We start from the raw sequence: 57671 nt of genomic DNA, 5'->3' as shown, positions 1-57671 counted from the left end.
TGCGCCTTGCTGATCGCATTACTGTTTCTTTGACAGATGAAGCATTAGAACGTCGTCGTGCTGCTGTGGAAGAAGAACGCATTTTAAAGGCAGGAAAGGCAGGAAAACCATGATGTTATTCACATCACATCATGGGGGGGGACGTAAAACACGTTTTTTGACAGTGCTCGATGTTGGCTCAAGTAAGATTGTTTGTCTTATTGCTTGTTTGCGTCCTTTAAAGCATGCGCACTATTTACATGGTCGTACACATTCTATGGAAATTTTAGGTTTTGGAGTGCAACGTTCTCGCGGTATCAAATCTGGTGTTGTGATGGATATGTTTGCAGCAGAGCAATCAATACGCTTGGCTGTTGATGCAGCGGAAAAAATGGCTGGTTTGGTGGTGGATTCGGTGATTGTGAATTTTTCCTCAAGCCGATTACAAAGTGCTCTTATCAATGGCATGGTACGTTTGAATGGTAGTGAAGTAACCAAGCGTGATGTGCGGGTGGCGTTTTCAGAAGTTTCACGCAAAGCTTTTGATGCTGAACGTCATGTCATGCACTCTGTTCCGGTCTCTTATGTATTGGATGGAGATAAAGGGATTTCTGACCCGCTTGGAATGACAGGGGAATGGTTAGGTGTCGATGTGCATGTGGTAACAGCGGAAACTGCATCTTTGCGTAATTTAGAAACATGTATTAATCGTGCACATTTGAGTGTTGAAGCAATGGTGGCAACTCCTTTTGCAAGTGGTCTTGCTGTTTTGATGAATGAGGAAGCACATTTAGGTGCAGCATGTATTGATTTTGGTGGAGGAACAACGACATTTTCAGTATTTTTTGAGGGAAAGTTTGTTCATGCTGATGCTCTTGCTGTTGGTGGGCATCACGTGACTCTTGATGTTGCGCGTGGATTTTCTATGTCTCTTTCTGAGGCAGAACGTTTAAAAGTTGTCTATGGCTCAGCACTTCCTTCAAGTGCTGATGAGAGACATATGATTAGTGTGGCGGAGATTGGGAGTGAACAGCGTGAAACGCAATATCCTCGTGCTGTTCTTGGTCGTATTATTCGTGCACGTGTTGAAGAAATCTTAGAAATGGTACGTGATTGTTTAAATCGTTCTGGTTTTGGTCACATTATTGGTAAGCGTGTTATTTTGACTGGGGGAGCAAGCCAGTTAACAGGATTGCCAGAAATGGCACGTACTATATTGGGAAGAAATGTTCGTATAGGGCGGCCTTTAGGAATTTCAAGGCTTCCTTCTCTTGCAAAAGGGGCGGCGTTTACATCTGCTGTTGGCTTGTTAATTTATCCGCAATTGGTCGGTTTTGAAGACAAGACAACGCAGGCGGTAGTAAATCATTTATCGACGGGCGCGCGTGGATATTTTCAGCGTGTTGGTCAGTGGTTGCGTGAGAGTTTTTAAGTAAGTCTATAAAGGGAAGTTAAATTGCATCGCTTGGGTTTGCGATGTCTTATGAGAAGGAAAAGGAAATGACGATTAATCTGCATCGGCCAGATATCGCGGAATTGAAACCACGCATTACCGTTTTTGGTGTTGGCGGTGGTGGTGGGAATGCCGTGAATAATATGATTAATGCTGGTCTTCAGGGAGTTGATTTTGTTGTTGCAAACACAGATGCACAGGCTTTGGCTATGTCAAAGGCTGAACGTGTTATTCAACTTGGTGCAGCTGTTACAGAAGGTCTAGGTGCTGGCGCTTTGCCAGAAGTGGGGCAAGCGGCTGCAGAGGAATGTATAGATGAAATTATTGATCATCTGGCAGATTCTCATATGGTTTTCATTACTGCTGGTATGGGGGGCGGTACTGGAACTGGAGCAGCGCCGGTGGTAGCTCGTGCAGCGCGTGAGAAAGGTATTTTGACCGTTGGTGTGGTAACAAAACCATTTCAGTTTGAAGGGGCTCGTCGTATGAAAACGGCAGAGGCTGGTATTGACGAGTTACAAAAGTCTGTTGATACATTAATTGTTATTCCTAATCAGAATCTTTTCCGTATTGCCGATGAAAAGACAACTTTTGCTGATGCTTTTGCTATGGCTGACCAAGTTCTTTATTCTGGTGTTGCTTCCATTACGGATCTCATGATTAAAGAGGGCCTCATTAATCTTGATTTTGCTGATGTTCGTTCTGTTATGCATGAAATGGGGCGTGCAATGATGGGGACTGGTGAGGCATCTGGTGAAGGTCGTGCTTTGAATGCGGCTGAAGCTGCTATTGCAAATCCACTGTTGGATGATACTTCTATGCGTGGTGCTCGTGGCTTACTTATTTCCATTACGGGTGGTCGTGATATGACACTCTTTGAAGTGGATGAGGCTGCTAATCGTATTCGCGAAGAAGTAGATGCGGATGCGAATGTTATCTTTGGTGCCATTGATGATGAGTCACTAGAAGGTGTTATTCGCGTATCTGTGGTTGCAACGGGTATTGATCGTGAGATAAGTGATGTGATCCAGCCTTCTCATCCTCAAATACAAAGACCTGCAGCTGCGGTGCGTAAAAGCGATTCTGGGATATCGCAGAGTTCTTTTCATGTCCAGTCACCTCCTTTGCGTTCTGAGTCAATGGTAGAAGTGATAGAAGCGCTTGAAATAGAAAAAGCGAAATCAACGGGAGAACAGTTCCGTCCTAAAAGTCAAATTTTTGTACAGCCTGCAGATGATGTTGTTGCGCGAAATAGCAATGCCTCTCCTTATGGATCAAGTGTTGTGCATGGGCAGATGTCAAATGCACCACGTATGCAAGTTAATCGTGGTTCGCAGGCATCGATGGTCGCGCCAGTGAGCATGGAAGCAACGGCGCATGTTCTTGATGAGATGTCAGGAATTGTACAGCAGAAAGAGAAGCAAGTACAACAAAGGCAAGCACAACAAATGCAGCCGCGTTCTCCTATGCGTATGCCTGAGTTAAAAGATTTTCCTCCTGTTGCGCATAGTCAAGGTGAGAGGTTAGTGGCTAGCGAGCAGGGACCTCGCAATCTTTGGCAGCGTTTGAAACAGAGTTTAACACATCGTGAGGAAATTGAGCCAGAAGCTAAGTTGGAGCCTGCTGTGAAATCTTCTCAGCAGCAAGAAATGCATGGTTATAATAAAAAATCTCAGGTACTTCCTCAAGATGCTTCTGTGTATGTTCCGCGTCGTTCTGGTGAGTTGCACCCTCATGTGCCGCAAGATCAGCGCACTTTTATAAGTGAAGAAGATCAGTTGGAAATACCAGCGTTTTTGCGCCGTCAAGCAAATTAATTGGCAAAAAATGAAAGAGGAAATTTGGATATCCCTTTGTATATAGTGTATAAAAACTTTTTAGAGTAGAGTATACTACCCTTTTGGGAAAAATGCTCTGTTTTTATAGACCCGCTTAGTAATAGGCGGGTTTATTATTTGCTATGTATATCATTTTTATGGCTTTATAAATATTTTTAAAAGGCGTAAAAATAATTCAATAAAGTGACGTGATGAAGTTGGTGCAAAAATATCAGTCTACTCTTAAAAAAGCTGTGGCATTTAAGGGCTATGGTGTGCATAGTGGGTGTTTGTCTATGGTGAAGGTCTGCCCAGCTGAGATAGGGCATGGTATTGTTTTTAAGCGTTGTGCATTGAATGGAACAGAGCAGAGATTTCAGGCGCATGCATCGCAAACAGGAGCGACTGAATTATCAACAGTGCTTGGGCATGGAGAGTTCAGAATTGAAACAATAGAACATTTGATGGCTGCAATCGCTGCTTATAATTTGGACAATCTTATTATTGAAGTGTCGAGCCATGAGATTCCTATTTTGGATGGTTCTGCTTGGCAATATTGTCAAGCTTTTGAAGAAGCTGGCATTATACAGCAGAATGCTTTGCGTTCTTATTTCATTATAAAAAAGCCGCTGCGGGTTGAAATAGGTGGTGGAATCGCTGAGTTTTTGCCATTTGATGGGCGTCGTTTTGATATAACGATCTCTTTTTCCTCTGCTGCTATCGGTAAACAACATTTTAATTTTGATCTCACTACAAAAGGATTTCGAGATGATTTGTCGCGCGCACGTACTTTTGGTTTTGTCAAAGACGTGGAAAAATTATGGGTTTCCGGAAAGGGGATAGGCGCGTCTTTAGAAAATTCTCTTATTATTGGTGTTGATGATAAAATCATGAATTCAGAGGGGCTCTATTGGAAAAATGAATTTGTTCGGCATAAAATGTTGGATGCGGTCGGTGATACCGCTTTGCTTGGAGCACCTTTTATCGGATTGTTTCGTTCCTATTGTAGTGGGCATAAAATTAATTCGCAATTGGTGAAAGCTGTGTTAGCAGACGAATCATGTTACGAAGAAAGCTTTTTGTAGGATGGGTAGAAAAAATGAAAAGATTTTCTTAAGAGACTATTTCATTTTTAAGGGGATGATTGACCTAAGCTACTAAATTGGTTAGTGGATTTTAAAGTGATATGGTATAAAAACCTTTAATAAATAATTTTTGCTACAAGGTGACATTTTCTGGAGGCCGGAAGAACTATGATAAAATCTCATGTATGTATTGAAAATATGGCATATAGGAAATCTAATATTGTACGCAAGGTATTGGGGGTGGTGCTTTTAGGAAGCACTTGCATGTTAGCAGGTTGTTTATTTAAAGAAAAGAATACCCTTAGTCCATCTGCATATGTTTTAAAAATGGATCCACCAGATGTTCTCTATAATCAAGCACTTGCTAGCCTTGATAGTGGGCGCCTTGCGGATGCATCAAAAAAGTTTCTTACGATTGAAAAGCAATATGCTTATACTGATTGGGGGCGTAAGTCCTTAGTGATGGGAGCTTTTACAAATTATCGACTCGGCAAATATGATGATTCAATCAATATGGCTCAGCGCTATATTACTCTTTATCCAGAGGCAAGTGACTCCGCTTATGCCTATTACATTATTGGTCTTTCTTCTTTTCGTCGCATTCCTGATGTTACGCGAGATCAACATGATACGAAACGTGCTATTGCTGCTATGCAGCTTCTCATAGAGCGTTATCCGAATTCTGAATATGTCAAGGATGCGAAAGATAAAATACGTTTTGGGCGGGAGCAGCTGGCTGGTAAAGAGATGCAGATTGGCCGTTACTATGAGGAAGGTCGCCGCTATCTTGCTGCAAGCAGAAGATTTCGTACTGTGGTTGAGGAATATTCCGATACAAATCAAGTTGAAGAGGCACTTTTCCGTTTGACAGAGGTTAATCTTGCTCTTGGTTTAACTGCAGAAGCGCAAACAGCAGCAGCTATTTTAGGACGTAATTATCCAAAAAGTGAGTGGTATAAATTTTCTTATAATTTATTGCAAAAAAATAGTATATCGCCACAGGAGCATAAATCTTCTTGGATCTCACATGCTTTGAGTGGTGGTAAGAATAAGGCACGTTGATTTTATATGCTGGTACAGCTTTCGATTCATAATATTGTTTTGATCGAAACGCTCGATATTCATTTTACAGCGGGGTTATCGGTTTTAACTGGTGAAACGGGTGCTGGGAAGTCTATTCTCCTTGATGCTTTGTCGCTAGCTCTTGGGGGGCGAGGTGATGCTTTGCTTGTGCGTCATGGTGCTGCCCAAGGGCAGGTGACGGCTGTTTTTGATGTACCTGTTTCACATCCTGTGCGTCAGCTTATTCGTGAGAATGATTTTGATGATGAAGGCGATATTATTTTACGGCGTGTGCAATCAAGTGATGGTCGTAGTCGTGTTTTTATCAATGATCAGGTGGCTAGTGTTGCGTTGATGCGTAGTGTTGGCCGTATGTTGGTTGAAATTCATGGACAGCATGATGACCGTGCGCTTGTTGATGTTGCTACACACCGCCAGTTATTAGATGCTTTTGGTGGGCTTGAAAATGAAGTAGAAAATTTGCGTCGCTGCTATCGGATTTGGCGTGAGTTTGAAGAGCGTTTGCAACAACAGCGTATTAAAGTAGAGAATGCTGTGCGTGAGGCTGATTATCTTCGTGCGTGTGTGGAAGAGCTTGAAAAGCTTGATTTTCAAGTTGGTGAAGAGGAAGCCCTTTCTCTTCGTCGTGCAGATATGCTGAAATTAGAAAAAATAGCGGCGGATATTAAGGAAGCAGATGATCTTTTAGGGGGGCCAAAATCGCCAATTCCAGTTCTTTCCAATTTAGTGAGGCGTTTAGAACGGAAAATCTCTGAGGCGCAAGCGTTGATTGCACCTGTGGTGAAATCCATTGATGAGGCATTGCATGCACTTGCAACAGCGCAAGAAGGCATTGAAACAGCAATGAGGGCATTGGATTTCGATACAGGTGAATTGGAACAGATAGAAGAGCGCCTTTTTGCTCTTCGGGGATTTGCTCGTAAACATCACGTTTCTGCAGATGAATTGGTTCAGTTGCATGATAAAATGGCTGCGGAACTCGCTGGCTTTGAAGAAGCTCAGAGCACGTTAATGCGTTTAGAAGATGAGGCAGGGCAAGCACAGAAAGATTATGATACATTGGCGCAAGCGCTGTCAATAAAGCGTCGAGAAGCAGCAAATCGTTTGTCTGAAAGCGTTATGGCTGAGTTGCCAGCATTAAAATTGGAAAAAGCAGAATTTATCGTTGAAATGCAAAGTGATGCTGAAAAGCGTACCGCAGAGGGGATAGATCGTATTGAGTATTGGGTTCGAACAAACCCTGGTACACGAGCAGGACCAATGCTCAGTGTGGCTTCTGGCGGTGAATTGTCTCGTTTTTTATTGGCATTAAAGGTTGTGTTGTCTGATCGTGGTTCAGCTCCCACATTGATCTTTGATGAGATTGATACGGGGGTTGGTGGAGCTGTTGCTGCTGCCATTGGACAACGGCTGCAGCGTTTATCAGAAAGTACTCAGGTTTTTGCTATTACGCATGCGCCGCAGGTAGCATCTAAAGCACATAGTCATTTTCTTATTTCAAAGATGGAAAGTGATGATAAAGGTCGCTTTGTTACGGGTGTTCATAAAATGGAGGAGCATGAGCGTGCGGAAGAAATTGCCCGCATGTTGGCAGGAGAACAGATTACAGAAGAGGCACGTGCAGCGGCTCAGAAGCTTCTTGCATAGATATAATTGATAAGCGATATTTTAATCGCTTATCAATTATATTATTGGGGAGCATGTGTTCGTTTGGATTCTATTCGTAATAAGGCACTGAAATTCTTATGACCATAGCTTATCATTTGGAATAGATTTTATGAACAAGGATGCAATTAAAAACTTAACTGTTCTTGAAGCAGAAAGTGAATTGGAGTGGTTGGCAAAAGAGATTGCACGTCACGATCTGCTTTACAATACTAATGATCAGCCTGAAATTTCTGATGCAGAATATGATGCTCTTCGTCGGCGGAATGCAGAAATTGAATCTTTCTTTCCAGAGCTCATTCGTGAAGATTCTCCTTCACATAGAGTTGGTGCACCGATTTCTGAAAAATTTGAAAAATCTGTTCATGTACAGGCGATGCTTTCTCTTGATAATGCATTTAGTTTTGAAGATGTCAGTGAATTTATTGAGCGCGTTCGTCGTTTTTTACGACTTCCAGAAACACAAATTTTGGAAATAACGGCTGAACCGAAGATTGATGGTTTATCTTTATCTTTGCGTTATGAGAAAGGAAAACTTGTGCGGGCCGCAACACGTGGTGATGGATATGTAGGTGAAAATGTCACTGCGAATGCGCGAACAATTTCTGATATTCCAAAAATATTGCAAGGTAATTTTCCTGATATTCTTGAGGTTCGTGGTGAAGTTTATATGGGACGGGAGGATTTCCAAGAGCTTAATATGAATCAACAGGGAGAGAGAAAATTAGCTTTTGCTAATCCTAGGAATGCTGCAGCAGGTTCGCTACGACAGCTTGATTCACGGATAACCGCAAGTAGAAAGCTTAAATTTTTTGCTTATGCTTGGGGTGAAGTAAGTGAAATGCCGGCAGAAAGTCAAATAGGGATGATGAAAAAGCTAAGAGAATATGGCTTTATTATCAATCCATTCACAAAAGTTTTTAAGACATTAAAAGAGATTATTTCATATTATCATGATATCGAAGAGCTTCGTCATTCCTTAAGTTATGATATTGATGGGATTGTTTATAAAGTTAATGATTTGATGCTACAGGTGCGTTTGGGGTTTGTTTCTCGTTCGCCACGTTGGGCAATTGCGCATAAATTTCCAGCAGAAAAAGCTATGGCGCTTTTGGAAGGCATTGATATTCAAGTAGGTCGAACTGGAGCATTAACCCCTGTTGCGCGTCTTGCACCTATTACCGTTGGTGGAGTGGTGATTACCAATGCAAGTTTGCATAATGAGGATTATATTAAGGGAATTGGTCATAAAGGAGAGCCAATTCGTGAAGGGCGTGATATACGTGTAGGCGATACAGTGATTGTACAGCGTGCTGGTGATGTGATCCCTCAAATTGTTGATATTGTTGCTGCAAAGCGTCCAAAAAATGCTTCTGCTTTTGTTTTTCCTCACTTATGTCCCGCTTGTGGGAGTCATGCCGTTCGTGAAGTGGGTGAAGCTGTGCGTCGATGCACAGGGGGGCTTATTTGTCCTGCACAAGCGATTGAGCGTATTCGTCACTTTGTTTCGCGTAATGCCTTTGATATTGAGGGACTTGGAAAAAAACAGGTGGAGTTCTTTTTCCGTGCTCAAGACGAGACGCTTTGTATTCATACACCAGCTGATATTTTTACTTTACAACGGCGCCAAGAAAAATCTTTGACACGTTTAGAAAATATGGAAGGTTTTGGTACTGTTTCAGTTCGTAAACTGTATGATGCCATTAATGCGCGCCGAAAAATTCCTTTAAGCCGCTTTTTGTTTGCATTAGGAATTCGTCATGTTGGTGAGGTTAATGCACGACGCCTTGCGCGCGCCTATCAAAATTATTTTGCTTTCGAAACTGCCGCTATGGCAGCGATTATGCCATGTGATAAGGAAAATGAACAAGGTAATGAGGCTTGGATAGAGCTTACTAGCATCGAAGGGATCGGACCACAGGTAGGGAGCGCAATTATTGATTTTTATCAAGAAGCGCATAACCGTGAGGTTTTGTCTGTTTTGCTGCATGAAGTAATGCCTCTTGATGAAGAACTCGTGATGACAGATTTTTCACCAATAGCAGGAAAGATCATTGTTTTTACAGGAACTTTGACACGAATGTCACGCGATGAAGCAAAAGCGTTAGCAGAACGATTAGGTGCAAAGACTTCAGGTTCTCTTTCTAAAAAAACGGATCTTCTTGTTGCAGGAATTGGAGCAGGATCGAAGTTAGCTAAAGCACAAGAATTAGGTGTTGAGGTTATAGATGAAGAGACTTGGCTGCAGTTGATTGCGTGACATTACGTTTAAAGTTTTTCCTTCAAGAATGATGAATACACCAATATTATCATTCATCTCATGTAAAACATTGCTTGCGCTTGTGTACTATCATGAGAATGCTGATACTCTCTTTCTTCTCTTGAGATTGTTATGTTCTCTTTTATTTTGTGAAGAATTTTGATTTGTGAATATTCTAAATACGACTATTTGTATAAGGGGCTGTTCTTATATTCTTTGATGAAAATTCTGTATTTTTCTTAAAAAAGAGAAGAGGGAGTTTTTTTACAGAAAGAGTAAAAGTTGTACGCTACTTTACTTAAAGAGGCATTGTTGCTTCTTTTGCCCATTCTTTATCTTCTTCATTCAAGTAAGGTGCATTAACCTGATAAACATGTGCATGGTAGTCGTTGAGCCATTGCCGCTCCTCTAGTGTTAAAAGCTCTGAGAGGATTAAGCGTCGATCAATGGGACAATTTGTGAGTGTTTCGAATGAGAGCATTTCTATATCTCCACCATTAATTTTTTGTGCTGGTTTTACGATCATCAAATTTTCAATACGAATTCCAAAAGCACCTTCGCGGTAATATCCAGGTTCATTAGAAATAATCATTCCGGGGATCAATTCTTGGCACCCATTGCGTGAAAGATTTTGTGGTCCTTCATGAACAGAGAGATAAGATCCAACTCCATGACCAGTGCCATGGGCATAATCAAAACCTGCTTTCCATAAGGCGATACGTGCTAGAGCATCAATGTCTTGTCCGCGTGTACCTTTTGGGAATTGTGCGGTTGAAAGAGCAATCATGCCTTTGAGGACAAGAGTGAAACAGCGTTTTTCTTCTTCTCCAATATTCCCAATTGCTACTGTGCGTGTGACATCTGTCGTGCCATCACGATATTGTCCACCTGAATCCACAAGATAAAGTTCACCAGCATTGAGTTGTTTATTTGTTTGAGTCGTTACACGATAATGAACAATGGCACCATTTGCTCCTGCTGCTGAAATCGTATCAAAAGAGAGGTCTTCAAGTTTTTCTCCCATTTCTTTTGCTGTTGTTGTGCGAAATTCTTCTAATTTTTGAGCTGCAGAAATTTCATTTATAGACCCTAGTGTTTGTTTATCTAACCAAGAAAAGAAACGCGTAAGGGCTACACCATCGCGCAGGTGTGCTTTGCGTGCACCGTTTAGTTCTGTACCATTTTTAATGGCGCGTGGTAGAGCAGCAGGATCAGTAAGCTTAATAAAAGAGCTTTCTTGTTCTTCAATAGTGGTGCGTAATTTTTCGCATGTTAGTCGTGGATCTAAGGCAAAAATTGTTCCCTTTTGAACATAATCTTTAATCTTTGGAATAAGCTGTTCTGGTTCATATAATTTTGCATAACGTTCCAGATATTGTTTTTGTTCTATACCTAATTTTGTGCTGTTAATGAATAAGGCGGGCGTTTCTTTGATAAGAATGAGAGCAAAACAAAGGGCAAAAGGTGTGTTGGAAACATCATTGCCACGTATATTGAATGTCCATGCAATAGAGGAGGGGTCTGTAAAAATAAAAGCATTTGCATTGGCTTGCGCGATATTTTTGCGAATCAGGGACAGCTTCTCATCGGTATTATATCCTGCATATTTGAGAGGATGAATCGATAAGGTAGATTGCGGTAATGGTGGTTGATCATGCCAGATAAGATCAATGGGATTTTTTTGGACTGTTATGAGTCTTCCACTTGCGTTTATTTCTAATGCTTTTTTCAATGTATCTATAGCTGTAATGGTGTGGAGCCATGGATCAAAGCCAATAGAAAGCTTGTGCCCATTTTTTTCAAGCCATTGTGAAGGTGGGTAAGTTATGAGATCTTCATACTCAAAAATATCAGGATCAGTTTGTTGGCGAACTTGGAGTTTATAGCGCCCATCTGTAAATATGATGGCTTTGTTTTTTAAAATGAGTGCGATGCCTGATGATCCAGTAAAGCCAGTAAGCCAGCTAAGACGTTGAGCATGTGGGGGGACATATTCTCCTTGATGTTCATCTGCACGTGGGACAAGAAAGCCATCTAGTCCGAGGTGATCGAGTTCTTTACGAAGTGAGGTAATACGCTTGAGAGCATAAGTGGGATTTGTTGTTGCTTCAAAAGATTGATACATAACAACGTTCTTTCTTTTATTTTAAGTGTATCGTAACCCATTCTTGACGGTGGTATGTTTCAATGTGTTGTAGACCTTGTTTGACATAAGTTTCCAATACAGAGGCGTGTTGCTCTTCAAGAATTCCAGAGAGTATAAGTGATCCGCCTTTTTGGAGTGCTTGTACCATTTCTGATGCAAGTTCAATGAGTGGATTGGCAAGGATATTGGCAACGATGAGATCAAAGGGGGCTCGTGATGAAATTTTATCATGAGCAAAACCTGTTGCTGTAACAGCTGTAATATATTCTTTTACCCCATTGAGCTCAATATTATGTTGTGCAACTTTGATAGCGATTGGGTCAATATCGGATGCAAGTATAGCAATAGGTTTGAGTTTTGCCATGCCAATGGCTAAGACCCCACTTCCAGTACCAAGATCAAGGGCATTTTGTGGATTTTCATTTTTCATCACTTTGGCAATCATTTCCAAACAACCAGCTGTTGTTCCATGATGTCCGGTACCAAAAGCTTGATTAGCTTCAATTTCAATAGGTAAAACATTCAGTGGAATGTCGCTTCGGTTATGGCTCCCATGTAAAAAAAAGGACCAGCATACACTGATTTTAGTCCTTCTAGACTTTTTTGTACCCAGTCAATATTGGGTAAAATTTCATAGTTAATTTTATTGGGATCTATAGAAAGGATCTGTGCAAAACGTTTTGAGGCATTCTCTTGGTTTTCTTTATCTACATAAAGTGATAGTTCATACACAGCATTTTTCTCATCTACTTCTGCAAGCGCAAGAGGATATCCTTCTTCGTCAAAGGCTGTTTCTATAAGCGTATAAAATCGTTTTGCTTCATTTTTTAAAGCAGTATAATATAGACGAACTTGCTGTGACATCCTGTTCTTTCTTTATAAACATAATCGGCTTTTTATTTAGTTTGAGACAAGTTTCTTTAGCCGTTCAATAGCAATCTCGTCTTTTAATTCATTGTCATCCTCTTTGGGTTCATAAGGAATAATACCAGCTAATTTGCCACCTTTTTTGAGCAAAAAAATTGCTGCTGTGTGATTATAAGTGTAGTTTCCATCTCTTCCCGATACTTTTTCAGCAAAGATATTAAAAGAATTGACCATTTTATGAACTTTTTCAGGCTCTCCACTTATACCAATAATCTTATTGGTAAAATTGCTGAGATAATCATGGAGTATTTTCGGTGTATCTCGTTCAGGATCAACGGTAACAAACCATATTCCTAATTTATCAGCTTTTGGTCCAAGAGCAGTTAACCATCGATCAAGATTGATCAGTGTGGTAGGGCAAACCTCGGGACACATAGTGAAGCCAAAAAAAATAATTGAAGGCTTGCTTCGAATATCAGCTTCAGTGATAGTTTTTCCATTAGAATCAGTAAGCGTAAAATTATCACCCAAAGGCTTATTTTTTAATGCATCATAAAAAAAAATGCCTGCAAGAAATATAATTGTTAGCCCTAAGATGCGTATGACGTTTTTCATGTTTTACTCTCTCAGATATGCAGGAAAATTGTAACATTAGCCGGTTTATTTTGCAATCTTTGTTTCATGAGAGTGAGCTTCGTATCAATACAACAGAACGATTGCATGATTGCAAATTGGGGTGCTATGTAGAAATTAATGAACGGGTGATTTTGCGTGATAACGGTTGGAGATTTTTTTTACTTTGAGCATAACAGTAAAGTTATTTATAGCGATATTGGGTGTTTTCATTCTATTGCATCTCATGTTCGTATAAATACGCTAGAGCATCCTATGGGACGCCTTTCAACACATAAAATAACATATCGTCCTAACGAGTATTTTCACTATATGCTGTGAGATCATTCCCTTCGTGAAGAGTGTTGTACAAAACGTGTTATTATTGGGCATGGTACTATCGTTGGTGCTAATACTGTTATAACAAAAGATGTTCCTCTTTATATGATTGTTGCTGGTATTTCCGCAAAGCCATTGTGGATACGTTTTTCAAAGAGGATGATTCAGGCACTTTGCTTGATATGTAAAATCTTCCAATCGAGATTTTTATTCACAAATGGAAGTAGTGAAAATAAAATGAAAAAATGTTTTTTGTTAGAAAAGATAATTTCATTAGGCTTTGCTTACAAAATTATCGAGTACGCGCTTTTCTCCAGCTTTTTCAAATACAATGGTTAGCTTATGGTTGTCTATTGCTGTGATACAACCATAACCAAATTTTATATGAAAAATCCGATCATTGATTGAAAAATCTGAAGGAGATTCAGAGATTGATTGGGCAATAACTTTTCCTTCCATGTTTTTTTGTGCACGTTTCCATCCTGATTTGGAATAATCATTATAAAAGGGATTTTGCTGTTTAAAGTGCGATTTCCCATAACCACCATAAGATGTCTCCATTTCCATTAATTCTATATGTTCTGCTGGTAATTCACTTAGAAAACGGGAGGGGAGTGCTGGTTGCCAAAATCCATGAATTCTTCGATTGGATACAAACCATATATGCAAATGTTTTTTTGCTCTTGTTAGTCCTACATAAGCTAGTCTGCGTTCTTCTTCTAAACCTGAACGGCCTCCTTCATCTAATGAGCGCTGATGAGGGAAAAGTCCTTCTTCCCAGCCAGGAAGAAAAACTGTTTCAAATTCAAGCCCTTTGGCTGAATGAAGAGTCATGATGTTGACTGCGTCGGTATTTTCATTATTTTCAGCGTCCATTACTAGTGCAACATGTTCTAAAAAGCTATGAAGGCTTTCAAATTGCTCCATAGAACGGATCATTTCTTTGAGATTTTCTAATCGCGTTGGTGCTTCTGGTGAGCGATCTTCTAGCCACATCGCTGTGTAGCCTGATTCATCAAGGATTGTTTCGGCAAGTTCTCTATGAGGGGTATATTGCAGCATATTTTGCCAGCGGCGAAAGTTTTCAATCATGCTTCGCAATGAACTGCGTGCTTTGGGTTTTAGCTCATCTGTTTCAATTATTGCTGCGGCAGCGGAAAAGAGAGGAATAGCGCGTGCATGTGCACTTTCATAGAGGGTGCGTAAGGTTGCGTCTCCCAAGCCGCGTTTAGGCGTGTTGATAATACGTTCAAAGGCTAAGTCATCTGCTGGTTGAACAACAACGCGCAGATAAGCCATAGCATCACGTATTTCCATTCGTTCATAAAAGCGTGGGCCGCCAATGACGCGATAGTTAAGACCAAGTGTGACAAAGCGGTCTTCAAATTCACGCATCTGGAATGATGCACGCACCAATATAGCTATATGATTTAATGAATGTCCGGCTTGTTGTAGACGTTCAATTTCTCCTCCAATTGCGCGCGCTTCCTCTCCCGAATCCCATGCAGCATGAATTTTTACTTTTTCTTCTTCTACATTTATTTGATCAGAAAAAAGTGTTTTTCCAAGTCTTTCTTGATTATGAGAAATGAGATGAGAAGCGGTTTTGAGAATGTGTGATGTTGAGCGATAATTGCGTTCTAAACGAATAATTTTTGCAGGAGGAAAATCTTTTTCAAAACGCAATATATTATCAACTTTAGCCCCACGCCACCCGTAAATAGATTGGTCATCATCACCAACACAACAAAGGTTGACATGTTGTTCTTTAGATTGTTGTGCCAAAAGGCGAAGCCAAAGATATTGTGCTGTATTCGTATCTTGATATTCATCCACAAGAATATAGCGAAATTTAGAATGATATTCGCGAAGAATGTCTGGATTATATTGAAAGATAGAGATAGAATGAAGTAGAAGGTCGCCAAAATCACAGGCATTAAGGCTTTTTAATCTATCCTGATAGCTATGATAAAGTTTGCGTCCCATACCGTTGCCAAAAGAATGGGCGTCGCTTTCTGAAATGCGTTCTGGTGAAAGCCCTTGATTTTTCCAAGAATCAATCATTATAGCGAGATTTCGTGCGGGCCAGCGCTTATCGTCTAATCCTTCAGCTTGAATAAGCTGTTTTAAAAGTCGAAGGACATCATCGCTATCAAGAATAGTAAAGTTGCTTTTTAAGCCAACAAGTTCTGCATGGCGGCGTAGGATTTTTGCGCCGGTGGAGTGAAAAGTTCCAAGCCAAGGCATTCCTTCAACAATTTCACCAATGAGTTCACCAATACGCATTTTCATTTCCCTCGCTGCTTTGTTGGTGAAAGTTACAGCAAGTATTTGCTTGGGAGAGGCAAGCCCTGAGCTCAAAATGTGAGAAATGCGGGTCGTTAAAACACGTGTTTTTCCAGTACCAGCACCTGCCAGAACTAACAGAGGCCCTTGTGTATTCATCACAGCTTGTTGCTGTTCGGGATTAAGTTGTTCCAAATAATCGGCATCACATTGTGTAGTATGAGCAACTAACCTAGAGTTATTTTCATGCTTTGGAGGCAGGGCTTCATCTTCGAAAAATGGTATGTCATCGAAAAAACTATTCATTATATCTTCTCGTGTAGTATTTTTTTCATCTGAGTGCTAGACCTAAAAAAATATTTTCTTAAAAAAGCCGCAACATCTTCCGTTGAATAAGAAGACAAAGATTATAAAAAATAAAACGAGTATTAAAGGTGTTGAGTAAGAACGCTTTGGAGTGCGTAAACGCGTAATGAAGCCGAAAGACTCACTTTTTGTGGTCTTTTGCTGTCAATATCTGTGATAATAAAGGCTAAGGATTTTCCTTTTCTATGTGCGATGGCTTTGAGAATGTTTAGAAATGGTTGCTCTAAAGACACGCTTGTTGTGTGTCCACCAACTCGTACGGATATTTTTCGTGGTATCACTTTTGACCAATCAATAAGGTTGTTTTCGTGCATTTTTTACTCTTATTCGTCGTACCATAAACGATTTTGATCAAGAAATTTTTGCATTTTTAAATTTTCTTTTTTATCAAAAAGTTTTTCAGCTTTTGTTCGTCCAAAACGATAGCGATTTTCTTCTGCATAGACAGCTTTTTCTGCACGTTTTTTTTGTTTTCGAAATTGGCGAAGGTTAATCGGTTTAGTCATGAGAAATTTATTTTTTCCTAAAAGAATCTAATGAGACAACATCAGCACTTTGTTTGGCATCATTGTTTGAAGTCTCTTGACTTGTACTGGAATTTTGTTCTTTTATAAGTGTATTTTCTTTTTTTGTTTGTCCGATAGAATGATAGGTGTGGATGATGTATTTTCTGAGTTTTTATTCTCTCCAGGGGCAAGATTTGAGGGGAGATCAAATGCTGCTTCAAATGACGCTATAGGATCATAAAATACTTGGATAGAAGTAAAAGGAATCACAAGCTTTTCGCTAATTTCTCTAAAGGAAAGTGTTACTTCGAAGGCATTTTCCGAAACGCTTAGATCTCTAAACTGATGTTGTAATACAATTGTCATTTGTTCTGGATAACGATTTTTAAGCCGAGGAGAGATTTTCACGTCTGGAGCATTTGTCAAAAAAGTAATAAAAAAATGGTGATTTCCTGGAAGACCTGCTTTAGCAACTTCCGACAAAACTTTACGGATAACTCCACGAAGCGCATCCTGAACAAGAATATCGTAACGGATTTGATCTTGAATCATCGAATATTCCTTTTATTTCACGCGAAAGATGAGCGTGCGCAATATTGTGCAATAGAATGTATTTTAAAGCTAGCAATATTTTGTCTACGATGCATCTAAATTAACCAAAAAAATATGAAATTTTATGAAAAATAATATTTGATAATCAATAATATCAACAAATGTGAAGGCTTCTGTTGCCAGGTGCCTTCGAACCCCGCTTAAACCTGCGACGGTTTAAGGCTTATTTTGAAACATTCGCACTGCATTAAGCAGCGAGACGTGCTTCCGCATAGTTGTCATTTGCAACTACTCATTTAGTCCGATAACGGTGGTACTATGCCGAGTAAAAGAGCGATCTTTACGCCTTTGTCGATCCTATTTCGCCCCCACCAAAATATGATCAATAGAGATTATATTTTGGTGGAGGCGCCGGGTACCGCCCCCGGGTCCAATAGGTTTATTTCATCGTCCATTTATTACCATAGCTGATAAGCCAGCTCTTTAAATATAGATGAAGAACAGCCTTTCGGAAAGGGGGGGTTGTTAATATTTTAAATCCTCTAATTATTTAACTTATGAGCTATATATCGCGGTTGTGGAGTACGGCCGTTTATTCTTGGAGAGGAGATGGCACAAAATGACAAATGATCTAGCAGATATTAAATTATATGATCAAAATCCCGATGAAGCTGCAGTGGAGCGGCTTGGGCATCGTTTAGCTTTGGTGATGAAAAAACAAGATGCATCGCTTGTTGCTACATCGGATCCAAAAGAAGTAGAACGTGTTGAAAAATGGGCTCGAGATGTCTTAGGTGCTCATGCGCAAAGTGCTAAAGAAGCTGTTTTAAAAGTTGCAGAAATGATGTCTGGAGCTCGCAGAAAAAGCCGCATGACTTTTTATTATTTGCTAGCCAAGCAATTAAATGCACTTCATAAAGTTTAAACAATAGCGAAATCGTTTATGCAATTATTATAAAAAAAGCCCAAGTAATTGGGCTTTTTCATTTCATGTGGGAAGTTTTAATGGGGTCCATCTTCTTGAAGATATCCCCCTTTACTCATATCCGGTATAAAGAGGGTGGCTATGAATGCGATGATCATCACGCCAGTTACGTAAAAATAAAAGAGTGATTCATGCCCCATATTTTTTAATCCAAGTGCTACGTATTCGGCAGAACCACCAAATAATGCATTACCAATAGCATGAGAGAGACCAACTCCCAGTGCTCGTACTGAAGAGGGGAACATTGCTGATTTTACGACACCAGAGATGGATGTATACATGCTCATAATACAGAGTATGCCAATAATAGCTGATAGCGCAATCCATTTATTATCTGTGTGACTGATTATGAGAAGTCCAGGAATTGTAAAGAGAGTAGAGAGTGCACTCCAAATGATAAGTAAATTTCTTGTCCCAATTTTATCAGCTAGGATACCAAATATGGGTTGGAGTAATATGAAAATAAAGAGTGCCGCGGTCATTATAGTTGTAGCTGTATGTTTATCAAAGCCGGTGGTTGTAATCAGATATTTTTGCATATAAGTCGTACAGGTGTAAAATGTGAGAGATCCTCCAGAGGCGAAGAGAACAATCACAAAAAAAGCTTTTGTGTGTTTGCTTAGAAGCTCTTTAAGACTCCCAGTTTGTTTTCTAGAACGGCTCTCTTTGGTGGTTGTTTCATGAAGCGAACGACGTAGATAAAGTGCAACTATTGCTGCTAATCCACCAATCGCAAAAGGAATACGCCAGCCCCATGTTCTTAATTGGTCGTCTGTTAGATAAAGTGCTAAAATGAATATAATAAAACTGGCTAAAAGTTGACCAGTAATAAGTGTGCCGGATTGGAAAGAAGCAAAGAGACCGCGGTGATTTTTAAGGGAAATTTCACTTATATAAGTTGCAGCTGTACCATATTCACCACCTGCTGAAAGTCCCTGCATCATTCGGATTAGGAGCAGAAGAATTGCTGCAGTTCTCCCTAAAGTTTCATAAGTGGGAAGTATAGAGATGAGAAAAGAGCCTCCACACATCATAAGAATGGATATGAGCATTGAGCGTTTGCGTCCATAACGATCAGCAATAAAGCCAAAAAGCCAACTTCCGATTGGACGCATTAGAAAACCAATAAAGAAAATTGCTGCAGTTCGTAAAAATTGGGTAACAACATCGCCATCTGAAGGAAAAAATTGTGGTGCAAAGTAAATCGATGCAAATGAGTAGACGTAAAAATCATACCATTCTACCAGATTTCCTGATGCGCTGGATATGATAGCAAAAACACGTTTTCTTGTACTATGTTGTATTAAAGTTGTTTCATTTCTCATGAATTATTCCCCTCTATAGATTTATAGTTTTATTTTTTTATTTAAAGTTGTTTACGATTTGTATCATCAAAATTCAATTGTGTAATGTAATTTATCGTGAAAATTCTTTGAGGCGGCTTAATTGGGTTAACTGTTCATGTCTTTTAAAATCTGTATTTTTATAGGAGGATAAAAGTTATCAAACCAGATTTAAAGGGAGAGAATACGTTGAAGATAGGTTTAAGATGTCTTTGGTTCGGATGACCAGAATGAAAAAACAGCAGTTTCATGAGTTGCAGAGGTGATGTTTGGTAATCGTAGAGAAAGTCATGTAAATTTTTATTATTTTGTTGCCAAATAATAAAAATTTACATGACTTCAAAACGGGATTTTTATGCAACAATGATGAAAAAAGCCCAAACTAATTGGGCTTTTTTATTTTATAAGAAATTTTAATGGATTTCATCATCTTTAAGATATCCTCCTTTGTCTATATCTGGCATCAAGAGAATTGAGATGAGTGCAATGACCATCATACCAACTATATAAAAGAAGAAGACAGTTTCATATCCTGTACTTTTTAATTTAAGTGCTACATATTCAGCAGAGCCACCAAACAGAGCATTTCCAATAGCAAAAGCAAGTCCAACTCCGATTGCTCGTATTGAAGCAGGAAATAGTTCTGCTTTTATGATACCAGCGATGGATGTATAAAAACTCATAATACAGAGCATTCCGATAATAATTAAGAATGCAATCCATGCATTATGTGCATGCCCAATCATTTTAAGCACAGGAATTGTGCAGACAATGGATAAGGTACTCCAACTGATGAGCGAAGCTTTTGTTCCAATTTTATCGGCTAGAAAACCAAAGAGGGGTTGGAGTAATACAAAAATGAAAAGTGCTGCAGTCATTATCGTTGTTGCAGTGTGCTTGTCAAAGCCGGTGGTTGTGATCAGATATTTTTGCATGTAAGTGGTGTATGTATAAAATGTGAGCGATCCTCCCGCTGTAAAGCCAATAACCAAAAAGAAAGCTTTTGTGTGGTTGCATAAAAGTTCTCTAATACTACCAGCGTGCTTTTTAGAACGACTTTCTTCTGTAATTGTTTCATGGAGTGAACGACGCAGATAAATCGCAACTATTGCTCCGAAGCCACCAATTAAAAAAGGAATACGCCAACCCCATGATTTTAACTGATCTTCGTTAAGGTAAAGCGCTAGAATAAATATAATAAAGCTGGCGAAAAGTTGACCTGTAATCGTTGTAGCATATTGGAAGGAAGCAAAGAGCCCGCGACGATTTTTGAGGGCAACTTCACTCATGTAAGTTGCTGTTGTGCCATATTCACCGCCAACTGAAAGTCCTTGAAATATGCGGATTAAAAGCAGAAAGAATGCTGCTGTTATTCCAATAGTTTCATAAGTGGGAAGTATGGCAATGAGGAATGAACCACCACACATCATATAAACAGAAATGAGCATTGAGCGTTTGCGTCCATAACGGTCGGCAATGTATCCGAAAAGCCATGCTCCAATAGGGCGCATAAGAAAGCCAATAAAAAAGATTCCTGCAGTTTTTAACAGTTGCGTGACAACGTCATCATCTGAAGGAAAAAATTGTGATGCGAAATAAATCGACGTAAATGAGTAAACATAAAAATCATACCATTCTACAAGATTTCCTGATGCACTTGCTATGATAGCAAAAATACGTTTTCTTGTATCATGTGGTGGTAAAGCTGCTTTGTTTTTCATGAAATATTCCCCTTTTAGATCTATAGTTTATTTTTTAATTAAAGTTGATAATGATTTGTATCATCAAAATTCAATTTTCTAATAGTTATTTTTTATGAAAGCTTTTTGAGGGTAGGATAATTTGGATTATAAGCTTTTCTAAGAGCATTCTATTGTTAGTAAGATAAAAGGTTAAGAAGGCTATATTTACAGGAAGAGGATTTTTATTGTCTGTTGATAATGTTAATGATGGTTAGAGTAAAAGAGCAGTGAAAAAGAATAAGATTATAACAATATTCTACACATATATGTTATGTTGTGATAATCTGAAATCTGTGCATTTGACGTTGATAAGTGCTGTTATTCCCCATTTTCTTTTATTGTTATAAAAAAGGAGGTAAAATAGAGAGGATAGGTGCGTTTTTTATAGGAGAAAGTTATTTTCAATAAAGGTTGAGCATTATCGATAAAAAAATGGATGCTTGCTGAATTTGCAAAAATATTTTTTTGTTGTTAAGTCTATTATTTAGTGAAAGAGAAAATGGGCCTATTTACGATGATTGGAATAGGTATGAAGGCTATAAATACTTAATTTATACGGTGAATATAAAAAAGCCCAAGTAATTGGGCTTTTTTCATTAATAGGGAAATTAATGAATATCGTCGCCTTGAAGATATCCTTTTTTGCGAGCATCTGGCATCAAAAAGATTGCAATGAATGCGATGATCATCATACCGGCTATGTAAAAATGAAAGACAGATTCATATCCGATTTTTTTAAATTCAAGCGCTACAGCTTCAGCAGAACCACCAAATAGTGCATTAGCAATAGCATAAGAAAGACCAACTCCCATTGCTCGGATTGAAGCAGGAAACATTTCCGCTTTTACAATACCAGAGACGGAGGTATAAAAGCTCATAATGCAAAGCATTCCAATAATAACGGAGAGTGCAATCCACATATCATCAGTGCTTCCAATGATTTTAAGTGCAGGAATTGTACAGATGATAGATAAGGAACTCCAAATAAGCAGTGAAGCTTTTGTGCCAATTTTATCTGCGAGAGAACCAAAAAGGGGTTGGAGTAGCATAAAAACAAATAATGCAGCAGTCATTATTGTTGTTGCAGTGTGTTTATCAAATCCAGTCGTTGTGATCAGATATTTTTGCATATAAGTTGTGCAGGTATAAAATGTAAGCGATCCTCCCGCTGTAAAACCGATTACTAAAAAGAAAGATTTTCTATGATTGCGTAAAAGCTCTCTAATACTACCTGCCTGCTTTTTTGAACGACTTTCTTCTGTGGTTGTTTCATGGAGTGAACGACGTAGATAGATTGCAACAATTGCTCCTAATCCACCAATTGCAAAAGGAATACGCCACCCCCATGCTTTTAATTGATCCTCAGTAAGATAGAGCGCCAAAATAAACATAACCAAACTTGCAAGAAGTTGGCCGCCAATGAGTGTAGCATATTGGAAAGAGCTAAAGAAACCACGACGATTTTTAAGGGCAACTTCGCTCATATAAGTTGCTGTCGTTCCGTATTCACCACCGACGGAGAGTCCTTGGAGCATGCGGAGTAAAATGAGTAGAACAGCAGCGGCAGCTCCAATCGTTTCATAGGTGGGAAGGAGAGCAATGAGAAACGAACCGCCGCACATCATAAAAACAGAAATCAGCAAAGAGCGTTTACGTCCATAACGATCAGCAATAAATCCGAAGAGCCATCCACCAATTGGACGCATGAGGAAGCCTATAAAAAAGACAAAAGAAGATTTTAAAAGTTCGGTAACAACATCTCCATTGGAGGGAAAAAACTGTGATGCAAAGTAAATGGATGTAAAAGAATAAACATAAAAATCATACCATTCAACCAGATTACCTGATGCACTAGATATGATAGAAAGAACACGTTTTCTCGTATCATGCGGTGCTAGGGTTGTTTTATTCTCCATAAGTCTATCCCTTTAATTGTTCATGTTTGTTGATTTATTACCCCTGTATTTATTCCCCTAGAAGTTGTCTACAGTATTTTATATTTTGCGTCAAAAACTTAATCGGATCATGGCTATTTCTTGTGTAAGATCGTTGGAGAAGAAAAAATTAAATTATTTTATCAATTTTACAGTTTCCATTTTCTATAATTAATAGAATCGGCCATAATATCCATATGAAAACCTATCTTGATCTTTTATCTCATGTTCTAAATCACGGCGTTGATCGTACAGATCGAACTGGTGTTGGTACTCGGTCGATTTTTGGTTATCAGATGCGGTTTGATTTACAGACTGGTTTCCCATTGTTGACGACAAAAAAATTGCACTTGCGTTCAATTATTTATGAGCTTTTGTGGTTTCTTAAAGGCGATACGAATATCGCGTGGTTGAAGGAACATGGTGTATCAATTTGGGATGAATGGGCTGATGAGAATGGGAGTCTTGGTCCTATCTATGGTTATCAGTGGCGTTCTTGGCCAGCTCCTGATGGACGATATATTGATCAAGTGAATAATGTGTTGGCTATGATTAAACAAACCCCTCATTCTCGTCGTCTCATTGTGTCAGCATGGAACCCCGCATTAATAGAAGAGATGGCTCTTCCACCTTGTCATTGTTTTTTTCAATTTTACGTTGCTGATGGCAAATTGTCTTGCCAACTTTATCAACGTTCAGCTGATATTTTCTTAGGTATTCCGTTCAATATTGCTTCTTATGCATTGTTAACAATGATGATTGCGCAGGTAAGTGGGCTTAAATTGGGTGATTTTATTCATACTTTGGGAGATGCTCATCTGTATTTTAGTCATTTTGAACAGGCAAAACATCAATTATCTCGTATACCAAATGCTTTACCATTTATGCGTATAAATCCGGTAGTAACAGATCTTTTTTCTTTCAAATTTGAGGATTTTGAATTGCTGAATTATGAAGCTCAGCCACATATAAAGGCGCCAGTAGCAGTATGACTTTATCCATTTGTTTAATTGCAGCGGTGGCAGAAAATGGTGTTATCGGTCGTGGAGGTGCTATGCCTTGGAGTTTGTCGACAGATTTACAACGCTTTAAAGATTTGACTTTCGGTAAACCTGTTATTATGGGGCGAAAAACTTGGGATTCTCTGGGGCGTCCTTTACCAGGGCGTACAAATATTGTCATTACCCGTAATTGTAAATTTAAGGCTGAAGGTGCCGTTACTGTTCACTCTTTGTCTCAAGCTTGTTCTGTTGCAAAAAGGGTGGCATCTCAAAATGATGCAGATGCAATTTTTATTATTGGTGGTGGTGAAATTTTTGAACAGGGATTGCACATTGCTAATAAAATATTTCTTACAGAAGTTCTTGCTTTTCTTAAAGGTGATAGTTTTTTTCCTATTTTTGATAAAGAAAAGTGGACTATTGTGCAAACACAATATATTCCAAAAGGAGATAAAGACAGTCATCCGACACGTTTTGTGGTTTATGAACGGCAATAATCGTTTGTAATGAAGTGGAAAGAGCCTATCAGTTACATTGTAATCGGATAAGAGCTGCCCTATAAGATTAAGTGAATGGTTGGTATTTGATTAATGGTAGTTAGTTAAAGAGGTGATGATGCCCTGGACAAATCAAAATGGTGGCGGCCCGTGGAGCAGCGATAAAAATAAACTCGGTGGTGACAAAAAAACACCTGCTAAGAACATCTTTGGTTCTGGTGGCAGTAGTGGTGGTGACAATGGTTCCAATTTTGATGATCTGTTACGTAAAGGACATGATCAATTTCAACAAGTTGGTCGAAGTAAGCTTTTGGCTTTGTTACTTCTTCTTGGTGTGTTTTTTTGTTTGTATCAGTCAGTTTACATTGTCCAACAAAATGAACAAGCTGTGGAGTTGCGTTTTGGTGTGCCTAAGGCAGAAATTATTGGTGATGGTTTGCATTTTCATTTTTGGCCAATTGAGACTTATATGAAAGTCCCTTTGACGGAAAAGACAATTGCAATTGGTGGCCAATCCGGTCAGGCTCAACAAAGTGAAGGTTTGATGCTTTCGAGTGATCAGAATATTGTTAATGTTAATTTTTCTGTTTACTATCGTATTTCACGTCCAGGGCAATTTTTATTCAATGTGAATGATCAAGAAGGAACAGTTCGTCAAGTTGCTGAGAGTGCAATGCGTGAGGTTATTGGTTCTAGACCTGTTGATGATGTTTTGCGTGACAAAAAAGAAGAAGTTGCAAATGATGTGAGGAAAATTATCCAGTTAACTGTAGATAAATATCAGCTTGGTGTTGAAATAAGCCGTGTATCAATCAGTGAAGCTGCTCCTCCTACCAAGGTTGCAGCTGCATTTAATTCCGTTCAGCAGGCAGAGCAGGAACGTGGGCGGATGATTGAAGAGGGAAATCGTGTGCGTTTTACTAAAATTGGTTTAGCAAATGGTGAAGCTTCACGTACACGGGAAATCGCAAAGGGTGAAAAGGTACAAATGGTTGAAGAGGCACGAGGACGTGCTGAGCGTTTTCAGGCTATAGCGCGTGAGGCTGCAATTTCACCAGAGGCTACGCGTTATCGTCTTTATATGGAAACGGTTGGGCGTATTCTTTCTTCTCCTAATAAGTTGGTTCTTGATCAAATAAATTCTCCAGCGGTGCCTTATCTTCCTCTGAATGAATTGCTACGCAGTAATTCACCGGAAAATGTGAAAAAAACATCAGCACGTTCTGCATCGCTTTTGGATGCTCGTATTTCTGGAGGTCGCTAATTATGCAGCAGTCTCGTTTTTTATTTGCGTTGAGTGGCATATTGCTTCTTTTGATGGTTTTATGGATGTCACTTTTTATTGTTTATCCTCGGCAACAAGTGGCAATTAAGCGTTTTGGACAAATTGTTAAAGTAGAGTCTAATCCTGGTATTTATTTTAAAATGCCCTTTGTGGATAAGATGGTTGTTGTTGATAATCGTTTGTTGCGTTACGATGTTCCTACACAATCTGTGCAGGTTCGTGGTGGTGCTTATTATGAAGTGGATGCGTTCTTTATTTACCGTATTACAGATCCTAAGTTATTTTTACAGCGTATTGCTTCGGGGCGTCCACAAATTGCTGCACGTGAAAATCTTGCACCGCGTTTTATTGACGCTTTACGTGCTGTTTATGGTAAGCGAGAATTTAAAGCTGCTTTGTCAGATGAACGGGGAGCGATGATGGCTGAAGTACAGCGACAGTTTTCTGTAGATGCAGGTTCGTTAGGCATTACTATTTTTGATGTACGTATTCGTAAAACTGATTTAACGGATGCTGTTTCAGAAGATGTTTATCGCCAAATGGCAGCTGAACGTGAGGCAGTAGCGGAAAATATTCGCGCTCGCGGGCAGCAGGAGAGAGATCGTATTGTAGCTGAGGCTAATCGCGAATATGAAGAAATCGTAGCAGCTGCAAAGCGTGATGCTGAAATTACCCGTGGTGAAGGGCAGGCTGAAAGTATTCGCCTTTTATTGAATGCGAGGGAAGCTAATCGGTCCTTTTATGATTTTTGGTTAGCAATGGAACAGTATAAAAATTTGGAGCGTGTTCCTATGGTGATTTCTCCAAACGAGGATTTCTTTTTCTATTTCCGCAATCCACTACAGGAGAAGAAAAAATTGCCATCAGCGATGAATACTGGCTTTAATAAAACTGAACCCAAAATCGGAGGAGAGTAAAAGCAATAATGGATTATGAATCTGCACTTGTGCATGAGAGATGCTACCTGTTGTTGCTTTTCTTTTATGGTGCAAATGGTTAAAGTGTAGCACTATCGTGATTTTGCGTGGATAAATTTAGTGAAGCTCTTTACAGCATTTTATTAAAGGCATGGTATGGGTAGAAATGTCGTAGGTAAAAGTACGTCTTGGATGTTCTTTGTAAGAAGGGTTGTTGTTGCAGTTTTGTTTTTAACGGGATCAATGGGGTTGTCTTGGGGAGCAGAAACAAACAACACACTCCTTTCTATTCCTGATTTGGCTGCTGAACTTTTGGAAACTGTGGTAAATATTTCCACTGCGCAGACCGTTGAGGGGACTGAACAAGACGAGGATATTTCAGTGCAGGTTATTCCTCCAGATTCGTTGTTGCAAGAGTATTTTAATGATTTTTTCACACCTAAAGATGGTCAAAAAGATGGTCAGTTTCAAAAGGTACGCTCTCTGGGATCTGGTTTTGTGATTGATGCCCAAAAAGGGCTTATTGTTACTAATTATCACGTTATCGTTGATGCTGATGATATTGAAGTGAATTTCACAGATGGTACAAAGTTAAAAGCAAAATTGCTTGGAAAGGATAGCAAGACTGACTTGGCACTGCTTCAAGTGGATATGGGAAGTAAAAAATTAAAAGCTGTACGTTTTGGTAACTCAGAAAAGGCGCGTATTGGTGATTGGGTTATGGCTATCGGTAATCCTTACGGTTTTGGTGGAAGTGTAACGGTTGGTATTATTTCTGCACGCAATCGTGATCTTAATGCTGGTCCTTATGATAATTTTATTCAGACAGATGCAGCGATTAATCGAGGCAATTCTGGGGGGCCGCTATTTGATAGAAATGGAGAGGTAATTGGGATTAATACAGCAATTATTTCTCCTTCTGGAGGGTCTATTGGTATTGGTTTTGCAATACCATCTGATATGGCTCTTTCTGTGATTAAGCAATTGCGTGATTTTGGAGAAATAAGGCGTGGTTGGTTGGCTATTCGTATTCAACCGGTGACAGAGGATATTGCAAAAAAATTAAAACTCGACAAGGCTAGGGGAGCATTGGTTGCCGGTAAAATAGAACAGGCGGATGTGGATAATAGCCAATTACAGACAGGGGATGTTATTCTTTCTTTTGGAAATACAAAAATTAAGCATGCGCGTGATTTGCCTCGTTTGGTAGCAGAGAGTTCTGAAGGAAAAGTGGTGGATGTTACCGTTTTACGAAACGGACAAGAAAAAACAGTAAAAGTTAAACTTGGGCGTTTAATTGAGACAGATGCAAATGAAAATTCTGAACATACAGATGCAAGTGAAGATACTGCAGAAAAGCCCGATGACGAAAAAGATAATACTGTATCGAAAAGCATAACAATGCGGTTTATGGGGATGACGTTATCTGAGATTACAGAAGATTTGCGTCATCGTTATTCAATTACGGATAAACTTCACGGATTGGTAGTGATATCTGTTGCACAAAATAGTGCAGCAGATAAAAAGCGTATTCGTGTTGGTGAAGTAATTGTTGATATTAATCAAAGTTCTGTCACAACAATTGATGCGGTGAAAAGGCGTATTCATAAATTACGTGAAGCTGGACGCAAAAATGCTCTGTTTATCATTGCTCGTCCAGATGGAGAGTTACGGTTTGTTACGATCCCAATGGATTGATATTTCAGATATTGATGTGTGAGGAACAGATTTTTTTGTATTATATTTTGTCCTTTTATCAGCCTTAGAGTGCGGGGTGTTTTGCGAACTATAAGGTGTGCAATGTGTCTTTTACCGTTTTTATTTTTGTGATTGTGCTTCAAAGTGCGCTTGTGGTAATCGTTTTCTTTATACAGTTTACAAAATAGCAATTATATAAAAAATTTGTATCAGAATTAATAAGTTAGGGTTATTGTTGCGTTATTAAGGAAAGAAGTAACGATCATTAAAAAAAGAAGTTTAAGACAATAAATTATTGGTTATTTTATTATAAAATTAAATATTATGTGTTATTTATAAATAATAAAATTGTTTTATACTGTATAATTAATTAAGTATTCTGTTTATAGTTCTTTGCTTTATTATTTTATTAAAAATTAAGAATTCCTATAGTTTTGTCTATATTAATGATGCGCTCTTGTTTCTATTTTTGTCTGAAGATCTACTCTTAAGATAATGTAAGAGAAATATAGAAGATTTTTGGGTAGTCATGTGTGTTGTTGATAAGTTGTTGATTGATAAAGATAGAGATTACCATCCATGATACAGAGAACAATTACATTAATAGCGGGGCCAACTGCAAGTGGGAAATCTGCGCTTGCCTTACAAATGGCTCAAGAAAAAAATGCTCTGATTATTAATACAGATTCAATGCAGGTTTATGATGTTTTAAATATTTTAACGGCACGGCCAACGGAAGCTGATACTGCAATTGTTCCACACTATCTCTATGGTTATGTGAGTCCTACTGTAAATTATTCCGTAGGGAAATGGTTGTATGATGTTGAAAAACTATTAAATAACTTTACGTCGAAATCACTGATTTTTGTTGGTGGAACAGGGCTTTATTTTCGTGCTCTTTTAGAGGGGATTTCAAAAATTCCTCATATTCCAGAAGTTGTGCGGCAGAAATGGCGACTTCGGCTTGATAAAGAAGGAGCTGAGAGTCTTTATCATCGGTTGTTGCAGGTTGATGCTGTTCTTGCTGAGAAAATTTCTTCACAAGATGGTCAGCGTATCATACGTGCTTTGGAAGTTTATGATGCAACGGGTGAGAGGTTAAGTTGGTGGCAGAAGCAAAAAAAATACCTCTTATTGCAGCACATCGTGTAGAAAAAATTCTTCTCATTCCACCACGTCAATTGCTTTATAAGCGCATTCATAAGCGTTTGGATACTATGATTGAAAGAGGCGTGCTAGAAGAGGTGATGACTATGAAGAAACTTGGGATTTCTCCTTTGTTACCAGCGATGAAGGCTATTGGTATCGCTGAATTTATAGCTTATTTGAATGGAGACAAAAATTTTGAGAATGCTCTTGAAATGGTAAAAATACAAACAAGACAGTATGCAAAAAGACAATTGACGTGGTTTCGTAATCAATTTGATGAAGAATGGATGCTTATTTCTGGATAAAAGAGTTGAGAAACTTGAGAAGCAGTTGAAAAAAGTCAATTGCCAATGCATTTTTTAGCAAGTATAATTTTTTATTGACGGATGCGATCAATGTCATTAGAAATCCCTTTATAGGAAGGTTTTTCCTTGTAAATTTTGCGTATTGGAATAAGGGGGGTAATCATACAATATATGTTTTTTGTGTGTAGTAGGCTCTCTCAGGGCCTTTTTTAATAGGCTCCTTCGGGGGCTTTTTTGTTATGCTATCAAATAGGCGAGTGGGAAAAATGATACATCATCCAAAAATGCAAGAAAATGCGGACAGAAAAAGAATGTCGGGTGCTGAAATGGTGGTTCAAGCTCTTATTGATCAAGGAGTTCAACATGTCTTTGGTTATCCTGGTGGAGCTGTTCTTCCTATTTTTGATGCACTTTATCAACAAAATTTACTGCAGCATATTTTGGTACGTCATGAACAGGCCGCGGGTCATGCTGCTGAAGGTTACGCACGCAGCACAGGGAGGGTAGGTGTGATGCTTGTGACTTCTGGTCCAGGAGTAACGAATGCTGTTACACCTTTGCAAGATGCATTCATGGATTCTATACCTCTTGTTTGTTTTTCTGGTCAGGTGGCGACAACAGTGATTGGAACAAATGCTTTTCAAGAGGCTGATACAGTTGGGATTACAAAGCCCTGTACGAAACGGAATTGGTTGGTTGAAGATGTCAATGATCTTGCCGCCATTATTCATGAAGCTTTCGCTGTTGCTCAATCAGGGCGTCCAGGACCGGTTTTGATTGATATTCCTAAGGATATTCAATTCGCTTTGGGTGTTTATAGAATGCCTCAAGTTTTGGCATCTCAGCATTCTTCTCCACAAGTAAAAGGGGATATTAAGGCTTTTGAATATGCTATTTCTTTGTTAGCAGAAGCAAAACGTCCTATCGTTTATTCTGGTGGTGGTGTTATTTCATCGGGTCCTAAAGCTGTACAATTTTTGCGTGATTTGGTTCAATGGGGAGATTTTCCGATTACGTCAACACTTATGGGACTTGGTGCCTATCCGGCTTCTAGCAAAAATTGGCTTGGAATGCTTGGAATGCATGGCACCTATGAGGCTAATATGGCCATGCATGATTGTGATGTTATGTTGGCTGTTGGTGCGCGCTTTGATGATCGTATCACTGGGCGGATTGATGCATTTGCACCTCATGCGCGTATTATTCATATTGATATTGATCCTTCTACTATCAATAAGATTGTAAAGGCAGAAGTTCCACTTATTGGAGATGTGGCAGATATTTTAGGAGATATCAATCAACATTTACATATGCGACAAGCAATATTTGATAGAGAAAGCCGTGATGCGTGGTGGAGGAAAATTAATCTTTGGAAAGCGCGTAATTCATTGGCATATATGGAGAAAAAAGATGTCATTATGCCACAATATGCTCTTGAACGACTATATGCATTGACCAAAGATGCCAATGCTTATATCACAACGGATGTTGGACAGCATCAAATGTGGGCGGCGCAGTATTATCGTTTTGATGAACCAAAACATTGGATGACTTCTGGTGGTCTTGGGACTATGGGATATGGTCTTCCTGCTGCTATTGGTGTTCAAATAGCACATCCTGATGCACTGGTTTTATGTATTTCTGGTGATGCCTCAATTCAGATGAATATTCAGGAGCTTGCAACGGCAATTCAACATGATACGCCAGTAAAAATTTTTATTTTAAATAATCAATATATGGGAATGGTTCGACAGTGGCAGCAATTGTTGCATGGTAATCGTCTTTCTCATTCTTATACAGAATCGATGCCTGACTTTATAAAATTGGCACAAGCTTATGGAGCAATTGGTATTCGTTGTTCAAAACCGGATGAACTTGATGATAAAATTCAGCAAATGCTTGACTCTGACAAGCTAGTTCTCTTCGATTGTCGTGTTGATAATTTAGAAAATTGTTTTCCTATGATTCCATCTGGATGTGCACATAATGATATGTTGTTGCCTGATGAGGCTCATGATGAGGGAGTTGCCAATGCTATTTCTGATGAAGGACGGATTCTTGTATAAAATAATATGTTAATCAAATAATGGAGGAATTTTTGGGTTCTTGATTCTTTGGAGCTTTTTACTTTTTTCCTTCATTTTTTTGGGGTCTTGTTGACGAAACAGATTTTTACAATCTATGCTCTTTTGTATAAGAGAAGTGTATGTTGTCATTTCTTTATACAAAAAGTATTTCGCATTATGAGTATGCTGAGCTAGGTTGGTAGCATATATTGTATTTTGTAAAATTATATGCTGTTTGAAGGCCTTTTTTGCTTTATACTTTACTGAGATTTTTCAGTTTACAGTTTTATCGTGACAAAGCTTCAATAGTTTTGTTGCTTTGTTCAATTTGTTTTTCGTCACGGTTTAGGCGTTTTGCTCTTTTGTGCTAGTGAGATGATTGATTAAGTAAAGTATGGGCATAGTTCATAAAATTCCTTTCTTCGTCTTTTATATAAAAGTTGTTTTTTGTTTTTAAAATAAAGCAGCAGAAGTATATATGTGTATTATTTTCAGTTTGCTGTATATAAGCCATTTGTTTGTATTTTTCTGTAACGAAAGATATTTTGCCAAATGAATATGTGATCTTATCAAGAAGGTTGAAGTAAATTTATTTGATTATAAATTTAGATTGTTGAGGTATTTTGAAGGCAGGTTATTGGTACAATATTGATGATTGTACTGTGAAAGTGATTAGATAGCGCTGTATCAGGAGTTTTTTACAAAAAAATTTTCTTAATCGTGGTTTTGTTTCCAAAATGCTTGCTCTTTTTATGCGAATCTTATTTTGATAGATTATGCAATTTTCACGGGAACAGGATAATGCATTGAAAGCTGTTGCCGCATGGTTAAGGGATGGGCGTTCACCACTTTTTCGCCTCTTTGGTTATGCGGGAACGGGCAAGACGACACTTGCACGTTATTTTGCGGAAACAGTTGATGGTTCTGTTCAATTTGCTGCTTTTACGGGGAAAGCTGCGCAGGTTTTGCGTTCTAAAGGTGCAAGCAATGCTTGTACGATTCATTCGTTGATTTATTGTCCTCGTGGAGAAGAAGAAGTTTCCGATGAAATTACAGGAAAAAAATCAATTGCGCCAACATTTGCACTCAATCGGAAAAGTGCTGCTGCACAAGCTGCACTTATCATTGTTGATGAATGTTCGATGGTAGACGAACAATTGGCGCGTGATTTAATGAGTTTTCAAACACCTATTCTTGTTCTTGGTGATCCAGGGCAATTGCCTCCTATATCAGGAGGTGGTTTTTTTTCCAATGCCGAACCAGATTTTCTTCTTTCAGAAATTCATCGGCAAGCACGTGACAATCCGATTGTTCGTTTGGCTATGGATGTGCGTGAAGGACGCGATATTGCTTATGGTGATTATGGTGTAGCACGTATTATTACACGCAAAGAGGTCGATCAGCAATTGGTTTTAGATGCTGATCAGGTATTGGTAGGGATCAATCGAACACGGCACCTTTATAATAAACGTTTGCGTGCGTTGAAGGGGTTTACAGCAAATTATCCACAAGCAGGGGATAAGCTCGTATGCTTGCGCAATGATCCTCCTAAAGGCTTGTTAAATGGTTCTTTATGGAAAGTGATGACTTCACAGAAAGAAACTGTTAAGCCTAGTATTAATCTTCTTGTTAAACCAGAAGAAAGCGAGTGCCGGGTGGCAAAGATTAAGCTTTTGAAAGCAGTGTTTGAAAATCCTCATAATGAGATTTCTTGGACCTTAAAAAAGGGATATGATGACTTTGATTATGGATATGCATTAACTGTTCATAAAGCACAAGGCTCTCAATGGGACAATGTTGTTTTGTTTGATGAAAGTTTTGCATTTCGTGATATGTCGGCGCGGTGGCTTTATACAGGGATTACGCGTGCGGCAGAGCGTTTGACAATTGTTCGATAAAGAAATTTCTTCTCTAAAGATTATATGGGCGAAGGTCTTTTTTCTGTTTTTAAAATGATATACAAAAATGGGAGTGTGCATGGCGATAAAACTTTCGGTTAATCTTAATGCTATTGCTGTTTTGCGCAATCGGCGTAATTTACCTTGGCCAAATATTAAGGCTATTGGACACATAGCACTTGCCGCTGGAGCAGCAGGTTTGACGGTTCATCCGCGCCCTGATGAAAGACATATTCGTTTTACGGATTTGCCAGATATACATGGTTTAATGAACAGCACATTTCCTAGTGCCGAATTTAATATTGAAGGTTATCCAAGCGATAGGTTTTTGGATATAGCAGAAAAATATGCTGATCAGATTACTCTTGTTCCTGATGATCCAGCTCAGTCAACTTCTGATCATGGTTGGGATTTTTCTCGTCATAGAGAATTTTTAGCACCTATCGTGCAACGTTTGAAAACAAAAAAAATTCGAGTGTCATTATTTTCTGATCCTATTATTGAGGGGCTTGATATTGCTAAGGCGATAGGGGCTGATCGTGTGGAATTTTATACAGGACCTTACGGGGGAGCATTTAACGATAAGATAAAACAAGATAAGGAGCTCAATAAATTAGTTTTTGCTGCAAGAAGAGCTCAAGAGTTGCAATTGGGTATTAATGCAGGGCATGATTTGACCATTACAAATTTGCCTGCTGTTGTTCATCAGATTCCTTGGCTTGAGGAAGTTTCTATTGGTCATGGGCTTATTTCTGACGCGTTAGAGCATGGAATGTATAACACTGTTCAGCGTTTTATCCAGTTATTGGTGTAATGTTTTTCTCTGTACAATGAGGAGAGATGAATTTTTATAAAAAGCTTTTTTGGTTCGTTGCGAAGAAATGATTTTGCATATGTTTAGATAAATAAAATTATTTATGGCATGCATGATGGCAACAACAAAGGTGCTGTTGTTTATTGAAAACAACTGGTGGTGATTTCCATTATATGAGCTTATGGGAGAGAATGACCATCAGAGAACGATATTCTTTATTTATAATTTTTCTTGCTATCTATGTTAATTTGGTTCATGTTGAAAGCTCTGTGTATTTAATTTTAAGGACACAATGCTTCGTTATGCAGAAGAATGGAATCTTAGTTATGTCTTTCTTTGCAGAAGTGTTTTTTGTATGATGTGTCGTTTTTGTAGAGCGAAAGTTGGAATCTATTGGGAAGCCATATATGTTTTTAAGAGGTTTGGGGGCTGTAGTTTTTGTATGCAATGCATAAATTTTAGAAGATTGCTCAATTGCCTTTTTGTGATAAGCGGTGTTTTTGTTACTTATAGTGTGTAAAACACTTAAGGTCGTTTTTTACTTTTTATTCAATAAAAATAATCTGAAATTCAATTTAAACATAGAGAGAAGGAAGTATTTTTATGCGTGTTTATTATGATCGTGATGCAAATGTTAATTTGATTAAAGAGAAGAAAGTAGCCATTATTGGTTATGGTTCACAAGGGCGTGCACATGCTTTAAACTTAAAAGATTCCGGTGTTCAAAATGTGCAGATTGCTTTGCGCTCGGGATCAGCAACAGCTAAAAAAGCTACAGTGGATGGTTTTGAGGTTATTAGTGTTGCTGAAGCGGCAAAATGGGCAGATCTTATTATGATGGCAACACCAGATGAATTGCAAGCTGATATTTATAAAGAGCATATTCATGATCATTTGCACGATGGCGCTGTGATTGCTTTTGCGCATGGTTTGAGTATTCATTTTGGTCTCATTGAACCTAAAGAAACAGTTGATATTGTGATGATTGCTCCTAAAGGCCCAGGTCATACAGTGCGCAATGAATACCAACGTGGTCGCGGTGTTCCTTGCTTAATTGCAGTTGCACAAGATGCTTCAGGGCATGCCCATGATATAGCGTTGTCTTACGCGTGTGGTCTTGGTGGTGGACGTGCTGGAGTGATTGAGACAACCTTTAAAGAAGAGTGTGAAACTGATCTCTTTGGTGAACAAGCCGTTCTTTGTGGTGGTCTTGTTGAGCTTGTTCGAGCAGGCTATGAAACACTAACGGAAGCAGGTTATGCACCGGAAATGGCGTATTTTGAGTGTTTACATGAGGTTAAATTGATTGTTGATCTCATGTATGAAGGTGGTATTTCAAATATGAATTATTCGATTTCTAATACAGCAGAATGGGGCGAATATATGTCTGGTCCACGTGTGATTACCGATGAAACAAGAGCAGAGATGAAACGTATTTTGAAAGATATTCAGACGGGTAGATTTACATCAAATTGGATTCAAGAATACAAAGCTGGTGCGGCTCATTTTAAAGGTATGCGTCGTTTGAATGATAAACATCCTATTGAAGAAGTTGGGAAAAAGCTTCGTTCTATGATGCCTTGGATAAAGGCGAATGCTTTGGTTGATAAAGAACGTAATTAAAATTTATAATGGAATATTATGTAAATAACTTTGACGCTTTATGTGCAAAAAGGGTAACTTTAGTTACCCTTTTTTAGTATGCTTTTTATGTATAAATTTTATTTGTTTTTTGGAGCAAGTTTTTTTCTTATAAATATAAAATACATTATGCCTAAGAAAATAAACCAAAAAATACTGTATTTTAAAGCTGTTAAGGTGTCATGTTCTAATGTCAACAAATAGAGCATAAAAGCGAAAAAAACTAATACAATCCCACACATGATAACACCTCCGGGCATTTTATAGACGGATTCAGCATGGAGATGAGGGTGGTTGCGACGATACACAATATAGCTAATCAAAATGACGGACCATACGAATAAAAATGCAATAGCTGAAATACTTGTCACAATTGTAAAAGCACTTATGATGCTTGGAGATGATGACGCAATTGTGTATCCTATTAAAATACATAGGCAGGAAAAGAACAGAGCATTAGCTGGAACATGGTATTTAGAAAGCTTGCCCAGAAGTGGGGGAGCACCTTTTTGTGTTGCAAGTCCATATATCATGCGGCTAGTCGAAAAAATACCACTATTTGCTGAAGAAGCAGCTGAAGTGAGAACGACAAAATTGACCAAACCAGCAGCTATTGGAATGCCAGCGAGCCAAAACATGGAGACAAAGGGGCTTTGCTCTGGAACAATTTGATCCCAAGGTGTAACTGACATAATTACAGTAAGAGAAAAGATGTAAAAGAGTACAATACGCACCGGTATTGCATTAATTGCTTTAGGGAGAACTTTTTTAGGTTCTTTGACTTCAGCTGCAGTTGTTCCAGCAATTTCTATACCAACAAAAGAAAAAATGGCAATTTGAAATCCGGCAAAAAAACCTGTAACGCCTCGAGGAAATATATCCCCACCATTCCATACGTGATTGAGAGAAGCGACTGTACCATTTGGAGAGGTAAAGCCTGTAGTGATCATATAAAATCCAACAATAACTAATGCTAAAATTGCTACAACTTTGATAAGACCAAACCAGAATTCAAGTTCACCGAAAAATTTTACGGCAAGAAGATTAAGAATTAAAAAGAAACCAATGCAAGCAAAAACAACAATCCATGGATTAAGTGTTGGCCACCAGAAATGCATATAGTTGATGATAGCAATAATATCTGCAGCCCCAGTCACAACCCAGCTTAACCAATAGTTCCAACCAACAAAAAAGGCAACTCCTGGTCCTAGCATATCGGTTGAAAAATCAATAAGAGAGCGATATTGTGAATTAGAAAGCAATAGTTCTCCCATAGCACGCATTACAAAGTATAGAGCAAAACCGATAATACCGTAAACGAGTATGATGGAGGGGCCTGCTACACTGATTGTTTTTCCTGATCCCATGAAGAGGCCTGTTCCAATAGCACCACCGAGGGCTATAAGCTGTACGTGACGGTTGTCTAGGCCACGTTGCAATTTGTTCTGAGGATCAGCTCCTAAATTTTGTTTATCATTCATTTTTTGAAGGTTCCCTTTAATTATTTAAGATTCAAAATTACACTGAAAAAAGTAATCTTACCTATCGAAGCATGATATAAATAAGGAGTAAAGAGAAAAAACATTTTTTATGATTTTATGTGGATAAAGAAAAAGAATACAGAAGTAATAAGGGGATATAACTTCATTCTAAAATAATGTAACAGATATTTGTTTACAAAATGTTCAGTTATCGTTGAGGTAACTAATAAATGATTAATCAAAAAACTTAAAATTATAATGAAGATCACTTTGAAGCTACTTCAAACAGAAGAAGGTGTTAAGAGTTTCGTAATAAATTTTGTTAATCATTTAGTTGCAAAGTTTTGAGTATTTATTAGTTTTGTCAAGCTACAGGGATAAAAAATTCAATAACTTATTTACAATATAAGATGTGATGATGGATGATGAGGGAAAACAGAAAGCAAATAAAATCAAAAATTTATTTTGAATATAAGGAAATAGATGAATCCTGATCATTATATATTTTCTATCCCTCATTTTTTGGAGTTTGTTTATCGCTTCTAGTGCTAATTTTTTTAATCCTTGCCGTATTACAAGCGTTTTGAAATGCATTGCTAAAGTTTTCTTTGATAAATGTTTGATTAACTTTACTACAGATGAATGTTTCATCACCTATGGAACTAGTTCCAAGTATTTTGACTAATTCTGGTAAAATAGAAAAAAATACACGCTTTCAGAAAGTTTCTAGCCATTGTAGGTGCCTTTTTACGCCATTCAACGTCGGCAATGATATTTTTTTTATCCATTGCTTGGTATGGAATGTTTCCTATTGTATCGCATAGCTTCATTAAGGATTAGTTCATTTTGTTTTTTAGTGGTTTTAGCAAGGTTATACCAATTAGAGCTGTTTAAATACCGTTTAAGCAGCCATGCAAATGATCCTTCAGCAAGTTTTCTTGGTTTCGATTTAAGAAGTATAAGCCCTTGTAATTCGGCAAATGCAATTTTGTAGTTGTTAACAAACTCTTGTGTTGCATAGGTTCCGTGCACTCTAGATGTGGTCTTTGATCAATACGCACATACCATATAATTTTACCATGCCGTATGATTTCTTTAACAAGATGAGGAAGGCGTGGCTTTGGCATAGAAATTTCACATTTTAGAGAGCAAAGCATCATAATATCCATTCTTTGTAAATCTAATAATTTGTCTGGATTTGCTGTTGAGTTTAGTATTGGGATAACCGATTTAAGATAAATAAAAAATTCGCCTGTAGGCTTAATTTCTATGAATCCGCATTTTTGTTTTTTGGTTTCTCTTAAAGCGCGTGTAATGGCTGATTGCGTTATAGTAGTTGGACTAGGTGCTATATCTTTTCTCCTTACATTGAGATGCGATTCATCTATGTTGTGAACACGCATTTATTAAAAGTTTTTATGAAAAGACGGAGGACTGAGAGGAGAGGACACTGCCATAACTTCAAGTGGTTTGTGTCAAGATCTGCTTTAGGTTTCGCCCTATTTCTTCCAAGAATATCTCAACTGCTTGATTGATTTTTTTCTCATTACGATCGACGCGTTTGATTTTCATGCGTAAGGGAGCTGTTTGATTAGTAAACGTGGGTTATAACCGATAGAATCAAACCATTATCGTCCAGTACAAGTCATTTGGAATTGCATTGGCGCATGATATTCTGATTTAGTTTCATTATCGATAGTATTGAATAAAGCCGCATTTAGTGACTTCTGTATCATAAATGAAGCTATATTCTTGCAAGATATCATCTTCATTATTCGATCCTCATCTCATATATTCTGTTTTATAATGGGGGCTTGTTTGTCCTAATTAGATGTTTTGTTATGAGTTTGATTTTGTGTTCCCTTTACTGTTGCATCTAGATGATTCATAAGAGCCATTTTTACTTCTTTCTTGTACAGTTTTTACCCACGCTCATCCCGCTTTTGACGTGTAAGCAAGTGGTTTTGATTGTTTCAAGATAAACAAGTTTAAAATAAGAGAAGCTTACGTTATTCGGGATTTTAATTTAATATAAATACACTAAATTACCATTATAATCAATTTTTTGTATGAAGAAAATGCTTTCAACTATGTGCATGGATGCATGGTTGGTGCGCTTGCTCAAACAACAATCTTAATCGCACTCTTCTATAAAGCTATGCAATTTGACCAACCCATGAAAGAATTGGAAAAGGTTTTTGATGCTCCTCTTCATCGCTTAAAAGAATTGCGCTGTTTTGCGCTTGAGATCTCCACAAAAATTCCTGATGTTACAGTGCGTGTCAATAGCGTCCGTGATTCTGTTTCCATTGATCGTGCGGTTAGCACGTAATTCAACGTGTACACACCACTGCTTTGCATGGGGGGACAGAATGAGGGGAGAGAGCCTATAAGAGATCCTTTGATGATATCCAGCAATGACACAAACATTGCGCAATTGAAACGTTTATCCTTTTTGATTAATAATAGCGTAGAATAAGGCAAAACTATTGGTCAATTTACACTAAACAGAGGGTACCATCTTATCAGGCTATTTCTCAAATAATGCACTTCCGTTAAGGTGGAAAAGATCATCTCAAATTACGATTTTTAGGAGAAGAAAAAAGACTCATAAAGGAGGTTTTAAATACTACCCTTTCAGAATCTCTCAAAAGAAATAAACTGTTACAAAATTTAATAGCGGCTACACTACATATAGTAACAAATGCAAAACCCATATGGAGCGGGCGATGGGATTCGAACCCACGACCCCAACCTTGGCAAGGTTGTGCTCTACCCCTGAGCTACACCCGCTCACCGATTCGAAACATATTTTGCTTCAAGTGTTGCTTGTATGGCGTAGGCTTCTCTGAATTGCAACAAAAAAATAACATTTCAGTTTAATTTATTTACTCATGTTTCAAAAAGGGAAATAAAGATTGATTTTGGAAGATTCTTCAGTAATAAATTATTTCCTTTATCGATTGTTGCAAAAAAGGGGCGGAGTGAAATGTTGAGAAGAGTAAATGCATTATGGATTGCAGTTGCAGCTGTTTTTATCATCAATAGTTTTGCAAAAGCGGGTGATCACGTTAAACACGTTAAAGTTGCACTTACACAAATTATGGCACATCCTGCTGCAGATACAGTTCGTAAAGGTGTGGAAGATGTACTTGCAGAAAATGGTTATAAGCAAGGTGAAAATTTAGAACTTACTTTTTTATCAGCGCAGGGCAATATTTCTACAGCAACGCAAATTGCGCGTAAATTTGTTGGTGATAAACCTGATGTAATTGTTGCAATTAGTACGCCTTCAGCACAGACGATGTTCGCGGCAACGAAAACAATTCCTATTGTCTTTGCTGCAATTTCTGATCCTATGGGAGCGAAAATAGTGTCTTCGCTTACCAAACCTGGTGGCAATGTGACGGGGTCTTCTGATCATATAGATGTTGCAGAAAGTCTCAAGCTTTTGCAAGAGGTGAAACCAGATTTGAAAAAACTTGGTTATCTTTATAATGCTTCTGAGGCCAATTCTGTTTCAACACTTAAGGTGTTAAAAGATGCAGCGAACAAAGTGGGAATTGAAATCATTCCTTCATCGGCGTCTAAACCTTCTGATGTTCAGGCGGCGACACGCGCTTTAGTTGGTAAGGTGGATCTTATTTTTATTCCCGCTGACAATACGGTTCTTTCTGTTTTAGAGGGAGCGTCAAAAGTTACACAGGAAACGAACACTCCTTTATTTACTGTCGATGCTAACTCTATTGGACGCGGACCTTTTATGACTCAGGGCGTAAATTTCTATGATGTAGGAGTTGATGCTGGCAAGTTGGTTGTGCGTATTTTGAAGGGTGAAAAGCCCGGCGATATTGATATTGTGCAGGGAGCTAATAATGATATCCGCATTGATATGAAAGCGGCTAAAAAAGCTGGTATCATCATTCCACAAGCGGTTCTTGAACGTGCAACAAAGGTTATTCAGTAGATTTCCATTGACACGATAAAAGTACATTAAGCTTTCATGGAGTGAATTTCCGGATGAATATATTTGCGTTTTCTGGTGCTGTAGAATTAGGTCTTATTTATGCATTTGTTGCAATTGGGGTTTATCTTTCGTTTCGCGTTTTAGATTTTCCTGATTTAACTGTCGATGGTTCTTTTCTTCTCGGGTCGTGTGTTTGTGGTGTTTTGATTCTTTTAGGTTTTAATCCATGGACGGCTATGGTATGCGCTTTTTGTGCAGGTATGGTAGCTGGATTATTAACAGCTTTGCTGAATTTACATTTTGGTATTTTAAATCTTTTGGCTTCCATTTTAACGATGTCAGCGCTTTATACGATTAATCTTCGTATTATGGGGATTATGGGAGGATCTAATGTTAATTTAGCACGTGCTGATACTGCTTTAACACCCTTTTATGATTTGTTTGGTTTGTCTGATATTTTTGTGCGTCCTCTTTTTGTTGGTGCTGTATTGTTAGTTGTGGCATTTTTGATTTGGCGCTTTTTGGAAAGTGAAATCGGTCTTGCTATGAGGGCGATGGGTGCTAATCCACGGATGGCTACGGCGCAAGGGGTTCATACGTCAGCGTTGATTTATTTTGGTATGGGTCTTTCAAATGCATGTGTTGCGCTTGGAGGTTCCCTTTATATTCAAACCGCGATTGCTACCGATATTACCGGTGGAATTGGTACGATTGTTTTCGGTTTAGCAGCAGTTATTATTGGTGAAACCCTCTTTCGTACGCGCAATATTTTCTGGATTATTATCAGTTGTATTGTGGGATCTGTGCTTTATCGCGTTGCAGTGCAGTTTGCTTTTGAAGCACAGGGGATCGGTATTGATACGTCGACCGATCTTCAATTGATCACCGCGCTTTTGGTTGTTTTAACACTTATTGTACCACGCTATTTGGGGAGGCGTAAACATGATTGAGTTTTCTCATGTTGGGGTTACTTTTAAACCGCAAACGCCTTTAGAAAAACAGGCATTAATTGATATTAATCTCAAGATTGATCGTGGCAGTTTTGTTACGATTATTGGTTCAAATGGCGCTGGTAAATCAACTTTGCTTAGTGTTTTAGCGGGCGCAACCCTTCCTACGACAGGAAAAGTGGTGATTAATGGACAAAATGTTTCTAGGCAATCTGTAAGTGAGCGCGCTGGGAGGGTTGCTTGTGTTTTTCAGGATTCATTAATAGGAAGCTGTGGTTCTTTAACAATTGAAGAAAACTTGGCTCTTGCTGCTCTTCGAGGGAGCCGCCGTGGTTTGCGTTCAGCCTTAAATCATGAAAAACGGCAATTTTTCCGAGATGAAATTGCTCAATTAGGTATTGGTCTTGAAGCGTATATCCATAATCCTATGGACAGTTTATCGGGTGGACAACGTCAAGCAGTTTGTCTTGTGATGGCTACTTTAGCGCATGCGGATGTTTTATTGCTTGATGAGCACACTTCAGCATTAGATCCAGGAATGGCTGATTTTGTGATGCGGTTAACCGAAAAAATCGTTGAAGAGAAAAAATTAACAACTATTATGGTGACGCATTCTATGCGTCAGGCCCTTGATCATGGAGATCGGACGCTGATGTTGCATGGTGGTAAAGTGATTTTTGATGTGTCTCAAGAAGAGCGGAAGGGTTTGAATGTAAATGATTTAATTGGTATGTTTCAGAAAGTTCGCGGGGAAGCTCTTGATGATGATGAACTGTTAATGGATTAATATTTTGGCTGAGAAAAAAGCGCATGAAGTTGACTCTTTTCTAACGCGTCTTTCACGTTCTTTCCCTATCGTTCTCATTTATGGACCAGATCGTGGTCTGGTTTGTGAACGTGCACAGCGTTTTGCGAAGCTTACACGGGTGGCCATAGAAGATCCATTTTCAATGATTCGTTTGGATGCTGCTGAAATTGATAAAGATCCTGCTCGTTTGGGAAATGAAGCGCGTACTTTATCGCTTTTTGGCGGAGATCGTTTGATATGGGTCTCTAACAGTGCTAACCAAAAAGGCTTTCTTACAGCCTTGAAGTTTTTAATTGAGGAACCACCAGAGGCATGTTTTATTCTCATTGAAGCGGGGGATTTAAAAAAAGGAACAGGCTTACGCAATATTGTTGAAACGGCATCAAAAGCGATGGCCCTTCCCTGTTTTGCCGATGATGCTCGTTCTCTTGATGGCTTGATTGATGAGGTTTTAGGTCATTTTAAGAAGACCCTTTCTTTGGATGCGCGCAAGTGGTTGCACGAAAGTTTGGGAGGGGATCGTCTCGTATCACGGAGTGAATTGGAGAAGCTTTGTCTTTATGCTTCAAATGTCCATATTACTCTTGAAGATGTGAAGGCTGTTGTGAGCGATGTGAGTGCTCTTTCTCTAGATGAAGTGATTGATGCTCTTTTATTGGGTGATATAACAGGTTTTGAGGCTCATTTTAGTAGACATGCAGCACTGCATGGTGCGCTTTTTTTTATTTTGAGTACGGCACAGAGGCATTTTCAGCAATTACAGCTTTTGCGTTATCAAGTCGAGGTTGAAGGGAAAGCACCCTTTACAGTGATTTCTCAAGCGCGACCACCGATTTTTTTTCAACGGAAAAAAATAGTTGAACAGGCTTTAAGATATTGGAAACTGGAACATATTTCTTACGCAATGGAAAGAATTCAAAGCGCTGTTTTAGATAGTCGTAAGAATCCGCTTTTGGGTGAAGCGATCATTCGTCAAGTTTTGCTAGGGCTTACAATTGTTGCGCGGCGCCAAATGGCTGGTTAAAATATTCAGTTGTGTTTTTGGTGGCTTATTGACTTGATTTATGGCGTTGGCGGAAGAGAAAATGCTTTTAGAATTACGGTATCTTTTTGCACAATTTGTTTAGCTGAATTTTCAATATTTGAAACAGTTATATTGATTGTTGCTACCAGAAGGTTTGGCATAATGTAATCCCACTATAAGAAGAATTGTTATCTGTTTAGTAATGCATGTTTGTAAGCAATGGATTGTCAAGTTTTAGGGCTTGATGTTACGTTTTCTATCATTTATTTGTTGTGCGTTTTCCTGGTAAAAATAATCTGTTAGTAGTTTGTGCGGGTAATTATTGAGCTGCACCTGACTTTATTTATTCTTTTATCGGTTGTGGTTTTTTAAATGTTTGGTACATAAATCTTGAACAAACAGAGAGACAAATCGTAGTTATGTTACCGTTTTCAAAGAGTTTTTAAAGGTGAAAGATGCTCCATATTCAGTTTGAAAAAATAGCACTCATTGGGATCGGTCTTATTGGTTCTTCTTTGGCAAGAGTGATTAAAAAGAAAAATATCGCGGTTCAAATTTCTATTGCAACGCGACGGCAAGAAACCTTGAAAAGGGCGCGTGAATTGGAACTTGGGGATTTTTATACAACCGATAATGCGGAAGCTGTTGAAGGAGCAGATTTAGTGATTGTCTCTGTTCCTGTTGGAGCGAGTGCGGAGGTGGCAAAAACCATTCGTGATCATTTAAAGTCGGGAGCGATTGTGACTGATGTTGGCTCTACAAAAGCTTTGGTTATTGAGGAAATGGCGCCTTTATTACCCAAAACCGTTCATTTTATTCCTGGTCATCCGATTGCCGGAACTGAATATTCAGGACCAGATGCTGGTTTTGCTGATTTATTTATGAATCGCTGGTGTATTTTAACCCCTTTTGCTGAAAGTGATGCTGTAGCTGTCGCGCAATTGACAGCGTTTTGGGAGGCTTGTGGTGCTCGTGTCGAGAAGATGACTCCTAAACATCATGATCTTGTTTTGGCTATTGTTTCGCATTTGCCGCATTTGATTGCTTATAATACTGTTGGGACAGCGAGTGATTTAGAAAAAGTGACGAATTCAGAAGTGATTGCTTATTCTGCTTCGGGTTTTCGTGATTTTACGCGTTTGGCATCTTCTGATCCTGTTATGTGGCGAGATATTTGTTTGCATAATAAGGAAGCTATTTTAGAAATGTTGAGCCGTTTTAATGAAGGGCTTGCTTCCCTAGAACGGGCAATTCGTTTGGGAGATGGTGAAACATTGTTTAACTTTTTTACCCGTACGCGTGCTGTACGCCGTAATATTATTGCTGCGGGTCAGGAAATAGATGCTCCTGATTTTGGACGTCATAATCTTTCTAAAGAGAGGGGATGAAAACAAAGCTTTTTTCTAGAAACCTATATTTTTTTAAGTTGTGAATTGCCATAAAGAGAAGGTAAGCAACTGATCGGGTAGAGATGACTAGGGTTTAAAAAAGTCATTTGGTGTGTGTCAAATCTTGTAATATCACAGATCGCTTTGGATAGGTTTTTGTAGATGCCTTACCTGCTTTCCTGACAGTATCAACGGTTGATATGTATAGATTTTTATAGTTTTTGGCTCTTGAAGCATTCTATGTGGTTTTGATACAAAGTGAGGCTTGACCATATTGATCATTGCCCTTTATATTGGCGAAGATTGTTTTTAGGCTTTGGTGATTTTTATAAAGCTTGAATAGATTGGGAAGAGTGTTACCAGAAAGTATTAAGATTTGTTAAGAAGTATCTTTTGGTATAGCTATCGTATCCTTGTTGATGCAGTAAGTCATTATTGGCGTGGGAATGGGAGTGCTTTTGCCAGTCATGTCGCGCTGTCGGGGCTTTTAGCATTTTTCCCTTTCGTTATTTTTGGGACATCTCTTGCTAGCTTTATCGGTGCTTTTACTTATACGCCGCAAAAAATAAAAACGCTTGTGCAGTTACTGCCAGATGTCATTGCAGAGCCTTTATCTCAGGAAATTATCAATGTTTTAACTGTTCAGCGAGGGGGTGTGTTAACAGTTTCTGTCATTGGAGCAGCCTATTTTGCCTCTAATGGGATAGAGGCTTTGCGTACAGCTTTAAATAAGGCTTATCGTGTTGTTGATCGACGTAGTTTGTTGTTTTGTCGTTTTCAAAGTTTGTTTTTTGTAATTCTTGGCACCGTTGGTCTTGTTGTGATCAGCTTTTTATTGGTTTTGGCACCTTTACTGATAAAAATTATGCAAAATCATTCTTTTTTCATTATTGAATATATTGGTATAATTCGTCTATGGCGTTACATAATTGCAGCAGTTGTTCTCTTTGTAAGTCTTTTGATTGTTCATAAATGGCTCCCAGCAGAGCGACGGAAATTTATAGATATCTTACCAGGAATCGTGGTGACAATGTCAGTGTGGTTTATGGCTTCTATTGCTTTTGCGCAATATTTGACAATGTTTGATTATATTTCTACCTATGCGGGGTTAGCATCTATTATGGTTGCGATTATTTTTCTTTATATGTTAAGTGCAATTTTTATTTTGGGAGGTGAAATAAACGCAGCGATAATGTTTTATCGCAAGCATTTACGATCTTCAGATGAATGAAAGAACCTCTATCGTTGCGTGAAAGCCAAGAAACGAATACACGAGTAAAACCTGCCATCACCTTGTTGATTGATGCGGATGCTTGTCCTGTAAAAGCTGAAATTTATCGTGTTATGAATCGTTATCAGCTAAAAACCTTTATTGTAGCAAATCGTTTTTTCTCTCTTCCAGATGAAACCCTCATTGAAAGAGTGGTCGTTTCTGGTGGACTTGATTGCGCGGATGATTGGATTGTAGAACATGTATATGAGGCTAGTATCGTTGTTACTAGTGATATCCCTTTAGCAGCACGCGTTGTGCGGGCTGGGGGTGTTTGTCTTTCGCCATCGGGGCGTGTTTTTGATGCAAGTTCAATCGGTCAAGCTCTGGCGATGCGTAATTTGATGGAAGATTTGCGAGGACAAGGGTATATAACAGGAGGGCCTCGTCCTTTGTCTCGTAAAGATCGTTCTTCTTTCTTGTCAGCACTAGATCTCGTTATACAACGTTTAAAAAGGCGCGGTTATTAAGTTATTGGGCTTCTTTCATGACAGCTTTTATAAGTCTTTTAGCATCGTCATTGGCCCATGGAGCAGCACCATTGAATGAAGCAATAAGATACCCCTCTTTATTGATGAGAAGTGTGACGGGTAATCCTAAAGCGAGTCCTTGTTTTCTAATGTTGTTGAAAATCTCCATTGTTTCATCGCGATAATAAAGCAAATTATCAGCGTGAACATCTTGTAAAAATTTTTGAATTTTTTCAGAAGAAGCTATTTTGTCTACATTAATAGCTATGACATCGAAATTTTCTCCACCCATCTCACGTTTTAATTGCGCCAGTTCGGGCATTTCTGTGCGGCAGGGAGCACACCAAATAGCCCATAGATTGATCAAGAGCGGTTTTCCAGTAAATTCAGCGAGTTTGTGGTCTTTTCCTTGAATATCCTTGAAAGAAAGTTGATTCATATCTGCGGGCGTATCAACAAATCGCATGTGGATAAAAAAGCCTTTTGCTGCTTTTCTGATCGCTGTTATTTTTTCTTCTTGTATTTTTTTGGTATTTTTTCCTGAAATAAAATCGGTGAAAAAGGACACTATCTTGTCATAAGGGCTTTTTATTGCGTATAAACTGACAGTAGCTAGGATCACGACAACAAAAAATGATGCGATGAAGAACCCCTTTTTATTCTTCTTTTTTTGCGTTTTAGGAATCATAATTTTTATCCTTTTTATGGGTGGTTTCAGAGTATGACAGATGAGAAGTTAAAGAACCAAATGTGGGGTGGACGTTTTATAGCAGGACCTGCTGCAATTATGGAAGAAATTAATGCTTCAATTGATTTTGATCAAAAACTTTATCGGCAAGATATTGAAGGTTCACTTGCTCATGCCGCGATGTTAGTGCAAACGGAGATTATTTCACAATCAGATTATGAAAAAATTGTTCATGGTTTAAAGCTTATTCGTCAAGAAATTGAGGACGGTCGGTTTATTTTTTCACGAAGACTTGAAGATATTCATATGAATATTGAAGCACGACTTTGCGAGTTGATTGGTTCTGTAGCAGGGCGTTTGCATACGGCGCGTTCACGCAATGATCAAGTTGCTGTTGATTTTCGTTTGTGGGTACGTGAGGCGTCACAGAGGATAGCGCAAGCTTTAAAAAGATTGATAGAGAAATTGCTTGTTCGAGCAGAACAGCATATCGATACATTTATGCCAGGCTTTACGCATTTGCAATCGGCGCAGCCTGTAACATTTGGTCATTATATGATGGCTTATGTTGAAATGTTTGGTCGAGATTTATCGCGGATACGTGATGCAGTTGAGCGAATGAATGAATCACCCTTAGGGGCTGCAGCCTTGGCAGGTACAAGCTTTCCAATTGATCGTTTTATGACAGCAAAAGCGTTAGGTTTTCGAGAACCAACACGCAATTCGATTGATAGTGTTTCTGATCGTGATTTTGCGTTGGAATTTTTAAGCGTTGGTGCTCTTTGTGCAATGCATCTTTCGCGTTTAGCGGAAGAAATTGTCCTTTGGTCAAGTGAACAATTTCATTTTATTCGTTTATCAGACGCTTTTTCAACTGGTTCATCCATTATGCCACAAAAAAGAAATCCAGATGCTGCAGAACTTGTGCGTGCAAAAACTGGGCGACTGAATGGAGCTCTGATTGGGTTGTTAACGGTGATGAAAGGTTTGCCCCTTGCCTATTCAAAAGATATGCAGGAAGATAAAGAATATGTGTTTGATGGAGCTTTGAGTCTAGAATTAGCGCTGGCAACAATGACAGGGATTATAGGTGATTTGCAAGTTAATAAAGAAGCTATGAAACAAGCGGCTGATTCTGGTTATGCAACTGCAACGGATTTTGCAGATTGGCTTGTGCGTGAATTAGGGCTTCCTTTTCGTGAAGCACATCATATTACCGGGCGTGCTGTAGCATTGGCAGAAAAGAAACAATGTGCTTTGAATGATTTGCCATTGGTTGAACTTCAAGCGATATATCCAGAGATTAATGCAGCGCTTTTTGATTTTTTAACGGTTGAAAAATCAGTTGAAAGTCGTAAAAGTTTTGGTGGAACGGCGCCTTCAGAAATACTTTGTCAAATTGCTTATTGGAAAAAACGCCTTGTAACTGCCTGAATGGTTGGATCGTAAATCCAAAAAATGAAAAAGCCTTGATAGGAGAGAGAAGGGCGTATGAAAATCATTTTAAAGAGTTTAACAATTGTCCTTGTGGGGTGTGTTTTTATTGTTGGGTGCGGCCGTAAAGGGCCATTAGAAATGCCTTATTCAACTATGGAAAAACCTGCGCGAGGAGCATCTTCACTTAAAAGTGAAGAAGATAAATCTTTTGTGCTTGATCGTTTGATACAGTAAGGGGGAAATATGCATTTTTTCACCTATCATCAAGGCATGCTTCATGCTGAAGGGCTTTCGCTTTCTGTTCTTGCACAGGATGTGGGAACACCTTTTTATTGTTATTCGGCTAGTGCATTGGTTGGACGTTTTCAAGAGTATCAAAAGGCATTTCAAGAGATACCGAGTTTGATTGCTTATGCGGTTAAAGCCAATTCTAATCAAGCTGTTTTGCGGCTTCTTAGCTTGAATGGATCGGGAGCTGATGTTGTTTCAGAAGGTGAATTGCGGCGTGCTCTTGCTGTTGGGATTCCTGCGCATCGTATTGTTTATTCTGGAGTTGGTAAAACAGTGCGGGAGATAGATTTTGCTCTTTCTCAAGATATTTACTGTTTTAATGTTGAGTCAGAGCAGGAACTTGAACAATTGTCAGCCCGTGCTGTTGCGCTTTCAAAAACAGCACGGGTTTCATTACGCATTAATCCAGATGTTGATGCAAAGACTCATGAGAAAATTACAACGGGAAAATCTGAGAATAAATTCGGTATTCCACTGTTGTTAGCAAGAGAGGCTTATAAAAAAGCGGATTCTTTACCTGGATTACATGTTTGTGGTGTCGATATGCATATTGGTAGTCAGATTTGTGATTTAAAACCGTTTGAGGAGGCATTTTTTATTATCGCAGATTTTGTGCGTCAATTGTGGAGCGATGGTTATGCGATAACGCATATAGATGTTGGTGGTGGGCTTGGTATTGCATACGGTAATGAACAATATAACATACCTTCTCTTTTTGATTATGCAGCGCTTGTAAAGAAGCATATTGCACCGTTAGGGATCAATATTATCGTGGAGCCGGGACGTAGCATTGTGGGAGAAGCTGGTGTGTTGGTGACTTCTGTTCTCTATTTAAAAAGAGGAGAAGGGCGGAATTTTGTTATTGTTGATGCTGCGATGAATGATCTTATACGTCCAACGCTTTATGAGGCTTGGCAGAGTGTAGTGCTTGTGAAACAAACATCAAGTGATGCATCGCTTATTCAGGCAGATATTGTTGGTTCAGTTTGTGAAACCGGCGATTATTTAGCATTAGATCGCTGTGTGCCGATCTTAGCACCAGGTGATCTTTTGGCGATTACGGGAGCGGGCGCTTACGGTGCGGTGATGGCGAGTACCTATAATAGCCGGCTTTTGGTGCCAGAAGTTCTTGTTCAGGATACGCGTTACGCGGTCATTCGTCCGCGTCTTGATTATGCGCAATTGATAGGCTGTGACCATATTCCAGATTGGCTCTAGCGTTGTTAGGTGTTTGTGGTCTTATTTTTACTAAACTTTGATGAAACAATTTATTTTCTGGAAATAGTCTTGTATGGGTTTTATGATCGCAATTCGCCACTGTAAAAGGGGACAAATGTTTGTCTATGAAAAATGAAAACATCAAAAGTTTTGCAAGAATAAAGCTTTTGTATGTGCGCATTTTAATGTGGTTTATCCTCTCATTCGAGCGGATATGGGTGCGTTTGTTGCCGTTTTTCTTAGTTCTTAGTCTCTTTTGTTCGCTTAGTTGGTTTGGTATTTTTGGTATTCTAGGTTATTGGCTACATTTACTCTTACTTGGGCTTATACTTTTTTTTGCTGTGGGGAGTTTATTTTTTCTTATTCATTTTCGGTTTCCTACAACGAGGGAAATTAATCAGCGTCTTGAACAAGAAAACAGCCTTAAAAATCAGCCTTTAAGCGCTCAAACCGACCATGTATATTTCGAAAATAGTGAAGATATTAGTGTAATTATTTGGCGTGAACATCAACGCCGCATGGCGAAACAATTATGCCATTTAAAAACTGGTTTTATCTATCCTAATAGTGCAGTTCATGATCCTCTGGCTCTGAGGACTTTATGTATTCTCCTTTGTGTGTGTGCTTTTAGTTTTTCTTTTGGTTCGCTTGGGGGACGTTTGGCAGATGCGTTTGATTTTCGTCCTATTGTTGATGAAACAACCATACGGATTGATGCTTGGATTACCCCGCCTGCTTATACCGGTGTTGCGCCTATTTATTTAACAAAAGATGAGAAAAAACAGCTTGCAGTTCCTGAAGGGAGTGACGTCGTTGTACGTGTTGTCAATGGTGCTGGTATTACAGTAAAAGCAAAATCTGATGACGATGGGCGCGAAGTTTTGTTTTCAAAGAAAAACGAAAAAGGGATTTTGAATGATTCCATTGTTCATTTTGAAACACATTTAAAACATTCAATAGGTTTGTTTGTTTCATCACGTCACAAGCAACAGCAGTGGCATTTGCAGGTGATTAAAGATCAGCCCCCAACAATTCGTTGGCTGGAAAAACCAGGGCGGATTTTGACTGGTTCGTTAGAACTTCAGTATGAGCTGGATGATGATTATAGTGTGACAAAAGCTTTTGTTGAAATAGAGCCTTTTTTTAATCAGTACAAAAGTGCGTCTTCTCTTTATAACGCACCTGAAATAAAGCTTCTTCTTCCACGTGGTGGAAAGGGTAAAATGAGGACGGTACAAGATGTATCAGCGCATCCGTGGGCTGGTTCAGAAGTTAAAATAACTCTTGTGGCAGAAGATGGCGCGGGGCAACAAGGCCGTAGCAAAACTTTTGTTATGACATTACCACAGCGTGTTTTTTCAAATCCTGTTGCACGCGCAGTGATTGAATTGCGTCGTTTACTGGTTCTTGATGCTTCTGCAAAAGAGCGTGTACTCGATATGCTTTCTGCTTTGCTTGTGCGTCCAGAAGAGGGGCTGAAAAATATCACACATTTTCTTGTTCTACAGAGTGTATGGACAAGGCTTTCTATGGCAGAAACAGAGGATGATTTGCGTAGTGTGGTTGATTATTTATGGCAGATAGCTTTGGGTATTGAAGGCAATCAGTTCGAATCTGTTCAGAAAAATTTAAAACAAGCACAAGCTGCTTTACGTGATGCACTTCGTTATGGTGCTCCAGCTACAGAAATTGAACGCCTTATGGCAGATTTACGCCAAGCTATGGATAATTATATTCACGCTTTGGCTGAAAATGCACAAGACAAGAGCAATCCTAACAATAGCAATTTTAGCCGTCCTAATCTTTCTGAAGATTCATTACAAAAAAAGCTCAATTTAATTGAAGAAATGGCCAAAATGGGTTCTTCTTTAGCAGCTGAACAACTGTTGGCTGAAATTGAACAGACTCTTGATCATTTGCAAGTGCAAAAAGGTAATCAAAGTGAAGAGAAGGGTCAGAGTAAATCTGCAAGGATGAAAGAAAAAATGGATCAGCTTGGAGATTTGATGCATCGTCAGCAAGAAATTCTCAATGAAACACATCAATTAGAAATGGAACAACAACGTGGAGAAAGTATACCGGAAAAGCAAAGAGAATCTTTAAAAAAACGTCAAGCTGAGTTGCAGTCTGAATTATCAATGTTAGAAAAAGAATTATTAGCGCAAGGGTTTGGATCAAATAGTGCCTTCAAAAGGGCAGAAGAAAAAATGAATTCTGCAGAAAATGCTCTTGAACACGGAAATAATCAAATATCCATACAAAATCAGTCAGATGCTTTAGAAGCTTTGCGGCAAGGTGCACAAAATGTTTTAGAAAAAATGCGTGAAGTGCTTAAGGAAGCCGGAGAAAATCAAAATACTACTGCTGGTTCTGAAGATCCATTGGGGCGTCCACTTTCTTCAAAAACAGATCAAGGGCAAGAAGGAACGATTATACCACAAGAAAGTGATCAAATGCGTACACGGCAGATCTTGGAGGAAATTCGCAAACGTTTGGGTAGGGAACATATTTTAGAAGAAGAAAAAAACTATCTTGAGAAGCTACTCCATTTTAATTAAGTGCTTTTTTCTTTTAATAGATAGAAGCGTATTGGAAGCCTTTGTAGAGCACAAGATTCAAAAATAAAAGTCATCATTAAAGCGCTTGTTTGAAATGATTATAAAAATATTCTGTACGTTTTTTTTGTGATTTGCGTTTAAAATATGAGACATTGAAATGTTCTCTATTGCGGAGAAATGGCAAAAGTCCATATAAACAAGGTATATGAATGCCTGTGATATTTAAAATTTTTTCTAAACGGTATGTTGAATTGGATATAATCACACTAAGAGATTTTTATGCTTCGACCCTTGGACTGCGTGTGCAGGCGACACTGTGTGACCAATTAAATTTATGGTGGCCCGATCTTACTGATAAACGGGTTATGGGTTTGGGGTATGCGCTTCCTTATCTTTCTTTGTTGCGTACACGTGCACAACAATGTTTTGCTTTTATGCCAGCTAGCCAGGGTGCTTCACCTTGGCCTTGTGCTGAGAAAGTTGCTACAGCACTCGTTTTTGAAGAAGATTTGCCGCTTCCTGATGCTTCTGTTGATTGTATTTTACTGGTACATGCACTTGAATATACAGAAAATTCCTTTGAAACACTGAATGAAATATGGCGTGTTTTAGCTCCCAATGGAAGCTTGGTTGTTATTGTCCCTAATCGTCCTGGTTTTTGGGCGCGCAACGCTTGTACACCTTTTGGTTACGGTGAGCCTTATAGTCGGCAACAGATCACTCGTTTGTTTGAAAAAACAAATTTTATTTCTGAGTCAGTACAAGAAATTGTACATTATACGCCTTCTTCAGGTTGTATCTCGCGGTTATTCTCATTTTTTTATGAGCCGTTTGCACGCTATCTTTTGCCTTATTTTGGAGGGCTATTAATGTGTAAAGCACAGAAACGTGTTTATCAGGGTTTGCTTGTACAGCGTCGTCAATCGCGGCGTGTTTTTATTCCTGCTTTATCACCTCAAGCCTATGAAAGCTCTTCTCAGCTTGCTCCAAAGCCTATTTTACGACGGTGACCGTGAAGGACTAAGCGCAAAACTCATTGGGCTTCACCATTTTTACTTATGCAAGGGGTAAGCAGGCGCTATCATCAAAAGCGTTTTTGAAGCTGTCAATGTCCGATGAGTTTTAAAGGTTTAAACGATAGCCGTTTGGATCAGTTATGAGAATTCGTGCATTGGAGGGGTCTTTTTCGATTTTTTGTCGTAAACGGTAGATATGGGTTTCTAAGGTATGGGTAACAATGTTTTCATTATAGCCCCAAATTTGTTCTAACAGTGTTTCACGATTCACAATTTTATCATAAGAGTGATAAAGGTATTTAAGAATCGCTGCTTCTTTTTCTGTAAGACGAATTTTGTTGTTGTGTTGATCAATAAGGAGCCTTTGTCTAGGTTTAAAAATATAGGGACCGATGTAAGAGACTGTATCGTTATTTTTCTCATATTGACGCAATTGGGTGCGCATTCGTGCCAATAACACCGCAAAGCGAAAAGGCTTTTTTATATAATCATTAGCACCTGTTTCAAGATCTAAAAAGGTATCGCAGTCTGTATCATGATTCGTGATCATGATAATGGGAGCGCGAAATCCTTGCGAGCGTAATTTTTTAATGGCTTCACGACTATCAAGGTCAGGCAATTCAAGTCCAAAAATAGCGAGATCAATACTATTTGTTTGGGTTATCATTATTCCTGCTTTAGCTGTTTTTGCTTGGAATACTTCAAATTCCTTATGTATTTGCAATTGTTCTACCAAAATAGGGCGCAAATCATTATCTGCTTCAACAATTAAAAGGGTGTAGCGGTTCATTTTTTTCCTTATAAGATTGTTAATGTACCGAGAACTGAAAAATAGTTTCATAAAAAATGAGATTTCATGCAAGGAAAATTAAAAAAGAAAGCTTCTAAAAAACGAACTTTTATTGCTTCTATGGTTGTTCGTCGACAGGCAGGGCGTCATGCGGCACGAGGTATTTTGTGTGCTGGTCAAAATCATTTTTTTTGTGCTTTGGGTTGGGCTGGTATTTCTGCTTTTAAGCGTGAAGGAGATGGGGCTACACCTTTAGCACATATGCGTTGTTTGAGTGGATTTTGTGGCAACTCTTATCGTTTTTTACCACGTTCTGCTTTGCCTTTTCACCGTATTCGAATGCAAGATGGTTGGTGTGATGCGTGTAATGATGCCAATTATAATCGTTTGGTACGTCTTCCTTATGGTAATAGTGCTGAAAAAATGCAACGTGAAGATGGGCTTTATGAAATTGTTGTGGTTTTGGATTGGAATATTACTGAGCGAAAAATGGCAAGAGGGAGTGCCATATTTATGCATTTAGCACGGGAAAATTATTCGCCAACAGAAGGGTGTATTGCACTTGCTCGTCGTGATATGGAACGTCTTTTACCATACATGAGCAAACGGACAAAAATTATTGTGTTAAGGTAGAAAAATTTCTTCATTTAAGGTTGCCCATCAAACAAACCTCTTTCCATTCATCTTCTGTTACCGGTTGTACTGATAAGCGACTTACATTAACCAGCACCATATTTTTCAGTTTTGGATTGGCTTTAATCTGCTTTAATGAAACAGGGGTTGGCATATCACAAACTGCACGAATATCTACACATTCCCAGCGTGGATCAGAGGATGTAGAATCAGGGTGTGCTTCAGCACAAACTTCTACAATGCCAACAATTTCTAACCCTTTATTAGAGTGATAAAAAAAACCTTTATCACCATATTTCATAGTGCGCATATTGTTACGGGCTTGATAATTGCGTACACCATCCCATTGTTCGCCCTCAGCACCTTTTTTCTTTTGCATATCCCATGACCATTTATGAGGTTCAGATTTAAAAAGCCAATAAGCCATGTGCTCTCCTGTTTATGAACCAAGGAGTATAAGATGTGATATCAAAAAACACAATAAAGTCAATATGTTATTTGCAATTATTTTATATGAATCCACTTAAGAATCCACATTTTTATGCATGATTCATTTGACCATTTTTTATAAACAATTGCTATCTATAAACAGAGCATAAAAAGCAAATCATGATGTAAATATTATAACGCATGTAAATATTCACATGAAATGAAAAGCAGATATCATTCATAACAGTTCATAAATTTTGTGATACGTTTTTATCACTCAAAATCGTATAGGTTTAAAAATCACAGCTTGTTTTAAAGATTGGTTTGTTAATCGCATGATTAGATCATCCTATAAGAGGGTAATCGTTTGAAATTGTCATAAGTTTATAGGTTTAATTTATAAAGATTGCATAAAAGGATTTAAAGATAAGATCGCTTTTAAAACCACGATATTTTTTTACCGGAATAGGAAATAAACAGATAATGAAAATCATAGTGTTATGTCTTATGAAATTGAAAGCCTTTTAATGATATACCCAAGAAAGCAACAAACGTTTTAAGAATTATAGTTTAAAAGCACAGAGCCCAAATTTGGATTGAGAGATTTTAGTCTCTCCAAATTTGGGGGCACCTATTGAGACAAAGATAAAAAAATGAAGATCTAGCTTTCACAGAAGAGCAAATCTTAAAAATCTTACATTTTATAAAAGCGTTTGTTTATTTGTCTTATGAAAAGCTGCTTTTAAAAACCAAAATGCTCGTAAATGTAAAAAAAACGATTTTGTTACAAACTATTTACTTAAGACACATTTTCTTTTGATTACATTGATAAAGCTACCAAGCATTTACAGTCTCTCTCATTCAAATAAGTGATTAAAGATCATAGGCATCGTTTACATTCCTTTTGATAAGTTTTCATATCTCTCATAGAGCACTTGCAATATGATACGTTTTGTATATAT

Annotated in this window: 45 protein-coding genes, 1 tRNA gene, 1 other RNA gene and 4 pseudogenes (1 of these 51 running past the window's edge); 33 read left to right on the top strand and 18 right to left on the bottom strand. The window is 38.5% G+C overall.

Features of this window, described 5'->3' with window-relative positions; all coding sequences use genetic code 11:
- The 7 genes from QWU_RS08080 to ligA form a co-directional block, all read left to right on the top strand.
- Window positions 1–113: the 3' portion of a cell division protein FtsQ/DivIB gene (locus tag QWU_RS08080; protein WP_006590240.1), read on the top strand. The gene continues 796 nt to the left of window position 1, outside the view; only the last 113 of its 909 coding nucleotides appear in the window; its start codon lies beyond the left edge, outside the window; its stop codon occupies window positions 111–113.
- The gene (gene ftsA / locus QWU_RS08075; RefSeq protein ID WP_006590241.1) at window positions 110–1411 is read left to right on the top strand and encodes a cell division protein FtsA; all 1302 of its coding nucleotides are present in this window, start codon (window positions 110–112) and stop codon (window positions 1409–1411) included. Before QWU_RS08080 ends, ftsA begins: the two co-directional genes overlap by 4 nt.
- Window positions 1412–1479: 68 nt before the next feature.
- Window positions 1480–3249, top strand: coding sequence for a cell division protein FtsZ (ftsZ, locus tag QWU_RS08070; protein WP_006590242.1), 1770 nt, complete (start codon window positions 1480–1482; stop codon window positions 3247–3249).
- Between the two features lie 212 nt (window positions 3250–3461).
- Window positions 3462–4334, top strand: a complete 873-nt coding sequence (gene lpxC, locus QWU_RS08065) for a UDP-3-O-acyl-N-acetylglucosamine deacetylase (RefSeq protein WP_006590243.1) — start codon at window positions 3462–3464, stop codon at window positions 4332–4334.
- Window positions 4335–4502: 168 nt separating this feature from the next.
- The gene (locus QWU_RS08060; RefSeq protein WP_006590244.1) at window positions 4503–5396 is read left to right on the top strand and encodes an outer membrane protein assembly factor BamD; all 894 of its coding nucleotides are present in this window, start codon (window positions 4503–4505) and stop codon (window positions 5394–5396) included.
- 6 nt (window positions 5397–5402) lie between these two features.
- Window positions 5403–7064 carry a DNA repair protein RecN gene (gene recN, locus QWU_RS08055; protein ID WP_006590245.1) on the top strand — a complete coding sequence of 554 codons (1662 nt, stop codon included), beginning with the start codon at window positions 5403–5405 and terminating at the stop codon, window positions 7062–7064.
- Between the two features lie 130 nt (window positions 7065–7194).
- The gene (ligA, locus tag QWU_RS08050; protein ID WP_006590246.1) at window positions 7195–9342 is read left to right on the top strand and encodes an NAD-dependent DNA ligase LigA; all 2148 of its coding nucleotides are present in this window, start codon (window positions 7195–7197) and stop codon (window positions 9340–9342) included.
- Between the two features lie 298 nt (window positions 9343–9640).
- Here ligA and QWU_RS08045 read toward each other — a convergent pair whose 3' ends face one another.
- The 3 genes and pseudogenes from QWU_RS08045 to QWU_RS08035 all read right to left on the bottom strand — a co-directional run bounded on the left by QWU_RS08045 (window position 9641) and on the right by QWU_RS08035 (window position 12970).
- The gene (locus QWU_RS08045; RefSeq protein ID WP_017196560.1) at window positions 9641–11467 is read right to left on the bottom strand and encodes an aminopeptidase P family protein; all 1827 of its coding nucleotides are present in this window, start codon (window positions 11465–11467) and stop codon (window positions 9641–9643) included.
- Between the two features lie 16 nt (window positions 11468–11483).
- Window positions 11484–12352 (bottom strand): annotated as a pseudogene (locus tag QWU_RS09500) (50S ribosomal protein L11 methyltransferase).
- A 36-nt stretch (window positions 12353–12388) separates the two neighbouring features.
- On the bottom strand, window positions 12389–12970 hold the full coding sequence (locus QWU_RS08035) for an SCO family protein (protein ID WP_017196559.1): 582 nt from the start codon (window positions 12968–12970) through the stop codon (window positions 12389–12391).
- A gap of 17 nt (window positions 12971–12987) precedes the next feature.
- Between QWU_RS08035 and QWU_RS10440 the strand changes: the two are divergent.
- A pseudogene (locus QWU_RS10440) lies at window positions 12988–13533 on the top strand (LbetaH domain-containing protein).
- A gap of 46 nt (window positions 13534–13579) precedes the next feature.
- Here QWU_RS10440 and QWU_RS08025 read toward each other — a convergent pair.
- From QWU_RS08025 to ssrA, 5 genes and pseudogenes are all read right to left on the bottom strand, one after another.
- Complete coding sequence (locus tag QWU_RS08025) at window positions 13580–15898, bottom strand: ATP-dependent helicase (RefSeq protein WP_006590250.1); 2319 nt, start codon at window positions 15896–15898, stop codon at window positions 13580–13582.
- 122 nt (window positions 15899–16020) lie between these two features.
- On the bottom strand, window positions 16021–16272 hold the full coding sequence (locus QWU_RS08020; protein WP_006590251.1) for a ribbon-helix-helix domain-containing protein: 252 nt from the start codon (window positions 16270–16272) through the stop codon (window positions 16021–16023).
- A gap of 9 nt (window positions 16273–16281) precedes the next feature.
- Window positions 16282–16464, bottom strand: a complete 183-nt coding sequence (locus QWU_RS08015; protein ID WP_006590252.1) for a DUF4169 family protein — start codon at window positions 16462–16464, stop codon at window positions 16282–16284.
- A 7-nt stretch (window positions 16465–16471) separates the two neighbouring features.
- Window positions 16472–17016: pseudogene (locus QWU_RS09490) on the bottom strand (SspB family protein).
- 162 nt (window positions 17017–17178) lie between these two features.
- Window positions 17179–17535: a transfer-messenger RNA gene (gene ssrA / locus QWU_RS09830) on the bottom strand.
- Between the two features lie 100 nt (window positions 17536–17635).
- Here ssrA and QWU_RS08005 point away from each other — a divergent pair.
- Window positions 17636–17941: a DUF2853 family protein gene (locus QWU_RS08005; RefSeq protein WP_006590254.1), complete on the top strand. Its 306-nt coding sequence runs from the start codon at window positions 17636–17638 to the stop codon at window positions 17939–17941.
- Window positions 17942–18018: 77 nt separating this feature from the next.
- Here the strand turns inward: QWU_RS08005 and QWU_RS08000 are convergent, their stop codons facing one another.
- The 3 genes from QWU_RS08000 to QWU_RS07985 all read right to left on the bottom strand — a co-directional run bounded on the left by QWU_RS08000 (window position 18019) and on the right by QWU_RS07985 (window position 23002).
- Window positions 18019–19326, bottom strand: a complete 1308-nt coding sequence (locus QWU_RS08000) for an MFS family transporter (protein WP_006590255.1) — start codon at window positions 19324–19326, stop codon at window positions 18019–18021.
- A gap of 431 nt (window positions 19327–19757) precedes the next feature.
- Window positions 19758–21065, bottom strand: coding sequence for an MFS family transporter (locus QWU_RS07990; RefSeq protein WP_006590256.1), 1308 nt, complete (start codon window positions 21063–21065; stop codon window positions 19758–19760).
- Between the two features lie 629 nt (window positions 21066–21694).
- Window positions 21695–23002, bottom strand: coding sequence for an MFS family transporter (locus QWU_RS07985; protein WP_006590257.1), 1308 nt, complete (start codon window positions 23000–23002; stop codon window positions 21695–21697).
- 215 nt (window positions 23003–23217) lie between these two features.
- On the opposite strand from QWU_RS07985, the gene QWU_RS07980 reads away from it, so the two are divergent.
- The 10 genes and pseudogenes from QWU_RS07980 (at window position 23218) to ilvC (ending at window position 36273) form a co-directional block, all read left to right on the top strand.
- Window positions 23218–24012: a thymidylate synthase gene (locus tag QWU_RS07980; protein ID WP_006590258.1), complete on the top strand. Its 795-nt coding sequence runs from the start codon at window positions 23218–23220 to the stop codon at window positions 24010–24012.
- The gene (locus QWU_RS07975) at window positions 24009–24518 is read left to right on the top strand and encodes a dihydrofolate reductase (RefSeq protein WP_006590259.1); all 510 of its coding nucleotides are present in this window, start codon (window positions 24009–24011) and stop codon (window positions 24516–24518) included. Before QWU_RS07980 ends, QWU_RS07975 begins: the two co-directional genes overlap by 4 nt.
- A 118-nt stretch (window positions 24519–24636) precedes the next feature.
- Entirely contained in the window at window positions 24637–25782 is a 1146-nt protein-coding gene (gene hflK, locus QWU_RS07970) for an FtsH protease activity modulator HflK (RefSeq protein WP_006590260.1), read from the top strand.
- A gap of 2 nt (window positions 25783–25784) precedes the next feature.
- Entirely contained in the window at window positions 25785–26720 is a 936-nt protein-coding gene (gene hflC / locus QWU_RS07965) for a protease modulator HflC (RefSeq protein ID WP_017196557.1), read from the top strand.
- Between the two features lie 156 nt (window positions 26721–26876).
- The gene (locus QWU_RS07960; RefSeq protein WP_006590262.1) at window positions 26877–28418 is read left to right on the top strand and encodes a Do family serine endopeptidase; all 1542 of its coding nucleotides are present in this window, start codon (window positions 26877–26879) and stop codon (window positions 28416–28418) included.
- 579 nt (window positions 28419–28997) lie between these two features.
- A pseudogene (gene miaA / locus QWU_RS09485) lies at window positions 28998–29872 on the top strand (tRNA (adenosine(37)-N6)-dimethylallyltransferase MiaA).
- A 266-nt stretch (window positions 29873–30138) separates the two neighbouring features.
- Window positions 30139–31938 (top strand): acetolactate synthase 3 large subunit, encoded by a 1800-nt coding sequence (locus tag QWU_RS07945; protein WP_017196555.1) that lies wholly within the window; start codon window positions 30139–30141, stop codon window positions 31936–31938.
- A 776-nt stretch (window positions 31939–32714) separates the two neighbouring features.
- Entirely contained in the window at window positions 32715–33836 is a 1122-nt protein-coding gene (locus tag QWU_RS07935; RefSeq protein ID WP_006590265.1) for an ATP-dependent DNA helicase, read from the top strand.
- Between the two features lie 79 nt (window positions 33837–33915).
- Window positions 33916–34650, top strand: coding sequence for a pyridoxine 5'-phosphate synthase (locus QWU_RS07930; protein WP_017196553.1), 735 nt, complete (start codon window positions 33916–33918; stop codon window positions 34648–34650).
- Between the two features lie 603 nt (window positions 34651–35253).
- Window positions 35254–36273: a ketol-acid reductoisomerase gene (gene ilvC / locus QWU_RS07925; protein WP_006590267.1), complete on the top strand. Its 1020-nt coding sequence runs from the start codon at window positions 35254–35256 to the stop codon at window positions 36271–36273.
- A gap of 98 nt (window positions 36274–36371) precedes the next feature.
- Here the strand turns inward: ilvC and QWU_RS07920 are convergent, their stop codons facing one another.
- Both QWU_RS07920 and QWU_RS10575 read right to left on the bottom strand, forming a co-directional pair.
- The gene (locus QWU_RS07920; RefSeq protein ID WP_006590268.1) at window positions 36372–37772 is read right to left on the bottom strand and encodes an amino acid permease; all 1401 of its coding nucleotides are present in this window, start codon (window positions 37770–37772) and stop codon (window positions 36372–36374) included.
- Window positions 37773–38662: 890 nt separating this feature from the next.
- Window positions 38663–39175 (bottom strand): hypothetical protein, encoded by a 513-nt coding sequence (locus QWU_RS10575; protein WP_006590269.1) that lies wholly within the window; start codon window positions 39173–39175, stop codon window positions 38663–38665.
- A 701-nt stretch (window positions 39176–39876) separates the two neighbouring features.
- Between QWU_RS10575 and QWU_RS07895 the strand changes: the two genes are divergently transcribed.
- On the top strand, window positions 39877–40104 hold the full coding sequence (locus QWU_RS07895) for a hypothetical protein (RefSeq protein ID WP_017196550.1): 228 nt from the start codon (window positions 39877–39879) through the stop codon (window positions 40102–40104).
- Window positions 40105–40490: 386 nt separating this feature from the next.
- Here QWU_RS07895 and QWU_RS07890 read toward each other — a convergent pair.
- Window positions 40491–40565, bottom strand: a tRNA-Gly gene (locus QWU_RS07890).
- Between the two features lie 196 nt (window positions 40566–40761).
- Here QWU_RS07890 and QWU_RS07885 point away from each other — a divergent pair.
- From QWU_RS07885 to holA, 4 genes are read left to right on the top strand one after another with little or no spacing between them, the layout of a single operon-like run.
- On the top strand, window positions 40762–41739 hold the full coding sequence (locus QWU_RS07885; protein WP_006590271.1) for an ABC transporter substrate-binding protein: 978 nt from the start codon (window positions 40762–40764) through the stop codon (window positions 41737–41739).
- A gap of 53 nt (window positions 41740–41792) precedes the next feature.
- Entirely contained in the window at window positions 41793–42689 is an 897-nt protein-coding gene (locus tag QWU_RS07880) for an ABC transporter permease (protein WP_006590272.1), read from the top strand.
- Window positions 42682–43476 (top strand): ABC transporter ATP-binding protein, encoded by a 795-nt coding sequence (locus QWU_RS07875; protein ID WP_004857998.1) that lies wholly within the window; start codon window positions 42682–42684, stop codon window positions 43474–43476. Before QWU_RS07880 ends, QWU_RS07875 begins: the two co-directional genes overlap by 8 nt.
- Before the next feature lie 4 nt (window positions 43477–43480).
- A complete protein-coding gene (gene holA / locus QWU_RS07870) occupies window positions 43481–44521 on the top strand; it encodes a DNA polymerase III subunit delta (protein ID WP_017196549.1) in 1041 nt (346 codons plus the stop codon).
- Between the two features lie 38 nt (window positions 44522–44559).
- Here holA and QWU_RS10485 read toward each other — a convergent pair whose 3' ends face one another.
- The gene (locus QWU_RS10485) at window positions 44560–44682 is read right to left on the bottom strand and encodes a hypothetical protein (RefSeq protein WP_006590274.1); all 123 of its coding nucleotides are present in this window, start codon (window positions 44680–44682) and stop codon (window positions 44560–44562) included.
- Window positions 44683–44976: 294 nt separating this feature from the next.
- Here QWU_RS10485 and QWU_RS07860 point away from each other — a divergent pair, with 294 nt between their 5' ends.
- From QWU_RS07860 to QWU_RS07845, 3 genes are all read left to right on the top strand, one after another.
- Window positions 44977–45909: a prephenate/arogenate dehydrogenase family protein gene (locus tag QWU_RS07860; protein WP_017196548.1), complete on the top strand. Its 933-nt coding sequence runs from the start codon at window positions 44977–44979 to the stop codon at window positions 45907–45909.
- A 376-nt stretch (window positions 45910–46285) separates the two neighbouring features.
- Window positions 46286–47140, top strand: a complete 855-nt coding sequence (locus tag QWU_RS07850) for a YihY/virulence factor BrkB family protein (RefSeq protein WP_006590276.1) — start codon at window positions 46286–46288, stop codon at window positions 47138–47140.
- Window positions 47137–47649 carry a YaiI/YqxD family protein gene (locus QWU_RS07845; RefSeq protein ID WP_017196546.1) on the top strand — a complete coding sequence of 171 codons (513 nt, stop codon included), beginning with the start codon at window positions 47137–47139 and terminating at the stop codon, window positions 47647–47649. The genes QWU_RS07850 and QWU_RS07845 overlap by 4 nt, the downstream gene beginning before the upstream one ends.
- Window position 47650: 1 nt before the next feature.
- Here QWU_RS07845 and QWU_RS07840 read toward each other — a convergent pair whose 3' ends face one another.
- Window positions 47651–48337: a TlpA family protein disulfide reductase gene (locus QWU_RS07840; RefSeq protein WP_017196545.1), complete on the bottom strand. Its 687-nt coding sequence runs from the start codon at window positions 48335–48337 to the stop codon at window positions 47651–47653.
- 33 nt (window positions 48338–48370) lie between these two features.
- On the opposite strand from QWU_RS07840, the gene argH reads away from it, so the two are divergent.
- The 5 genes from argH (at window position 48371) to QWU_RS07815 (ending at window position 54851) form a co-directional block, all read left to right on the top strand.
- Window positions 48371–49771, top strand: coding sequence for an argininosuccinate lyase (gene argH, locus QWU_RS07835; protein WP_026017340.1), 1401 nt, complete (start codon window positions 48371–48373; stop codon window positions 49769–49771).
- Between the two features lie 57 nt (window positions 49772–49828).
- Window positions 49829–50008 (top strand): LPS translocon maturation chaperone LptM, encoded by a 180-nt coding sequence (gene lptM / locus QWU_RS07830; protein WP_006590280.1) that lies wholly within the window; start codon window positions 49829–49831, stop codon window positions 50006–50008.
- A gap of 9 nt (window positions 50009–50017) precedes the next feature.
- Entirely contained in the window at window positions 50018–51283 is a 1266-nt protein-coding gene (lysA, locus tag QWU_RS07825; protein WP_006590281.1) for a diaminopimelate decarboxylase, read from the top strand.
- A gap of 125 nt (window positions 51284–51408) precedes the next feature.
- A complete protein-coding gene (locus QWU_RS07820) occupies window positions 51409–53841 on the top strand; it encodes a TIGR02302 family protein (protein ID WP_017196543.1) in 2433 nt (810 codons plus the stop codon).
- 209 nt (window positions 53842–54050) lie between these two features.
- Complete coding sequence (locus QWU_RS07815; protein ID WP_017196542.1) at window positions 54051–54851, top strand: class I SAM-dependent methyltransferase; 801 nt, start codon at window positions 54051–54053, stop codon at window positions 54849–54851.
- Window positions 54852–54963: 112 nt separating this feature from the next.
- On the opposite strand, the gene QWU_RS07810 is transcribed toward QWU_RS07815, so the two are convergent.
- A complete protein-coding gene (locus QWU_RS07810) occupies window positions 54964–55647 on the bottom strand; it encodes a response regulator transcription factor (protein WP_017196541.1) in 684 nt (227 codons plus the stop codon).
- Between the two features lie 66 nt (window positions 55648–55713).
- Between QWU_RS07810 and QWU_RS07805 the strand changes: the two genes are divergently transcribed.
- Window positions 55714–56280 (top strand): L,D-transpeptidase family protein, encoded by a 567-nt coding sequence (locus QWU_RS07805; protein ID WP_006590285.1) that lies wholly within the window; start codon window positions 55714–55716, stop codon window positions 56278–56280.
- Between the two features lie 10 nt (window positions 56281–56290).
- On the opposite strand, the gene QWU_RS07800 is transcribed toward QWU_RS07805, so the two are convergent.
- Entirely contained in the window at window positions 56291–56707 is a 417-nt protein-coding gene (locus tag QWU_RS07800) for an EVE domain-containing protein (RefSeq protein WP_006590286.1), read from the bottom strand.
- Between the last annotated feature and the right edge of the window lie 964 nt (window positions 56708–57671).

Origin of the sequence: Bartonella birtlesii IBS 325 (assembly GCF_000273375.1) — a bacterium.
Classification (GTDB): domain Bacteria; phylum Pseudomonadota; class Alphaproteobacteria; order Rhizobiales; family Rhizobiaceae; genus Bartonella; species Bartonella birtlesii.
This window is presented reverse-complemented; position numbering and strand designations above follow the sequence as displayed.

What these genes read in the sequence shown, in the direction of transcription:
- ftsA (WP_006590241.1), top strand. Translation starts at nt 110, where the DNA reads ATGATGTTATTCACATCACATCATGGGGGGGGACGTAAAACACGTTTT.
- ftsZ (WP_006590242.1), top strand. Translation starts at nt 1,480, where the DNA reads ATGACGATTAATCTGCATCGGCCAGATATCGCGGAATTGAAACCACGC.
- lpxC (WP_006590243.1), top strand. Translation starts at nt 3,462, where the DNA reads ATGAAGTTGGTGCAAAAATATCAGTCTACTCTTAAAAAAGCTGTGGCA.
- QWU_RS08060 (WP_006590244.1), top strand. Translation starts at nt 4,503, where the DNA reads ATGATAAAATCTCATGTATGTATTGAAAATATGGCATATAGGAAATCT.
- recN (WP_006590245.1), top strand. Translation starts at nt 5,403, where the DNA reads ATGCTGGTACAGCTTTCGATTCATAATATTGTTTTGATCGAAACGCTC.
- ligA (WP_006590246.1), top strand. Translation starts at nt 7,195, where the DNA reads ATGAACAAGGATGCAATTAAAAACTTAACTGTTCTTGAAGCAGAAAGT.
- QWU_RS08045 (WP_017196560.1), bottom strand. Translation starts at nt 11,467, where the DNA reads ATGTATCAATCTTTTGAAGCAACAACAAATCCCACTTATGCTCTCAAG.
- QWU_RS08035 (WP_017196559.1), bottom strand. Translation starts at nt 12,970, where the DNA reads ATGAAAAACGTCATACGCATCTTAGGGCTAACAATTATATTTCTTGCA.
- QWU_RS08025 (WP_006590250.1), bottom strand. Translation starts at nt 15,898, where the DNA reads ATGAATAGTTTTTTCGATGACATACCATTTTTCGAAGATGAAGCCCTG.
- QWU_RS08020 (WP_006590251.1), bottom strand. Translation starts at nt 16,272, where the DNA reads ATGCACGAAAACAACCTTATTGATTGGTCAAAAGTGATACCACGAAAA.
- QWU_RS08015 (WP_006590252.1), bottom strand. Translation starts at nt 16,464, where the DNA reads ATGACTAAACCGATTAACCTTCGCCAATTTCGAAAACAAAAAAAACGT.
- QWU_RS08005 (WP_006590254.1), top strand. Translation starts at nt 17,636, where the DNA reads ATGACAAATGATCTAGCAGATATTAAATTATATGATCAAAATCCCGAT.
- QWU_RS08000 (WP_006590255.1), bottom strand. Translation starts at nt 19,326, where the DNA reads ATGAGAAATGAAACAACTTTAATACAACATAGTACAAGAAAACGTGTT.
- QWU_RS07990 (WP_006590256.1), bottom strand. Translation starts at nt 21,065, where the DNA reads ATGAAAAACAAAGCAGCTTTACCACCACATGATACAAGAAAACGTATT.
- QWU_RS07985 (WP_006590257.1), bottom strand. Translation starts at nt 23,002, where the DNA reads ATGGAGAATAAAACAACCCTAGCACCGCATGATACGAGAAAACGTGTT.
- QWU_RS07980 (WP_006590258.1), top strand. Translation starts at nt 23,218, where the DNA reads ATGAAAACCTATCTTGATCTTTTATCTCATGTTCTAAATCACGGCGTT.
- QWU_RS07975 (WP_006590259.1), top strand. Translation starts at nt 24,009, where the DNA reads ATGACTTTATCCATTTGTTTAATTGCAGCGGTGGCAGAAAATGGTGTT.
- hflK (WP_006590260.1), top strand. Translation starts at nt 24,637, where the DNA reads ATGCCCTGGACAAATCAAAATGGTGGCGGCCCGTGGAGCAGCGATAAA.
- hflC (WP_017196557.1), top strand. Translation starts at nt 25,785, where the DNA reads ATGCAGCAGTCTCGTTTTTTATTTGCGTTGAGTGGCATATTGCTTCTT.
- QWU_RS07960 (WP_006590262.1), top strand. Translation starts at nt 26,877, where the DNA reads ATGGGTAGAAATGTCGTAGGTAAAAGTACGTCTTGGATGTTCTTTGTA.
- QWU_RS07945 (WP_017196555.1), top strand. Translation starts at nt 30,139, where the DNA reads ATGATACATCATCCAAAAATGCAAGAAAATGCGGACAGAAAAAGAATG.
- QWU_RS07935 (WP_006590265.1), top strand. Translation starts at nt 32,715, where the DNA reads ATGCAATTTTCACGGGAACAGGATAATGCATTGAAAGCTGTTGCCGCA.
- QWU_RS07930 (WP_017196553.1), top strand. Translation starts at nt 33,916, where the DNA reads ATGGCGATAAAACTTTCGGTTAATCTTAATGCTATTGCTGTTTTGCGC.
- ilvC (WP_006590267.1), top strand. Translation starts at nt 35,254, where the DNA reads ATGCGTGTTTATTATGATCGTGATGCAAATGTTAATTTGATTAAAGAG.
- QWU_RS07920 (WP_006590268.1), bottom strand. Translation starts at nt 37,772, where the DNA reads ATGAATGATAAACAAAATTTAGGAGCTGATCCTCAGAACAAATTGCAA.
- QWU_RS10575 (WP_006590269.1), bottom strand. Translation starts at nt 39,175, where the DNA reads ATGCGTGTTCACAACATAGATGAATCGCATCTCAATGTAAGGAGAAAA.
- QWU_RS07895 (WP_017196550.1), top strand. Translation starts at nt 39,877, where the DNA reads ATGGTTGGTGCGCTTGCTCAAACAACAATCTTAATCGCACTCTTCTAT.
- QWU_RS07885 (WP_006590271.1), top strand. Translation starts at nt 40,762, where the DNA reads ATGTTGAGAAGAGTAAATGCATTATGGATTGCAGTTGCAGCTGTTTTT.
- QWU_RS07880 (WP_006590272.1), top strand. Translation starts at nt 41,793, where the DNA reads ATGAATATATTTGCGTTTTCTGGTGCTGTAGAATTAGGTCTTATTTAT.
- QWU_RS07875 (WP_004857998.1), top strand. Translation starts at nt 42,682, where the DNA reads ATGATTGAGTTTTCTCATGTTGGGGTTACTTTTAAACCGCAAACGCCT.
- QWU_RS10485 (WP_006590274.1), bottom strand. Translation starts at nt 44,682, where the DNA reads ATGCCAAACCTTCTGGTAGCAACAATCAATATAACTGTTTCAAATATT.
- QWU_RS07860 (WP_017196548.1), top strand. Translation starts at nt 44,977, where the DNA reads ATGCTCCATATTCAGTTTGAAAAAATAGCACTCATTGGGATCGGTCTT.
- QWU_RS07845 (WP_017196546.1), top strand. Translation starts at nt 47,137, where the DNA reads ATGAAAGAACCTCTATCGTTGCGTGAAAGCCAAGAAACGAATACACGA.
- QWU_RS07840 (WP_017196545.1), bottom strand. Translation starts at nt 48,337, where the DNA reads ATGATTCCTAAAACGCAAAAAAAGAAGAATAAAAAGGGGTTCTTCATC.
- argH (WP_026017340.1), top strand. Translation starts at nt 48,371, where the DNA reads ATGACAGATGAGAAGTTAAAGAACCAAATGTGGGGTGGACGTTTTATA.
- lptM (WP_006590280.1), top strand. Translation starts at nt 49,829, where the DNA reads ATGAAAATCATTTTAAAGAGTTTAACAATTGTCCTTGTGGGGTGTGTT.
- lysA (WP_006590281.1), top strand. Translation starts at nt 50,018, where the DNA reads ATGCATTTTTTCACCTATCATCAAGGCATGCTTCATGCTGAAGGGCTT.
- QWU_RS07820 (WP_017196543.1), top strand. Translation starts at nt 51,409, where the DNA reads ATGAAAAATGAAAACATCAAAAGTTTTGCAAGAATAAAGCTTTTGTAT.
- QWU_RS07815 (WP_017196542.1), top strand. Translation starts at nt 54,051, where the DNA reads ATGCCTGTGATATTTAAAATTTTTTCTAAACGGTATGTTGAATTGGAT.
- QWU_RS07810 (WP_017196541.1), bottom strand. Translation starts at nt 55,647, where the DNA reads ATGAACCGCTACACCCTTTTAATTGTTGAAGCAGATAATGATTTGCGC.
- QWU_RS07805 (WP_006590285.1), top strand. Translation starts at nt 55,714, where the DNA reads ATGCAAGGAAAATTAAAAAAGAAAGCTTCTAAAAAACGAACTTTTATT.
- QWU_RS07800 (WP_006590286.1), bottom strand. Translation starts at nt 56,707, where the DNA reads ATGGCTTATTGGCTTTTTAAATCTGAACCTCATAAATGGTCATGGGAT.